This is a genomic window from Vibrio sp. STUT-A16, from assembly GCF_026000495.1.
GTDB lineage: Bacteria > Pseudomonadota > Gammaproteobacteria > Enterobacterales > Vibrionaceae > Vibrio > Vibrio diabolicus.
In genome coordinates this window covers 1787819-1845489 of record NZ_AP026765.1, presented here as the reverse complement: position 1 = coordinate 1845489, position 57671 = coordinate 1787819, and the positions used below count along the sequence as shown (strand labels likewise).

Sequence of the window (57671 nt, the reverse complement as noted above, 5' to 3'; positions counted from 1 at the left end):
GGCTTCCGTCGTATTACTTATTACTTAGATCGTCCTGATGTTCTAGCAAAATACACGACAAAAGTGATCGCAGATAAATCCGCTTATCCATATTTGCTGAGCAATGGTAACCGAATTGCAGAAGGCGATGCAGAGAACGGTCGTCATTGGGTTCAATGGCAGGACCCGCATCCAAAGCCAGCTTACTTGTTTGCTCTTGTCGCAGGGGACTTTGACGTACTGCGTGACAAATACACAACGATGTCAGGTCGCAGTGTTGATTTAGAAATCTTTGTTGATAAAGGTAACTTAGATCGTGCAGGCCATGCGATGACATCGCTGATCAACTCGATGAAGTGGGATGAAGAACGCTTTGGCCTTGAATACGATCTGGATATTTACATGATCGTTGCCGTTGATTTCTTCAATATGGGCGCAATGGAAAACAAAGGCCTAAACATCTTTAACTCAAAGTATGTTCTGGCGAATGACCAAACGGCGACCGATCGTGACTACTTAGGTATCGAAGCTGTGATCGGTCATGAGTATTTTCACAACTGGACTGGCAACCGTGTCACTTGCCGTGACTGGTTCCAACTAAGTCTAAAAGAAGGCTTAACCGTATTCCGTGACCAAGAATTCTCTTCTGACTTAGGCTCTCGTGCAGATAACCGCATCGATAACGTACGTATCATCCGTGGCCCTCAGTTTGCAGAAGATGCAAGCCCAATGTCTCACCCGATTCGTCCTGACAAAGTCATTGAGATGAATAACTTCTACACGCTAACAGTGTATGAAAAGGGCAGCGAAGTTATTCGCATGTACCATACACTCCTTGGCGAAGAGGGCTTCCAAAAAGGGATGAAACTTTACTTTGAACGTCACGATGGTACTGCTGCGACATGCGAAGACTTTGTTTCTGCAATGGAAGATGCCACTGGTGTCGATTTAAAACAATTCCGTCTATGGTACAGCCAGTCTGGTACACCGACGCTGCGCGTAAATAGCGAATACAATGCCGATGCAAAAACTTACGCACTAACGGTAGAGCAATTTACGGAGCCAACGCAAGACCAGGCTGAGAAGCAAGCGCTGCACATTCCGTTTGATATCGAGCTGTACGATTCGAAAGGTCGAGTTATCCCGTTGCTGATTAACGGTGAATCTGTTCACAACGTGCTAGATATTAAACAAGATAAGCAAACGTTCGTATTTGAAAATGTCGAAGAACAGCCAGTGCCATCTTTGTTGCGTGAATTCTCGGCACCAGTAAAACTAGAATACGACTACAGTGATGATGAATTAGTCTTCTTGATGAAGCACGCGACGAATGACTTCGCTCGTTGGGATGCAAGCCAAATGCTATTGGCTAAGTACATTCGTCAGAACGTGAAAAACGTTCAAGCCGGACAAGACGTGTCGCTTTCTGAAGGCGTGATAGATGCGTTCCGTGGTGTGCTATTGGATGAGACGCTTGAGCCAGCTTTCATTGCTCAAGTTTTCTCTTTGCCTTCAATTAATGAGATTACTGGCTGGTACCAGCAAATTGACATCGATGCCGTAGACAAAGTGCTAAACAGCATTACAGTGTCACTTTCTCAAGAGTTAGAAGATGAGCTAAGTGCAACTTATCATACACTGAAGCAAACAGAGTACACGATCGATCATGCTGCGATTGGCAAGCGTGCATTACGTAACCGTTGTCTGCAATACCTAGCACATACGGAAAAAGGTAATGATTTAGTGAAAGCACAATACGCATCTGCAAATAACATGACAGATACGATTGCAGCGATGAGTGCGGCAAATAGTGCACAGCTTGAGTGTCGTGAAGTTCTTATGGCAGATTATAGCGATAAATGGAAGCACGATGGTTTGGTTATGGACAAGTGGTTTGCACTTCAAGGTAGCAATCCTGCAGAGGATGCACTTGAAAAAGTGAAAGCCACCATGAACCACGAAGCATTTAGCTTGAAAAATCCGAACCGTACGCGCAGTTTGATTGGCTCGTTCTTAAGTGCTAACCCTGTGCGTTTCCATGATAAATCCGGTGCAGGTTACCAATTTTCAGGAGAAATCCTTCGCCAACTTAATGATTCGAACCCACAAGTCGCATCTAGAATGATTGATCCTTTGCTTAAGTTCCGTAAATACGATGAGGGTCGCCAAGCTTTGATCAAAGCAGAACTTGAAAAGCTCAAAGCAATGGATAATCTTGCTAAAGACTTATTCGAAAAAGTGACTAAAGCACTAGACGAATAGTAAACAACACAATAGGGTGGTCATTAAGGCCACCTTATTGTTTATGTCACTTAGTTTTTACTTCATGAACTATTACTACTTCAACCTCAACATTTCATATCAAACGTTTTTATCCCATTATTCTGGCGCGGCAAGTGTTGTTCAAGTCGTCACACATAACGGTTTACGTTTGCAGTTACCCGCCGCACGATTCAGACCATTTCTTAGTCAATTAGGCATTAAAGGCCAGTTTAGACTAACAACTGACCAAAATAATAAGTTTCTTAAGTTAGAAACTCTGTGATGTATTGTATTTGCAGAGAGTTAAATAGGAATCTTAGTCACAGAATCGGACATTTCACCTCTTACCACCACGATTAGTTGTTAAACATTTGTAATTATGCTTTTACAATGGGCACATGCATTACCTATGCTTAGTTTCTAAGGTAACAACCTAGCTACTAAGTCCCCCTACAAAACAACAATTCTAATGTGGAGTGTGAATATGACCGCGCGTGAAAATGTAGTGCCGGTTCTGCTTGAAAAAGTTTACCAACTGATTCAAGACAAACTCGAGCTTTCTCACCAAACGCTTGTAACTAAACTTGCTCAACACTTATTCAGTAACATTGCTGATGATGACCTGATTCAGCGAAACGAATCCGATCTTTATGGTGCTGTCGTCAGCCTTTGGCACCATATCAATGAAAAAAAACCAGAAGAGATTTCGGTACGAGTATTTAACCCGACCGTAAGTCGTCAAGGCTGGCAATCCACACACACAATCGTAGAAATTGTTGTTCCAGATAGTCCATTCTTAGTGGACTCAGTCAAAATGGCTTTAGCGCGTTTGGACCTTGTTTGCCACCTAATGTTAAACAACCCAACACAGATACAGCGTGATAAAAAAGGCCAAGTTACTGACGTAAACGGTGAGGGTGGTGTTCTTCAATCACTGTTCCATATCGAGGTAGACCGCCTTACTAGTAAAGAAGAGATGCAAGCGCTTAAAGAAGAGCTGTTAAAAATTCTATCTGACACTCGTTTAGTCGTTGATGACTGGAAGCAAATGGTTGATAAGCTTAAGCTTGTGACTGATGAACTTGAGAAAAATAAAGATCGTGTTTCTATCCAAACGGATCGTATGGACGAAACGATCGCATTTCTTCGTTGGCTAGAAGATCATAATTTTACCTTTATGGGTTACAAAGATTATGATTTAGAAGAAGTCAATGGTGATACCGAGCTTGTTCCTGCTAAAGAGAAAGGACTTGGTCTATTTGCTGATGACAAGCGTGTACGTAGCGTCAAGCTATCTGAGCTTTCAGACTCTGCGCGGTTAGAAGCGAAAAAGCCATACGCTCTGATTATCACAAAAGGTAACAAAGCATCTCGTATTCACCGACCAGCTTATACTGATTACATCGGTGTTAAGAAGTTTGATGAAAACGGTAAAGTAATAGGTGAGCATCGCTTTACTGGTTTATATACCTCTGCCGTGTATAACCAAGCGGTACAAAGCATCCCTCTGATCCGTGAAAAAGTGGACCGTATCCTTGAAGCGAGCGGATACCGTCACGGATCGTATTCATACAAAGCATTGCACAATATCTTAGAAAACTACCCACGCGATGAACTACTCCAAGCAAATGAAGAAGAGTTGCTTGAGGTGGGTATGGGTGTTGTACAAATGCAAGATCGTGACCTACTGCGTTTATTTGTTCGTAAGGACCCATTTGGTCGTTTCTTTAGCTGCATGGTTTATGTCACTAAAGATCGTTACAACACAGAGTTACGTCGTCAAACTCAACGCATTCTTAAGCAGTACTTTGGTTGCGAGCAAGAGGTTGAATTTACAACGTTCTTCTCAGAAAGCCCACTAGCGAGAACACATTACATTGTTCGTGTAGACAATAACAACATTGACGTAGACGTGAAAAAGATCGAGCAAAACCTAATGGAAGTTTCTACCTCTTGGGATGACAGACTAAAAGAATCCATCATTGCTAACTTTGGTGAAAGCAAAGGCCTTCCTCTTTCAAAAGAATACATGAGTGCGTTCCCTCGCTCATACAAAGAGGACATGATGCCAGGTTCTGCGGTTGCAGATATTGAACGCTTAGAAGCGTTAAGTGATGATAATAAACTTGGTATGTTGTTCTACCGACCTCAAGAAGAGGGGGCGGATTCAAAAGCTGTTCGCTTGAAGCTATACCATCGCGATGAGCCAATCCATCTTTCTGACGTAATGCCAATGCTTGAAAACCTTGGCTTACGAGTGATAGGTGAATCACCGTATGAGATCGAGAAAAACAACGGACAGACATTCTGGATCCTTGATTTCTCTATGCTGCATAAGAGCGAGAAAACGGTTGATCTTCGTGAGGCTCGTGATCGTTTCCAACAAGCATTTGCCGCAATTTGGGCAGGCAACCTTGAAAGTGATGGTTTTAACCGATTGGTACTAGGTGCGTCGCTATCTGGGCGTGAGATTTCCATTCTTCGTGCTTATGCTCGATACATGCGCCAAGTCGGTTTCCCATTCAGTCAACAATACATCGAAGACACGCTAAGCCACTATCCAGACTTAGCAACAGGTCTAGTCAAGCTGTTCACCAAGCGATTCGATCCGAAACACAAAGGCAGTGAAAAAGGCCAAAACGATCTGATTAAAAAGCTAACAGAGCAGTTGGATCGTGTAGAGAGCTTGGATGATGATCGTATTATTCGTCGTTACATCGACATGATCATGGCGACACTTCGTACTAACTACTATCAATTAGACGAAAGCAAGCAACCTAAGCCTTGGTTATCTTTGAAAATGAAACCGAGCGATATTCCAGAGATTCCGCAGCCTGTACCCGCGTTCGAGATCTTTGTGTACGCACCAGATATTGAGGGTGTTCACCTTCGTGGCGGAAAAGTGGCTCGTGGTGGTTTACGTTGGTCAGATCGTCAAGAAGATTTCCGTACAGAGATTCTTGGTCTCGTGAAAGCGCAACAGGTTAAGAACACCGTTATCGTACCTGTGGGTGCAAAAGGCGGCTTTGTTTGTAAACGCCAGCCATCTCTCACAACCCGTGATGAGATTTTTGCTGAAGGCCAACGTTGTTACAAACGATTTATTCGTGCTCTACTTGATGTATCAGATAACATCATTGAAGGTGAAGTCGTGCCACCACAAAACGTTGTGCGCCATGACGAAGATGACCCATACCTAGTAGTGGCTGCAGATAAAGGCACAGCAACATTCTCAGATCTAGCGAACTCTGTTTCTGCAGAGTACAACTTCTGGTTAGGTGACGCATTTGCTTCAGGTGGTTCAAATGGTTACGACCACAAAGCGATGGGTATCACTGCAAAAGGTGGTTGGGAATCTGTTAAGCGTCACTTCCGTGAAATGGGCATCAACTGCCAGACCACTGACTTTACCGCAATCGGTGTAGGTGATATGGCTGGTGACGTGTTCGGTAACGGTATGCTGTTATCGAAGCATATTCGATTGCAAGCTGCCTTTAACCACATGCACATCTTTATTGATCCAAATCCAGATTCAGCCACCAGCTGGGAAGAACGTAACCGCTTGTTTAATCTACCAAGATCAAGCTGGGAAGATTACAATAAAGATTTGATCTCTCAAGGTGGTGGTATCTTCTCTCGTCGATCAAAGTCGATCCAACTAACGCCAGAAATTCAGAAAATGTTAGGGACTAAGAAAGCATCTTTAGCGCCTAACGATCTGATTAAGATGATCTTGAAAATGAAAGTCGATCTGCTTTGGAATGGTGGTATCGGCACTTACGTTAAAGCCTCGACAGAAACTCATACGGATGTTGGTGACCGCGCTAACGACATGCTGCGCATTGACGGCCGTGACTTAAGAGCAAAAGTAGTTGGCGAAGGCGGTAACTTGGGTATGACTCAGCTTGGTCGTATTGAATACGCACTGACTGGCGGCCGAGTGAACACAGACTTCGTTGATAACGTGGGTGGCGTTGACTGTTCGGATAATGAAGTCAACATCAAGATCTTCCTTAATGGACTGGTTTCAAATGGCGATCTTACGGTTAAGCAACGTAACCAAATTCTAGAGTCTATGGAAGACGAAGTGGGTGAAATTGTATTAGATGATGCTTACCGTCAGTCGGAGTCGATCTCCGTGACTGAACAACAAGGTGTTGGCATTGTTAAGGAACAAATTCGATTCATCCATACCATGGAAAAAGCAGGGTACTTGGATCGTGCTCTCGAATACATCCCTGATGATGAAACGCTAATCGAGCGTGAAAAACAGGGACTAGGTCTGACTCGCCCTGAGCTATCAGTGTTAGTTGCCTACGGTAAAATGGTACTTAAACAGCAACTTGTTACGGATGAAATCGCGAATGATGAATTCCATGCGAAACAGCTTGTTGAATATTTCCCAAGTGCGTTACGACGTAACTATAAAGATCAAATGGTTAATCACCCACTGCGAGCTGAAATTATCGCTACAGCATTGGCTAACCAGATGGTTAATGAAATGGGCTGTAATTTCGTCACTCGTTTGCAAGAAGAAACCGGTGCAAGTGTTGTCGATGTTGCTAACGCATACAGTGCGGCTCGTGAAATTTTCGATCTAGAAGCAATTCTTAAGCAGACTCGTGAACTCGATAATATCGCCACAGCTCAAGCTCAGTACGAAATCATGTTTTATGTTCGTCGAGCACTACGTCGAATTGCACGTTGGTTGCTTCGCAACCGCAGTGGTAAATGCACAGTTGGTGAGCTGATTGCTATCTACAAGCAAGATGTCAATGTTATCACTGAAACCTTAGACACTATGCTGGTTGAGTCTGAAGTAGAAGAACACAATGAACTTGCTCAAGGGTGGATTGAGAAAGGGGTAGAAGAGAAACTTGCACATCAAGTCGCTCGTTTATCCAGCTTACAATCTGCACTGGATATCTCATCAGTGGCGAGTGAAACAGGTAAAACGGTTGAGCAAGCATCGAAGCTCTACTTTAACTTAGGTGACCGTTTGTCGTTACACTGGTTCTTGAAGCAAATTAACAGCCAAGCCGTTGATAATAACTGGCAGGCACTAGCAAGAGCTGCATTCCGAGAAGATCTGGACTGGCAACAACGTCAACTTACGGCTCAGGTATTAAATTGCGGCTGTGCAACGGAAGAGCTAGACGTGATGAAAGCGTTAGAAGATTGGATGGAAACTAACGAGCAATCACTGCACCGTTGGGAAAGCATCTTGAATGAGTTCAAAGTTGGCTCTGTCCACGAATTTGCTAAGTTTTCTGTAGCACTTCGAGAATTAGTACTCTTGAATCTCAACTGTTCGTCGAAAGAGTAGATGAGTTAGTCAAATTGTAAGTAAAAGCCTCGTTATTTAGCGAGGCTTTTTTGTTGCTCATCTTTTTATTATAGCGCCGAGTGAGTTACAGCGTAACGGCGCGGGGAAGTTAAAATAGGCTGAAATCGATTGCTTTAGAGTGGTTAGTTATAAATTTTATTGTTGAAATCTTACTCTAATTGTTTGTTTTATATTTGAAAATATTAGAAAGATATAGGTTTTTACTTAATACATTCATTTTCATTGAATTACGATGAAAAACAGTAAATAATATTGTCCCGTTTATACGGGGCTTTTTTCTTTCGGAGGCACAATGCTTTACCGTCTAGCCAGAACTGGCTTTTTCCAACTCGATGCCGAGAAGGCACACGATCTTGCAATCAAGAACTTCCAACGCTTTAACGGCACACCACTTGATCTCTTCTACCGCCAACAATTACCAACTCGTCCAGTTGAGTGTATGGGACTAACATTCCGTAACCCAGTAGGTCTTGCGGCTGGCTTAGATAAAAACGGTGAATGCATTGAAGCATTTGATGCCATGGGCTTTGGCTTTGTCGAAGTTGGCACAGTAACACCTCGTCCGCAACCAGGGAATGATAAACCACGCTTATTTCGCTTAGTCGAAGCTGAAGGTATCATCAATCGCATGGGCTTTAACAACCTAGGCGTTGATAATTTGGTCGAGAATGTAAAGCAAGCAAAGTTCAACTGTGTTCTCGGAATTAATATTGGTAAAAACAAAGACACACCAATTGAGAAAGGGGCAGAGGACTACCTGATTTGTATGGAGAAAGTGTATGAGTACGCAGGCTACATTGCGGTTAATATCTCATCACCAAACACTCCGGGTCTTCGTTCACTTCAATATGGTGAAGCGCTTGATGAACTACTTTCTGAATTAAAAGCGAAACAAGCGGAACTTTCAGAGAAATACAACAAATACGTCCCGCTAGCATTAAAAATTGCGCCTGATTTGAGTGACGAAGAAATCTGCCAAATCTGCGATTCTTTATTGAAAAACAATATAGATGGTGTGATCGCGACTAACACAACTCTGGATCGCACGATCGTAGAAGGAATGAAACACGCCAATGAGGCAGGTGGTTTAAGTGGTCGCCCTGTGCAATTACGCTCTACGGAAGTCGTACGTAAGCTTCATGAAGAGCTAGGAGACAAACTTCCAATTATCGGTGTTGGTGGTGTGAATTCCTATGTTGCAGCCAAAGAAAAGCTGATGGCAGGCGCTAAACTTGTTCAAGTCTACACCGGCTTTATTTACCACGGCCCAGGCCTAGTACGTGATATTGTTAAGAACCTTTAACATACACATCAAAAACCACTGAAAAATCAGTAGCTATTACATAAAAAAGAGGACTTTGTTTCCTCTTTTTTTTTATCCGTTCGTTTGTAAAATTTAAAAATCACGAGTAGGTAATTAAGCGTCTTACCTCTTTACCACTGATTTAACTAGTCAAGAGAGAACGGAATAATGCTTAAACCCAGCGACAAATGGAATTGGTATTTTGACGAGCAAAAAGCTTGCTTAATGCTGGATCTGGGGGAGGAAATGATTTTCCAAACCAATTTATCCCGAAAATTGTTGGTTAACTGTGCCTTCTCAAACAATGAATTTACCGTTGATGACGCCAGTGCATTCCAAACGTTTAATGAACGTATTCGATGCCTCGACATCAGTGAATACCGCCAAGCTGAGTTAACACTGTATTGTGTTGCGGCAAAGCGCTTTCATAAACCTGTACAGCCTAAAAGCTGGTTCTTTGACGCACAGTCCTCTGGTTACGAGCCTGAAGAAGGGGACATGGTCTTTCTAACAAACCAATATTCTGATGGCATGTTCATCGTGTTAGAACCAGGCGAGACGTCGAGCTTATGTGCTTATGTTAACCAAGAAGCGTTTGTGCTTGATGGCAATAAGGCGCTTCAGTTTGGGCAACCGATTAAAGTAATGCATGACCGCATGGCTTGTGCAAATCACCTCTTTGCAATAACCCCTATGGCAATGGTGGGGTAAACCTGTTTAATTTTTTCTTTATTTCGTTCCTTTGTTTGCATTAGTCGACCTCGTTAGGTCGATTTTTTTTGTCCTTTCCTTTGATACTAGAGCCCCATCAGCCATGAAACTGTATGCTTTCTATGCATGCAAACATGAAGCTGGTCACTTTTATTTTACTTATTTCAATCTGATGACTCCCTTAACTAGGCAACCTAGCGCTTAAAATGAGCCCATTTATTCCCCTATAAGGCAAAAATGTAAGCAACTTACATCAAAAATCATACGCTGGTATATACCAAAATTAATGTAAATAAGTATTCACTTCTTTCCAAGGGAACAAAATTTCGTTCGTGAATAAAAAACACTCAAATTGAAGATGTTGAAAGTTTCAGATCATTTTGTTGGTGATGATTTGAACTAACAGGTGGGGAAATTCCTTTAAAAACGAGGCATTGATCGTAAAGTCAGGTATAATTGAAGCCATTTTTTATCAGCGAAAGAACACTATGAATCAATATCTCGCGGTAACTTCAAATGGCATGGAAAATTTGCTTGTTGAAGAACTGACTAAACTAGGCATTGAAAATGCGAAACCAGTACAGGCAGGCGTAAAATTTAAAGCGACAAACGAACAGGTTTATCGCTGTTGTTTGTGGAGCCGTTTAGCGTCTCGATTTGTACGTGTTTTATCTGAGTTCACGTGTAACAACGACATGGACTTGTATTTATCTACATCTGCTATTAACTGGGTTAACCAATTTCATAGCTCTAAACGTTTTGTTGTGGACTTTAACGGCACAAACCGTGAGATCAGAAATAGCCAGTACGGTGCGATGAAAGTCAAAGATGGCATCGTAGATTGCTTTGAAAATAAAGGTTTGCCGCGTCCCAACATCAGTAAAGAACGCCCAGATGTTCGTATTCACGTTCGTTTGCATAAAGATAAAGCGTTGCTTGGGATAGATATGGTAGGCAGTGGTTTGCATCAACGTGGCTACCGACCAGAATCGGGTCGTGCCCCGTTACGTGAAACGCTTGCTTTTGCGATTATCATGCGTTGTGGCTGGGATGGGCATCAACCATTACTCGATCCAATGTGCGGTTCTGGTACTTTGCTTATCGAAGCTGCGATGATGGCTGCCAACATGGCTCCTGGCGTTAAGCGAAAGCAATGGGGTTTCGAAGTGTTGGAAGACTTTGAACCAGAGACTTGGGCAGAGATTAAATCAGAGGCTAATGTTCAAGCTAGACGAGGTGTCAAGAAAGTTGACGCTAAGTTTTTTGGCTTCGATAACGACCCTAAAGTATTAAAAGTTGCTCAAGAAAACGCGCGCAGAGCAGGCGTTGAAGAATTGATTGAGTTCGCACAAGGTGATGCTGCAACCATTACTCGTCCTGCAGGATTCGAACACGGTGTTATCGTTTCAAACCCACCTTACGGTGAGCGTCTAGGAACTGAGCCGGGGCTAATTGCGCTCTACACCGCATTTGGTGGACAGCTAAAATCTGAGTTTGGTGGATGCAAAGCCTCTATCTTCTCGAGTTCAGACGAGCTGCTGAGCTGTCTTCGTATGCGTGCTGATAAACAATTTAAATTGAATAATGGTGCGTTACCTTGTCACCAAAAGAACTACAGTATTGCAGAGCGCAGTGCTGATGAAGTGAAGGGTGCTGATACTAATGTTCAAATCGCACCAGATTTTTCAAATCGTTTAAAGAAAAATATTGGCAAGATTGGCAAGTGGGCTCGTAAAGAGAAGCTTGATTGCTACCGAATCTATGACGCTGACCTTCCTGAATACAATGTGGCGATAGACGTATACTGCGATCAAATCGTAATTCAAGAGTATGCTGCGCCAAAAAACATTCCAGAAGAAAAAGCAAAACGACGCCTAACGGATATTATTCGTGCAACGATTCAGGTGACAGGTGTAGAGGCGAACAAAGTTGTACTGAAAGTTCGTGAAAAGCAGAAGGGTCGCAGCCAATACCAAAAATTAGGTCAGGTATCAGAGACGCTTGAAGTAAACGAGTACGGTGTGAAGCTGATCGTAAACCTTCATGACTACCTAGACACTGGCTTGTTCTTGGATCATAAGATCACTCGTCGTCGCTTAGGTGAAATGGCGCAAGGTAAAGATTTCTTAAACTTGTTTGCATATACTGGGAGTGCGACGGTTCACGCAGCGGTTGGTGGCGCTCGTTCCACAACGACTATTGATATGTCAAATACCTACTTGAACTGGGCGAAAGACAATATGCAGCTTAACGGCTGTGTAGGACGTCAGCATCGCTATGAACAAGCAGACTGTTTGCAATGGCTAGAAAACGCGAAAGGTGAGTACGACTTGATCTTTATTGATCCACCTACGTTCTCTAACTCTAAGCGTATGGAAACATCATTCGATGTACAACGTGACCACATTAAACTGATGAAGAATCTTAAACGTTTACTAAGAAGTGGAGGCACTATCGTATTCTCTAATAACAAGCGCCACTTCAAGATGGATGAAGAGTCGCTGGCCGAACTTGGTTTGAAGGCTCAGAATATTTCTTCTCAAACGTTACCATTAGATTTTGCGCGTAATAAACAGATTCATAACTGTTGGCTAGTAACGCACGCGTAGTATAAATAAAAGGATTAATACGTGCTGATATTGTATAGCACGGAGGGATGCCATCTTTGTGAGATGGCATTTGCTCTAGTAGACCAAATTGGTTTGGCCGAGCAAACAGATATCATTGATATTGCGTTCGATGATGCACTGTTTTCTCGTTACGGCGTCACAATACCCGTATTAAAGTATCAAGATTCTGAGTTGAACTGGCCGTTTGACTTAGAACAACTCACACATTGGTTGGATAATAATGGCATTACTTACCATTCATAACGCACAACTTGCATTTGGTGACCACCCATTACTGGACAAAGCGGAGTTCGCTCTTCAAGAAAACGAACGCGTTTGTTTAGTGGGTCGCAACGGAGCAGGTAAGTCCACGTTAATGAAAGTGCTTGCCGGCGACATTTTGTTGGACGACGGCAAGATTCAAATCACTCAAGACGTCGTTGTTTCTCGACTTGAACAAGATCCACCGCGTAATCAAGAGGGTACGGTTTACGAATACGTATCCGGCGGTTTGGCTGAAATCGGTGAACAACTGAAGATCTATCACGATCTTCTCGATCTTGTTGCTCAAGACCCGAGTGAGAAAAACATCAACCGTTTAGCCAAGGTTCAAGAGCAGCTTGACCATTCTAATGCTTGGCGTTTTGATGACCGCGTTAAGAACGTACTTGGTGCTTTAAAACTAAGTCCAGAAACTAAACTGACCGATTTATCCGGTGGTTGGCAACGTAAAGCCGCTTTAGCTCGCGCGCTGGTTTGTGACCCTGATGTATTACTTCTTGATGAGCCAACAAACCATCTTGATGTAACAACTATCGAATGGTTAGAGAACTTCTTAAAAGACTTCAAAGGCTCGATCATCTTTATTTCTCACGACCGTGCGTTCATCAAATCAATGGCAACACGCATTGTTGATTTAGATCGCGGGCAATTAGCTTCTTTCCCTGGTGATTACGACAACTACTTAGAAGAAAAAGAAGAGATGCTCCGCGTTGAAGAAATGCAGAATGCTGAATTCGACAAAAAGCTTGCTCAAGAGGAAGTTTGGATTCGGCAGGGCATTAAAGCACGCCGAACTCGAAATGAAGGTCGTGTACGCGCATTGAAGAAACTTCGTGAAGAGCGTCGCGATCGCCGGGATGTCCAAGGCAAAGTTAACCTTAATATCGATGATGCTTCACGTTCAGGGAAAATTGTATTTGAAGCAGAAAACATATCTTTTGCTTACGAAGGCAAGACAATCGTCGACAACTTTAGCTTTAACATTATGCGCGGTGACCGTATTGCACTTATCGGACCAAATGGCTGCGGTAAGAGTACGGTACTTAAATTGCTATTAGGGCAATTGGAAGCGCAGTCTGGTCGTTTACACTGCGGAACAAAATTAGAAGTCGCGTATTTTGATCAGTACCGAGAGATTTTGGATCCAGAAAAGACAGTGATCGATAACTTAGCGGATGGGAAACAAGAAGTAATGGTTGGGGGACGTCAGCGTCATGCGCTGAGTTATCTTCAAGACTTCTTATTTGCACCTAAGCGCGCAAGAACCCCGGTTAAGGCGCTCTCTGGTGGTGAGAAAAACCGATTACTGCTAGCTCGTATCTTGTTGAAACCAAACAACTTACTTATTCTTGATGAACCAACCAACGATTTGGATATCGAAACGTTGGAACTTTTAGAAGAAATGCTTGCCAACTATCAGGGCACATTGCTTTTAGTTAGCCACGACCGAGAGTTTGTTGATAATACCGTTACAACAAGCTGGATCTTCGAAGGGAACGGAGTGATTGAAGAGTTTGTTGGTGGTTATCACGATGCAAGACAACAGCGTGAACAGGTATTGGCGGTTCGTCAAGCGGTTGAAAAGCCAGCGAAAACAGAAAAAGTGGTTGAGGAAACTCCCAAAACAACTCAACCTAAGAACAACTCGAAGAAGTTATCGTATAAGCTGCAAAGAGAATTAGAAGCTCTACCAGCTAAACTAGAACAATTAGAGTCGGATATCGAGGGCCTTCAGGAGCAAGTGAACGATCCAGAGTTCTTTGCTAAACCTGTAGAGCAAACTCAGCCGGTATTGGAACAGCTTGCTGCGCTAGAGCAGGAGTTGGAAATCGCATTCGAGAGATGGGAAGAACTCGAAGCAATGCAACAGGATAGTTAAGAATTCAATGAATTGTAGTAATAAATTCAAATTGACCGCCATTGCGATGATGGTTGGTACCACAATGAACGCACAGGCGGCATTGTATCAAGTAGTTGAGGTTTCACCTCAGGATCATGGCTCAAACGGTGACTACCAAACGGCTTACGGCGTTGCAATTCAGCAAGGTGATGCGGGTACAGATCCTTCAACAGGTTCCCCTTTCGCTTTGGGCTGTTTTGATGCGGCAGCAAACTGTACACCAGACCAATTTAAGCTTGCGATGGAAACTCGCACAACACCTATTTCAGCAACACAAGCTGTGGATGGAAATAGCTATCGTGAGGAAATTCCATTTGGATTGGACGCGGGCTTTTATTACATCCAAGAACTCAAAGATTTTGAACGTTACTGTTATAACCAGCTTCGCTATTCTACTTGTGACTCTTGGGCTTCTGTAAACTGGACCCCATGGAACAAAGAGCGTAGTAAAGACTTTACTTCTAATGCGTTAGCATTTGTAGAAGGCGATTCTGCTGCTTATAAAAATGAATATAACAATGTTATCAATCAGCTTACCGAAGATGGTGCAGCTGTCGGTAATCAAAGTAAAGTCAACAGTGAAAACAAGTCGACACTGGAAACAAGAAATACAGTCGTAGCACCTATTGAACCAAATTTTGTTACAGGTGATAACGACGCAAGCGTTGTGCAAAGCCACGCTTGGAAAACCGATGGCACTTTTACCGTTGGTAGTGTATCTCGAACAGCAAGCAATACCAATGGCGCTCACCACACATCGAAAGCAGCTATTTGGGATCAAAGTGGAACCGTCAGCGAGTTGGCTTGGCCAAGTGGCACATCTAAAGATGGAGAAAGACTGGCTCAAGGAAGCATGCGTGACCTTGTCACAGATGGAACAACGGTTTACGGCGTGGGTTACAACACATACAGTGATGATAACTATCTGAATGCTACTGTTTTTGTCGGAACCCTAGAGGCAGAAGGTAGCGTTGAAAACGCAACTTGGAAAAACAAAGTTGTTGTAGGAGCGAGACAGCGTGAGGGCGATGATACGGTTCATACAAACTCACGATTAACCGATGTTAACTCAAATTTTGTTGCTATTGGTGAAGCAAAACGTTCGGGCGGATATCTAATGCCAACGGGCTCTGCTCCAAATCGTCTCTTTATCGTAAATGATGTTCGTAAGGATTCTATTAACGCTTTTTACCCAACTACAGGTATTTTCTTTAGCGGTGCAGGCGGTAAGATGGGCGGTATCAACTCTTACAATGAAATCGTTGGGCAACTTGATGCGGAAACGACGCGTGAAGACGATGGTAAGCCACGTCGTAAGCGCGGTTTTATCTACCCATACAGTGTAGGTGGTGAGACTAGTGAACGTGCTTCAACACTATTTAATGGAAAAGCTTGGTTCCTAGATAGTTTGACTAATGGCGGTGACTACTCTGAACAAAACAACCAGTTCCGTATCATTGACGCAACCGATATCAACGATGCAGGTGTGATTTCTGGTACCGCGATGAAATGTGCTGGCGGTTACAGTACAACAGCAAACAATGCGACATGTAGTTCTGATGAGCAAATCGTAGCTGTAAAATTGGTGCCTATTGCAGGTGCGACTGAGAAGGACATTGTGTCTCGAAGCGTTGACTCAACGACAACAGAGCGTCAAGGTGCAGGCCTTGGTTGGTTAGCTTTGACCATGCTTGGATTGTTTGGGTTCCGTAGAAAATAGTCAAAAATCGTCAGTAATTTTTAAATCAAGCAGAGGCTCACACATTTGAGCCTCTGCTTTTTTTATGCCTTGAGAAATCACTCAACTTGATCGATTCTTATAAGTGGAGTCATAAAAACTCCATCAAAGTTTCACAATAACAGCTGTACGTTAGTAAATGGACCTGTATGAGGAATTAACTATGAAGAGACAAAAGCGTGATCGCCTAGAACGAGCTCAATCTCAAGGCTATAAAGCTGGGTTGAATGGAAGGTCTCAAGAGGCTTGCCCATATCAACAAGTTGATGCTCGGTCGTATTGGTTAGGTGGTTGGCGTGATGCCAGAGATGAAAGACAATCTGGTCTCTACAAATAAACTCTCCACATACAAAAAGAAGGATTCGAAAGGGCTCTACGGAGCCTTTTCTACATTTATAGACTAGGCAAACAAAAAGGCCCCTAAATAGGAGCCTTTATAAATTGATTAAAATCGTGATTAGAAGTTTGAAGTGTCTTGGAACAAACCAACTTTCAAATCTTTCGCAACGTAGATTTCTTTTCCATCTACGCATACACGACCGTCAGCCAAACCCATTACCAGTTTACGGTTTACGACGCGTTTCATATGGATTTCGTAGGTTACTTTTTTCGCCGTCGGTAGGATTTGGCCTGTAAACTTCACTTCACCAACACCTAGAGCGCGACCTTTACCTTTACCGCCAACCCAGCCAAGGAAGAAGCCAACAAGTTGCCACATCGCGTCAAGGCCAAGGCAGCCAGGCATTACTGGGTCGCCAGGGAAGTGGCAGTCAAAGAACCACAAATCTGGAGTAATATCCAATTCCGCCAAGATCAAACCTTTACCAAAATCGCCCTCTGTCTCAGACATTTTAGTAACACGATCCATCATTAGCATGTTTGGCGCAGGAAGCTGAGGGTAACCAGGCCCAAACAGTTCGCCTTGGCTAGAAGCAAGTAGATCGTCACGGTTATAAGAATCACGTTTGTTTTGCATTATCAATTACTCCAATTTTTGATAGCTGCATCTTAGTGAACACGTGTACGCTAAACAACTCCGATCAGTACTAGACAAACCAGTTTTTGATGCGCTGCACAATTCCTTCTGGATGCTCATGTCTTTCAAAGTTTTCAATACGTTCCGCTATTTTGCCAATAATGCTCTCGTCTTCGCCTCTAAAAGGTTTATTCATAACAATCGGAATAGCTTCATCTACCGTAGAGACGGACCAAATATGGAACTCACCATTTTTAATGCTTTCTATTACATCTTTATGTAATGCAAGGTGTTTAAGGTTTGATTTCGGCATGACAACGCCTTGATTTCCCGTAAAACCCTGATGTTTACAAACCTGATAAAAACCTTCAATTTTCTCGTTCAAGCCACCGACTGCTTGCACTCGACCAAACTGATCGACGGCTCCTGTAACCGCAACTTGTTGATTAATTGGAGATTCAGATAACGCACTCACCAAGCAACAAAGTTCTGCGAGAGATGCGCTGTCACCGTCAACTTCACTATAAGACTGTTCAAATACAATCGAGGCAGAGTAAGGCAGTGGTTCATCCAGTTTTAGAGCAGAGCTTAAGAAAGCTTGCATAATCATCATGCCTTTCGCATGTAGATTGCCTCCAAGCTCAGCTTTGCGCTCAACATCGGAAACATCGCCATCACCAAAGTGAATTACACACGATATTCTGGCAGGCTCACCATAGCTGACAGGGTGTCCAGCCATATCGATGACGGTTAGGCCATTGATTTGACCAACTTGTTCCCCAGTTGTCTCAATAATGACTTGTCCATCTAAAATATCGTACACGGCACGCTGAGGAAGATAGGATTCGCGGTAATACTTGTCGTCAATCGCTTTATCTAATGACTCGTAATCTAATGTTTGGCCATCACTGAACTGGCTGGCAAGTGTTAGAAGTTGAGAATGCCACATTACACCTAACGGCAAATAATGTTGATCTTCAGTAAATCTCATACCAGCTAGCAACAGTCTTCTAAAGCCACATTCCGTTAAGTGAGGCAGCTGATATTGAGAACATATCCAGTTCACCAAACCAAAGTAATCTGTCAAATTCTGCTCTGACAAATGAATATCTTCTTCAACTTCGGTATACATGGCAAAGCCTGAACAAAAGTCCTCGTCGATATATTCTAGCTCTGCTAACTGACTTCTTTCCCCAGTTACAATCAGTTTTACATCATAAGCTTTAGATGGCGGTACTGAAGTAGGTAAGCGAGTAGGGCTTAGGTTCAGTGGCTCGATAAGGTTTTGTTGAATTGCAGACTTTATATTCGGCCAAAGTCCCGGGTTAGCCAGAATGAGATTAGCAGGTACAATCAAATAACCGTCGTCAGCTTGTGAAATCAAGCCAGGTTGGAAGGCAATATCACCACTTACATCAACACTGTAACGGTCAAATAAACGTTTGGCATCAAGTGATTCCGACAAAACAATCGCAGCGTTAGAATGACTCTGAAGAGCTTTACTGATGAACTCTCTATAGACAGAATTATCGACGCAGTTAATGAGTAGCACGCGTGTCAATCCCGACATTTTGGAAAAGCGAGATATCGTTGCCGACATCCTCGGTTGAAGATCAGTAAAAGACTTCTTTGGTAACGAAGGTGCAGACTTTAAAAGTGCTTCGTACTGCTCAAGTGAAGGTGTTACGTCTTGCCAATTAAGTTGGTTCATTAAAATTCATCGTAATTCAATCTTGCCGACATTATAACGAAATGGACTATAACACCCTAGCACCAATTTGGTTCGCTCACGGCATTCAACACTCAATGAACAATACTTAGACAAATGAGTGATCAACATCGATACTTCTAAGAGTTTTATTTGCCCAAGTAAATTATCTGGGTTACGCTGTCACTAGGTTATGTTTATGGGTCGGAATAAATGAAATATCAGCAGCTTGAGAATCTAGAGTGTGGGTGGAAATGGAAGTATCTCATCAAGAAATGGAAAGATGGTGAAGCGATTACCCGACATATTGATACAAGTGAAGCAGATGCCGCGGTTGCAGAGCTAAAACGCCTTGAACACGAGCCTACGCTTGTATTAGCTTGGATAGAAAACCACATGTCAGAAGAGTTGGACAACAAACTCAAGCAGGCTATCCGAGCGAAAAGGAAGCGTCATTTCAATGCAGAGCAAGTCCATACAAAGAAAAAGTCCATTGACTTAGATTATCGAGTTTGGGAAAAGCTTTCTAGCAGAGCAACCGAGCTCGGTTGTACATTATCTGACGCAATTGAATATCTACTTTCTGAAGCATCGAGAAGTGAAAAAGCGAGTCAAAAAGTTACCTCGATCAAAGAGGATTTGAGTAAATTGCTATCTAGCTAGGATAGGGAGTGCCAAATGTTATATGTAATCTTAATTGCTGCCATCGTAATCTTTTGGTTGATCGCAGTTGATAGACCAGTGCTAAAAGTAAAGTTTGATAACGGCCATATCAGTAACGTAAAAGGGCATCTACCACCTTCTTTCAAACATAACTTACAAGATATTAGTGAACATAATCCGTTTAGTGGTGAAATGAAGGTATATAGCCAACGAACTGGCATGCGTTTGAGCTTTTCCAAGGACGTTCCCAAAAAAATCCAACAGCGGATTCGCAACGTTTTTCCGCATCAAGGTTTCAAAGCGAGCAAAGGCAAGAAGCGAGCTTAATTACATATCAGTTACTTAATCGTGTTAAATGGGACGCAATATAGCGTCCCATTTTCGTATCTATAGAAAAATTATTTATCATTGATTAATCAATAAGATAAACGGACTTAAACTATGCGATACGTTGTAACTTTAATGGTCTTTCTCTTTGTAAGTGCTTCAGCTTTGTCTGACGACTCGGAAACGAATCCATTGGCTAAAAAGATTAAAACTAAGATTCAAAGGAAAGCAGACAATAAATTTGATGACTACCAAGGTTATTGTGATGTCATGATAGAGATGGAACACAAAGGTAAAAAAGCAGTAATAAAAAGAGTAACCAGTAGTGGTGACAAAAAAGTTTGTCGGTATGTGAAATCCAACTTGAGGAAAGGAAAACGCTATCGTTATAAATATCCAGAAAAGTATATTCGGCTTCATATAGCCACAGGTTCATGATTGCAATGTTGATTAGAAGTATCGGGCAGCAAGAGCACAAAGCTTTCAGACTCGATGAACTAGATGAAAATGAAGTGGCTCTCGTGTAATTGGTTGGGAATGCAGATCGCAATAATAATCCGCAGATAAAAGCAGTATGGGAAGGAATAGCAAAAAAGTATAACGGACTTGGATTATCAAGCATTTCAATGGTTTGTGCCGGATTGGCTTTAGTGATTGCAAGTCCACAGGAACCACCATTACAGTGCGCATTATATGTGTTATGTTAAATTAGGAGTGTTCGTACGCCAAATGTTGCCAATGAGCACTCCTATTCCCCTGTGGATTTGAAATCTAAGGTCTCCATCATAACCATTAAACATAATGGATATTTACCATAAAATACTTAATATAGATCTTAATAATCTATCGATTGTTAAGATCTATATTAATGCTTTTTCTACTTACAGAAATGGCTGTATAGCTTCAAAGATATCTTGTCTTCGAACTGGTTTGGAAATGAATCCATCCATACCTGCGTCAAGGCATTTATCTCTATCACTTTCTAGCGCATGAGCGGTTAATGCGATGATTGGAGTCTTGAAGCCTTTATCTCGGAGAAGCCTTGTTGCAGTAATCCCATCCATCACTGGCATCGAGACATCCATAAGAATCAGGTCGATTAAATCCTCATTTTCCTCTAAGAACGTTAATGCTTCTGCTCCATGACTTGCGATATGAACATTATGACCAAGCTTATTTAAAATAAGCTTTATTACAAACTGATTCGACTCGGTATCTTCGACTACGAGAAGATCCATCGCTTTTATTGGTTGGTTGTTTTCTATTTTAACTGGACGATTTTGATTGCACCGAGTTAAAACGGGAATCTTAATAGTAAATGTTGAGCCGACATGCTCGTCACTTTTAACGATAATCTTGCCGCGCATCATTTCAACTAAATGCTTGGTTATTGCTAGCCCTAGTCCTGTACCACCAAAGCGTCTCGTGATGGAACGATCACCTTGATGAAATGCCGTAAATAGATGTTCTTGCTTGGCTTTAGATATACCAATTCCGGTGTCTGATATTGAAATTACAAGCTCGGAGTCTTGCTCAGATACTGAAACTTTTACTTCTCCTTCATCAGTAAACTTTATTGCATTCCCAATAAGATTAAACAGGATTTGAGATAATCGCGTAGAGTCAATCCAAAACTGTTTGTCGGTAGTTACCATGCAATTGAGTTTAAATTGAAGGCTCTTCTTCTTAGCTATTTGTTTTTGTTGAGAAATAACAAAAGTGACAGTGTCTCTTAAATTAACCCACTGCTCATTGAGTTGAAAGCGACCTGATTCAATTTTTGAGAGGTCAAGGATGTCGCTGATAATCGCGAGAAGCAACTCCGCTGAGCATTCCATTTGGCTCAGGGCATCGATTTGCTCTTCTGATAAGGTGGATTGTTTCAGAATATCGAGCATTCCAAGGACGGAATTTAGAGGGGTTCTAATTTCATGACTCATCATCGCTAAGAATTCTGACTTTGAGCGATTTGCAAGCTCTGCTTCTTCTCTTGCTTTAGCAAGCTGAGTTGTTCGCACTTCAACAATACGTTGTAACTTCTCTTTGGTCTCAATATCGATGACAGCCCTCTCAATTAAAGGCCGAAAGCGTCTTAAGGTTTCCTTATTTTCTATGCTAAAGTGCCCTTTCTTAGCACCAATAAGTAAGATGACCGTTTGTGTTACTTCTGAACGTATGCCCGTTAGGACTACCGAGTTTACATGGCTTTTTATAAAGCTGTTCAGGTTAATAAACTCCGCAAGCCTATCTGGTTCGAACAGCAGAATACATTCGCCATTCAGCGCCCTCTCAGATGCGTTACCGTGTAACCAAGATATGTTATCAAATACACTATTTGTCGATATCAACGTTTTGAAGGGGTACCTCTCATCATCACGAGTTAGAACGATAAAATCATCAAAGTTGATGTACTTCTTAAGGACATTATTTAATCCCGTAAATATCTCGTGCCGGTTTTTTGCTTCACTCATCGCGGATATCGCTGAAAGAATAGCTTTATTCTCATCGGCGAGCAGTCGCTCTCTTTGCCTAGCCTGTTTTAGTTCGACTAACGCTTCTTGCAGCGCTTCCTGTTGGTATATGTCTAAGTATTTATCTTTCATAAGGTTTATGGAATATCGCTGATGAAATCATCAGGTTTCCATGTCCATTCTCACCACCAATAAATCTACCTTGCTCACCAAAAGTAAAAGGGCAAATAAAAGGTAACTGTTCTAGTTCTTGGTTAATTTGTTCACAAACGCTATTCATGTCTTGCATTAAGTGCAACATAGGACCTGCGCAAAAGATGTTTATCACCCCAATTTTTCGAGATTCTTCTAATTTTTGATTAAAGGCTGCATTTACAACTTTAGCGGCGCGTGCAACGAGGTGTTCTCTGCTTCCTTTCATTAAAGTGAGTTCATCACCCTCTTCTATTCGTGTAAATAGCTCAATTCCTCCATCTCGCGTCTCACGAATTGGATGGGACAATTTGTAATATGGACGCTCATAGAGGTGGCCAGCGACACGCCCTAGTGGATAAGCACTCGAGTTTGTAAATAGCAGGTTGTTTTTGCCTACTTGGTTATCTTGATGGTTTGTCCACTTTCTATAAACATTGAGGGCCGGTTCGTCATCAATTTCTAGCAAGCACCTATCGTTAGTTTTGGTTGCAACCCCTTTGATATTGGTTGGAGTGTGCCCAGCACTAAAAGCAATATCAACAGGCTGTGAGGAGTAAAATAATGTCAGACTTAAACCTGCAGTTTGAGATCCTTGGGTGGTAATGACAGACCATTTTCCCGCGATATGATTATCAGCGGCTGAACCACCAATAATTGGGATCAGCGTACCAAACCTTTCATCTATAGATGCAATGATTGATTCCTCTTGCCCTGGAGTTGCATGAAGCAGTATTAAGTTTGGCACTTCTCCTACGCGGTTAGCGTTCTCAAGAGCCATATCTAAGGCTCTAGTTACACTGTCACCTGAGTCGTAGTTAGAAATACCAGTGCCATAAGCATGAGGGCCTGAGTCATAAATTGCGAGCGCCGCAATCACTGGGCCCGTATGAAACCCCTGGTCTGTCATTACTGCTTGGCATGAACTGGCGCCATGAAAAGGCACACCGGGAAAATGCTCAAGAAACGCTTCTCGAATTAACTCGAAGTCGTACTCTTCCGTGTAGTAGCACATCACGTAAGACAAGTTCTGTTGTGTCAGTTCGGACCTAAGCGTTTCTATCGCTGAGTCTTCATCTTTAATATGAGTAAAAACTGATTGGCAATGCATACGATATTATAATTGGGTATCACTCTGCTGTTATACCATTCCAACCAATTTTCTCTAGGTAAGAAGGTGAAAAATTCATTAAGAAGTTGCGATTATCTCGTGACAGATCGTATTTATAATTGAACTACAACAATGTTTTCGCCTTTTTTAAAGGTGATTTTTTTTGATTCAGGCATTGTGTCCCATTCTATTTTCTTATGTTCCCGATCGAGATTGATAAATTCACCAGATTGATTTAGATCAATTTTTAGAGTGCTACTTTTCATCGTTTCGAGCAAAATTCCCGCCGAGTCACGATTAATTGTGATTATTTCACCTTCAATTGTTACATCGCATCGTTCTTTTTGTGAACAGTCAATGCTAGTAACGCTCTCGTGTGTAAAGGTACGCCAGAAAAATGCGCCTATTAACACACTGAGCATGATTAAGATTTGTGCAAGTCGCGCCTTTGTTAACTTTTGTGCGGGCATAATTACTAATATCCTTGTTACAAACTTCAAACTTTTTAAATAAAAAATGATTTCCAGGGGGCCAGTAAGGTTACTACCCTGTCATTGAATTGTTAATTCAAGTATAGTGTCACGCTGAAAATGCCACTTTTTATTAAAGTCAGCAATGGAAATAAGGTGATGATAACACTTGAATTCTAGAGTTTACTTGGGTGGTGTTACGACGCAAGTCGTGTTGGAAGTAAAAGTGTAGTTAATTAGAAATTGGAAGCATGCAAATGAGCCAAGTAAAGCAGCTTGAACAAAACTACAACTATACAGTCGTTCGCCAATTTACCCTTGTGACCATTTTATGGGGCATAGTTGGTATGGCTGTTGGTGTTTTGATTGCCGCTCAATTAGTTTGGCCACAGCTAAACTTTGATACGCCGTGGTTGACGTACAGTCGCTTACGTCCACTGCATACTAATGCGGTAATTTTTGCGTTTGGTACAAGTGCTCTGTTCGCAACGTCTTATTATGTTGTACAGCGCACATGTCAAACACGTCTTTTTGGTGGCCCACTCGTTGCCTTCACCTTTTGGGGTTGGCAAGCAATCATCCTGGCAGCAGCCATTACTTTGCCTCTCGGTTTAACATCGGGTAAAGAGTATGCTGAGCTAGAATGGCCTATTGATATCGCAATTGCGCTAGTATGGGTATCATATGCGGTGGTGTTCTTCGGCACACTGGTGAAGCGAAACACGTCACATATTTATGTGGCAAACTGGTTCTTCGGTGCCTTTATTATCACAGTAGCAGTACTTCACATCGTGAACAGCATGGCTATTCCTGTGTCACTTGGTAAATCTTACTCGATTTACTCAGGCGCAGTGGATGCGATGGTTCAGTGGTGGTATGGACACAATGCGGTAGGTTTCCTACTCACCGCTGGTTTCCTAGGCATGATGTACTACTTCGTTCCTAAACAAGCTGAACGTCCTGTTTATTCTTACCGTCTATCTATCGTTCACTTCTGGGCGCTTATTTCTCTATATATTTGGGCAGGCCCTCACCACCTTCACTATACAGCGCTACCGGACTGGACTCAGTCTCTAGGTATGGTGATGTCGCTGGTTCTATTTGCTCCTTCTTGGGGTGGTATGATCAACGGTATTATGACGTTATCTGGTGCATGGCATAAGCTTCGTTATGACCCTATCCTACGTTTCCTAATCGTTTCACTGTCGTTCTACGGTATGTCTACCTTTGAAGGCCCGATGATGTCGATTAAGACAGTTAACGCACTTTCTCACTACACAGACTGGACCATTGGTCACGTTCACTCTGGTGCGTTAGGTTGGGTTGCGATGGTTTCTATCGGCTCTGTATATCACTTAGTACCTCGCCTATTTGGCCAAGAGCGTATGTACTCGGTCGGTCTAGTGAATGTGCATTTCTGGCTAGCGACAATCGGTACCGTTCTTTACATCGTTGCGATGTGGATCTCTGGTGTAATGCAAGGTCTGATGTGGCGCGCGGTTAACTCTGACGGTACGCTAACCTACAGCTTTGTTGAGTCTGTAGAAGCGTCTTACCCGTTCTACTTTGTACGTTTCCTAGGTGGATTTATCTTCCTATCTGGTATGTTCCTAATGGCATACAACACGTACAAAACGGTAAGTGCACCAAAAGAAAGCCTAAAAGCTATCCCACATCCGGCATAAGGAGATTTAAGAATGAGTAATAATTCTAATAATCGCCACGAAATCTTAGAACGTAATGTCGGTTTGTTGGCTATTTTTATCGTGTTTGCTATCAGCTGGGGTGCTCTTGTAGAGATCACTCCTCTGATTTTCCAAAAGCAAACGACTGAACCTGTAGAGAATCTACGTGCTTACACTCCTCTGGAGATGGAAGGTCGTGACATCTACATCCGTGAAGGTTGTAACGTTTGTCACAGCCAGATGGTTCGTCCTTTCCGCTCAGAGACTGAACGTTACGGTCACTACTCTGTCGCCGGTGAGAGTGTTTGGGAACACCCATTCCTTTGGGGCTCTAAGCGTACAGGTCCGGATTTAGCTCGTGTTGGTGGTCGTTATTCTGATGAATGGCACCGCGTTCACCTACTAGACCCTCGTGAGCTTGTGCCTGAGTCAAACATGCCAGGTTTCCCGTGGTTAGCTGAAAACGTTTTAGACGGTAAGCTAACTCAGAAGAAACTTGAGCTATTTCGTGATCAGTTCGGTGTTCCATACACTGATGAAGAGATCGCGAATTCGGCTAAAGAAGTAGAAGGTAAAACAGAGATGGATGCAATCATCGCTTACCTTCAGTCTCTTGGTCATGCAATGAAGTAAGGGGATCATATGGATTTCGGTACAATTCATAGTATTTATACCGTTGTACTCTTCGCTAGTTTTATCGGCATCGTATGGTGGGCATTTAGTAAAAAGCGTAAAGCACGCTTTGAAGAAGATGCCAACTTGGTGTTTGCTGACGAAGAACAAACGACCCCAAATAACCAAGGAGTGAAGAAGTAATGACTACATTCTGGAGTCTCTGGATTATCGTGATTACTGTCGGTACGCTGGTAGGCTGTGCGATTCTCCTGACTTGGTGCGCTAAAGATAAAATGGGCGTCGAGGAAGGGGAAGACATGGGCCACGAGTACGATGGTATTCGCGAGCTAAACAACCCTCTACCAAAGTGGTGGACTTACCTGTTTGTAAGCACATTTGTGTTCGCAGCAGTTTACCTTGCCCTATTCCCAGGTCTAGGTAGCTTCAAGGGCTTTTTAAACTGGCAGAGTTCGGCTCAAACCGTTCGCTCACTAGAAGAGTCAAAAGAAGCCATCGCTGCAGCACAAGAAAACAAGCAACTAAACCAATATGCAAAAGAACTGGATGATGCCGACGCTTACTTCGGCGAAGCATTCCGTAAACTCGCGCACAATGACAGTGGTCTACGCTCAATTCCTGAAATTGCGCAAGATCCTGAAGCATTAAAAGTTGGCCAACGTTTGTTTTTGCAAAACTGTTCTCAATGTCACGGTTCTGATGCTCGTGGTCAGAAAGGTTTTCCTAACCTAACTGATGATGCATGGCTATACGGCGGTGAACCAGCTGCAATCGTAACAACCATCATGCATGGCCGTATTGGTCAAATGCCAGCATGGAAAGATGCGCTTGGTGAGCAAGGTGTTCAAGAAGTAGTAAGCTACACACTTAGCCTATCTGGTCGTAAAGTGAATGCTCGTGAAGCAGCGGCAGGTAAAGCACGTTTCGTCGTGTGTGCAGCTTGTCACGGTACTGATGGTAAGGGTAACCCTGCAGTCGGTGCACCTGATCTTACAGACCAAGATTGGCTATTTGGCGACTCTCGTGCAGCTGTAACCGAAACCGTAATGAACGGCCGCTCAGGTGTAATGCCCGCGTGGAAAGACATTTTGGGTGAAGATAAAGTTCAGCTCGTTGCCTCTTATGTCTGGAGCTTAAGTAACTCAGAGAGTAAGTAACTGAGATATTAAGTAACATAGCAATAACAGCCCCTTTCATAGGGGCTGTCTTTCCTTTAAATTTAACGCCTACATTTTTTTCATTTAGCTGTTGAGAACTTTTTTATGGTAAAGCCTTGGTATAAACAATTTTGGCCGTGGTTCCTAATCATCCTTCCTCTTACTGTCGTAGTTTGGACTGTGATTACTGTGGTCGTTTTCTCGAACAACTCTGTTTCTTTAGTCGCCGAGGATTACTATAAAAAAGGCAAAGGCATTAACATCGACATTAGTAAAATGAATGTCGCTCGTGACCTAGGTCTTAACGCAGAGATTTCTTCTGAAAATAACAATGTTGTGATTGTTTTCGCTAAAGGGAAGCTATCTCATTACCCTGCTCTAACGGCCACTTTCACTCATCGTACTCTTCCTGACCGTGACTTTACAAAGCTCGTTACGGCGGATGCATCTGGTAATTACCGCCTAACGGCAGAAGAATCTATTCAAGGTCCTTGGTTTGTCGAACTACAACCACATGACCAACAATGGATGATCCAAGGTAAAGTTGAATTTCCAGCCTCGTCAACACCGTTAATGAAGTAAGCATATGTGTGAATCCTGTTATCACTGTGGTGAAGATGTACCAGCCAACACGGATTTTAAAGTTGATATACTCGGTGAATCCCGCAAGATGTGTTGTCCTGGCTGCGAGACGGTTGCTCAAACCATCGTAGACAGCGGCTTAGTATCCTACTATCAATATAGAACTGCGCCTGCGGAAAAAGCAGATTTAGTACCAGAGCAACTCCAAGCTTTAATTCATTATGATAATGAAGATGTACAATCAGAATTTGTGCGAAATCGTGAAAATGTCTCTGAAGTAACTCTTTCTTTAGAAGGCGTTTCATGTGCAGCTTGTGCGTGGTTAATCGAAAAGCAAGTCTCTAATACGGCTGGGTTAGTGTCTATCCGCGTGAATACAACCACTAACCGCGCGTTACTGGCCTGGGATAAGACTCAGGTTCGATTAAGTGAGCTCCTATCTGTCATTCATAAATTGGGTTATAAAGCCGCACCATTTGAAGCTGATAAGCAAGAAGCCTCTTATCATCGAATGATGAAGCAATACTTATACAGATTAGGTATTGCTGGTTTAGCTACCATGCAAGTTATGATGCTAGCCGTCGCATTGTACCTAGAAGTTTTTGGTGACCTAGAACCGGAGTTTAAAAATTACTTTCGTTGGGTAAGTCTGATCTTTGCTACGCCAGTCCTACTCTACTCTGCTCTTCCGTTTTACTTAAATGCGTGGCGAAGCATCAAAGGCCGAACCCTCGGTATGGATGTGCCTGTCTCGATTGCACTTATTTTTGCCTATGTAGCCAGCTTAATAGCAACCGTTACAGAACAGGGCGAAGTCTTCTTCGAATCGATTTCAATGTTCACTTTCTTCCTATTAGTCGGACGATTTTTAGAGATGCGAGCGCGTCGCAAAGCCGCAGCGGCGAGTGGTAACCTATTAAAGTTGATCCCAGCGATCGCCACGACGCTGGATGGCGAGCAAATACCAGTGAAAACTCTTAAAGTTGGAGATCGTATTCGCGTCCTTCCTGGCGAACATATCCCAGCTGACGGCAAAGTTATTTCGGGTCGTATTCATATTGATGAATCCATGCTAACGGGTGAATCCGTACATGTTGTGAAACGAGAAGGCGATGCGGTTTATGCAGGAACATTAAACGGTGATGAGTCATTTGAGCTAGAGGTCATGAGTTCCAAAGCTGACTCAATGATTTCCAATATCGTGCGTTTACAAGATGAAGCTCAACACTCCAAACCTAAAATCGCAGAAATTGCAGACGTTGTTGCTCGTTACTTTGTTGGAGCGATTCTTATTATTTCTGCTGGTACTTGGTTGTACTGGCATCAAACAAAACCAGATGATGCGTTTTGGATCATGCTATCCGTGTTGGTAGCCACCTGTCCATGTGCCCTATCTCTTGCGACTCCAACTGCTCTCACCTGTGCTACCTCTCGTATGGGAAACTTTGGCATTTTGCTTCGTAAAGGTCATGTGTTCGAGACGCTATGTAAGATCAACCACTTAGTTGTAGATAAAACAGGTACTCTAACGAAAGGCGATATTGAGATCTGTGATACAAAAGTGTTGAGTGATCTTCCAAAAGAAGATTGTCTCTCTCTAGCCGCGGCATTAGAAGCTCATGCAAACCATCCTATCGCTCGCTCTTTTGCAAGTTACGCCAATGATGACTTTGTTGTGTATGAAGTGCAAAACGTGATTGGTTCAGGGATTGAGGGGATCTGGAATGGCAAAATCGTTAAGATAGGCAGTGCGGTTTTTGTTCAAGGCAAGGAAAGCGATGAAAGCCATGCGGTCTATCTTTCAGTTGATGGCGAGCATGTCGCTAGCTTTTACTACCGCGACCCTATCCGAAAAGAAAGCAAAGCCTTTGTTCAACGTTTTGCTGACGCTGGAATTAAGACAACGCTGCTAACAGGTGACTCTCTCTCAAACGCTCGACCTGTAGCGAATGAAATTGGTATCGATCACGTCGTTGCGTCAGCAAAACCAGAAGACAAACTCGCGTACCTTAAGAGTCTTGATGAAGACAGTATCACAATGATGGTTGGCGATGGCATCAATGACGCACCTACTCTCGCCGGAGCTCATCTTTCTGTTGCAATGGGCGGTGGTACGGATGTCGCTAAAGCATCTGCAGATATGACGTTACTTGGGGATAATCTCGAAAAGCTACTAGAGGCACGCTTGCTTGCACTGCGTACAAGAAAGATTATTCGAGAAAACTTGGCTTGGTCTTTGGGTTACAACCTGTTAATTTTGCCTTTAGCTGTCGCTGGTTTAGTGGCTCCCTACATTGCAGTAGTTGGCATGTCTGCAAGCTCAATTATCGTTGTATCTAACTCTTTGCGCCTGCTCAAAGAGAAATAAGTAGAGAAAGCAAACATGGAAAGTCTTTATATATTGATTCCCATCGCTATCGTTCTCGTTTGTGTTGCTGTTGCCATTTTTCTTTGGGCAGTAAGAAGTGATCAGTTTGAAGATCTAGAACGACAAGGACATAACATTCTTCTTGATGAAGAAGACAAATCTAATAGTGATAAAAAATAGCAACCTTTATGACTCCTGACTTTATTGGTGCTTTGATGATCGGCCTCGTTGGGGCTGGTCATTGCATGGGAATGTGTGGTGGTATCGCGTCTCTGCTTACCATGGGCTCTTCTACAAGTAAAAGCTCACCCCTTATTCCACTCTTCTACAACCTAGGGCGACTGAGCAGCTATGCCGTAATCGGTGCATTAGTAGGCGGAGCAATATCAGGTTTATCTGAGCTAAGTGGATTAACGCATTCTCTTGCTTGGTTAAGGCTGATTGCCGCACTGTTCATGATTCTGGTTGCGCTTTATATTGCTAGATGGTGGCAAGGTTTACTGTTAATAGAAAAGTTAGGACAGCACATTTGGCGCTTTATCTCACCAGCTGGTAAGCGTTTGTTGCCATTAAAGCATCCTCTTCATGCTTTACCATTTGGCTTCATTTGGGGCTGGTTACCATGCGGCTTGGTTTATTCTGCGCTAACTTGGTCGGCGGTTTCAGGCAGCGCAATAAACGGTGGTCTTATTATGCTCGCGTTTGGCCTCGGAACACTTCCGGCAATGCTTATTATTGGATATGGTGCCAACCATTTTCAGAAATTACAAAAGTCGTTAATATTTAGAAATATTTCAGCATTAATCCTTATTGGGTATGGTTCGTACACTGCTGTAGGAGCCATAGAGTTACTCGGTTTCATATAACGTTAAACTCTATTGAGGTGACATTTTTGCTACCCTTTAGGATTAAGCGATGCTAAAATATTGATGTATATCAAATAGTGAAAGGTTGTTATGATTTCTGAAAAACCTGCAACAAAGCGTATCCAATCAGGCGGTTGCGCCATTCATTGCCAAGATTGTAGCATTAGTCAGCTGTGTATCCCGTTCACTCTGAATGAGGCAGAACTTGATCAGCTTGACCAAATCATCGAACGTAAGAAGCCTATCCAAAAAGGACAAGAGCTTTTTAAGGCTGGTGACGAGCTAAAATCTCTGTACGCTATCCGCTCTGGTACCATCAAGAGCTATACGATCACAGAGCAAGGTGATGAGCAAATCACAGCGTTTCACTTGGCCGGAGACCTAGTTGGTTTCGATGCCATTACAGGTGACTCCCACCCTAGCTTTGCTCAAGCGCTTGAAACGTCGATGGTATGTGAAATCCCATACGAAATTTTAGACGACCTATCAGGTAAAATGCCTAAGCTTCGCCAGCAAATTATGCGTTTGATGAGTAACGAAATTAAAGGTGATCAGGAAATGATTTTGCTTCTTTCTAAAAAGAATGCAGAAGAACGTCTAGCGGCTTTCCTATACAACCTATCAACTCGTTTTTCTCAACGTGGCTTCAGCCCTAGAGAGTTTCGTTTAACGATGACTCGTGGTGATATTGGTAACTATCTTGGTCTTACAGTGGAAACAATCAGTCGCTTGTTGGGTCGTTTCCAGAAATCCGAGATCCTAAGTGTAAAAGGTAAATATATCACTATCTTAGACCACGATGCATTGATGGAACTTGCTGGTGTAACTAAAGAATAATACACCCCAATTATTGATGTAGCTCGAAAATGAGCTACATCATGTTTCTCATAAATTCCTTTCGAAAGTCCTCAAAAAGTTACCCAAACTAAGCTACAGTAAAAATGTACGGTGAGTACTCCAAAATACTGATTTAATTTATATTCAGTATCTGGTTTTGCAATAGAAGTGGGCTTAGTTATGAGTATATACAGTAAGATCCTTGTTGTAGCTGACATCAATAATGATGAGCAGCCCGCACTTGCAAGAGCTGTTCAATTAGCTCAAAAAAGTGTATCTAGAAGCCGAATCACTTTCTTTTTATCCATTTACGATTTCTCTTATGACATGACGTCAATGCTATCAGTGGATGAAAGAGATGCTATGCGTCGAGGTGTTATCCATCAACGTGAGCAGTGGATGCGTAAAATTGCTCAACCTTATCTAAACGATGGCTTCGACTTTGATGTATGTGTCGTCTGGCACAACCGTCCTTACGAAGCAATTATCGCTGAGGTCTATGCAGGCAGCCATGACCTAGTCATTAAAGGTACACGTAAGCACGACGTGTTAGAATCTGTGATTTTCACTCCGACCGATTGGCACTTGTTACGTAAATGCCCTATCCCAGTACTTCTGATTAAAAATGCAGATTGGCCAGAACAAGCAAGCATTCTTGCCTCGGTGCACGTAGGCTCTGAAAATCCAACTCATATTGATCTCAACGATGCCATGGTCGAGCGACTAAAAGAAGTCACCACCCGACTGGATGCCAAACCATACCTTGTTAATGCGTATCCCGTTACACCGGCGAACATTACCATTGAACTTCCTGAGTTTGATCCAACGACTTATACCGATGCCGTTCGAGGTCATCACTTAACTGCGATGAAAGCATTACGCCAAAAACACGGCCTTGATGAAGAGCAAACGATTGTTGAGCAAGGCTTACCTGAAGATGTCATTCCAGCAGCAGCAGAGCGCTTGAATACTGCAATGGTTATTTTAGGCACCACAGGGCGAACCGGGCTTTCTGCTGTCTTTATTGGTAATACAGCTGAGCACGTGATCGATAAAATAAATTGCGATGTATTGGCTCTAAAACCAAAAGGCTACATTAGCCCTCTCGATCCAAATACAGCAACCTAATCTCTCTTTATGAGCGCTTTCAAACAGACGCTAATAGATCCCCCTAATAAAGGGGGATTTTTGTTTGGGGACAGTTAAAGCGTTGAATACAAAAAAGGAGGTCTAATTGACCTCCTTTTTACGAGTTAGATGTTCGTAACATCGATGAACATTGATTCATCAATATTCGTCGAAGAAACGACAGCCTCATTAAATTCATACTCTTCGCGGTTACCTTCACGGTCTAGAGGTAAGTTAACAAAGTCGAACAATTCGCGGTCTGCTAGTTGGCTTGGGCTTACGTTTTGAATTGATTTAAAAATCGCTTCCACACGCCCTGGCTTCTTCTTATCCCATTCAATCAACATTGCTTTTATAGATTGACGCTGAAGGTTCTCTTGAGAACCACAAAGGTTACACGGAATAATTGGGAAATCCTTGTGTTCAGCGTATTTGATCAGATCTTTTTCACGACAGTAAGTCAATGGACGAATGACCACGTTACGACCATCATCAGAGCGCAGCTTTGGTGGCATCGCTTTAAGGCGAGAGCCGTGGAACATATTCAAGAACATTGTTTCGACGATGTCATCCATGTGATGACCTAGCGCAAGTTTAGTTGCACCAATCTTCTCTGCAAATGAATACAACGTACCACGTCGTAGGCGTGAACACAGACCACAAGTGGTTTTGCCTTCTGGCACCTTCTCTTTGACGACTGAATACGTGTCCTTATCTACGATGTAGTAAGGGATATTCAGTGTTTCGAAATACTCAGGCAGAATGTGCTCAGGGAAGCCCGGTTGTTTTTGGTCTAAGTTTACCGCAACCACTTCAAATTTGATTGGCGCAGCTTTTTGAAGATTCAGCAGGATATCAAGCATCGCGAATGAATCTTTACCACCGCTAATACATGCCATCACAACATCGCCTTCTTCGATCATGTTGTAATCAGTAATGGCATTTCCAACATGTCTTCTCAGGCGTTTCTGAAGCTTGTTGAATTCTAGGGTTTCTTTTCTTGTATCTATTTGGTTCATTGCGGGCTCTCACATCGCCGATAAATCGACTAGGACTTCCTAACATGGGTTTCTTTGGGGCGTGGATTATACGAGCTTTTTACGCAGGATTAAATGCTTGTCTTATTGAGACATTAAGAAAAGGACACGAAAGGTAGCTTAGTTACCGTCACAAATGAAAAAAGAGCCGCAATTGCAGCTCTTTCTAAACTCTCAGTGTTCATTTCTTTGCGTTAGGCAGATAAGGTAGCACTCGCATCGTCGGTTCTGGTAGTGTCATTGTGCCACCTTGCCCTATTTCACTTAGTGCGACTTGTATCTTGCCATTGACAATTGGCTTTTCGGTTCCGTTTGAGAAAATCACTTTATCATTCAGTTGATTTGCAAACTCCATCGTCACACCTTGAACTTCAGGTGTAAACCAACCCGCAAACATACCGCCTAAATCTTCCAGCATCGTCTGCATTTGAGGTAGAAGAGGCTTAAGTTGCTCGTAAGAAACGTTACCCTGTAATGGTTCTTTGGCCATCACGACAAGTGAGTAATCGCAGCGAGTATCTTTTGGAGTATCGACAAAAACCAACGGATTCGCTGACTTTAAGTTTTTATCGACTGGCAGAGGCAACTCTTGTGAAGCAGGGATAACAAACTCTTCATAGTGCTCTTCTTTTTCCATCCAAGCTTTTTCTATTGTACAAATTTGCTTAGTTTTTGCGTCCACAAAGAAGACGCCAACTTTCACGTCGTCATGCCCTTCTTTATTGTTGTTTTTGAGTTGGGTGTATAACTTTGAGTATGTGAACATGTACTCTTGAGCTTGGGTTATTGGCGATACAAGAATTAGCGCCGCACTTCCCAATAGACTTAGGCTTAACTTTTTCATTTTATCCGTTATTTTATTGTGTCCAGTAGGCGTTATTATGACGAATCATAGCGCGAAGATCGTGTACATAAGCAATGCCACGTTCAGAATATGCTAGCAATCCATGAGTTAACTCTGACGCCGTTGCGACCGATAACAGGTCTTTGTTCTTTTCGGCTAGAGAAGCTCTGATTTCACGCAGTTCAGCATACGCTGGGTTTCGATTAACATTCATAAAGTAGCCATGAACCGACTGCTGTACAGAATCGAATTTTTCAACTTCATGAGCTTTGCCTGCGCCACGTTGCGCAGGAACAATTCCACAACCCTTTTTATAACACCATTGGCCGAACAAGTTGTTAGCTTGAGTGGCAAAACGAGAAGTGCCCCACGCAGATTCATTTGCTGCTTGAGTTAGAACCAGCGCTTCTGGTAAGACATTCACTCGCACAAGCATTTCACCCAACCACGCGTGATCGACTTTGTTGTCGCTCAAAGGCAAAGAATACAGAGCCGCTAGTCGCTGAGCGTACTCTTCTTGCTCTTGAGTGATTTGTCCCACCTTTAAAGAAGTAAGAAACGCTCGTTCATGGCGAATTCGTTGATTCTCAAGTGCTATTTTAGGCCTTAAAAAATCAAAAAACGCCGCTTTTTTCTCTTTGGTGTCTTTTATTGCGTTGAAGTCAGGGATATCACCAATGTGTGGCAAATGAGACAAATCGACATGCCTAATTGTCCCGGACAGCACATCAGGATTCTCAACATATTTAAACTGTTGCTCGTAGTGTAAATACGGTCCAATAGAAATGAAAGTGGCGGCTATACAGGTAGCCGCCACTCGTAAACTTATTGATTTTAAAGAATTAGGCATCAAACACCTGTGAGTTACCATCGTGATCATTGTCGTTTTTCTGTGTTGCAACGATCTTGAGCTTAATTCCAAACATTTCGCGGTAGAGTATGCCTTTCAAATGGAAGAAGAATGGCAACACAAAAATCAAGCCAATACCGTAGAACATCGCTGCGACAATAAACATCAACATCACGCCTAAGTAAAGCCCTGCGACGACAAAAATCTTCTTGTTAATAGCGCGAAGTGATAACAATAGCGCCTGCATTGGTGGCACTCTTTTTTCACAAATCAACAAGATAGAGTGACTAAACGCTAAAGAAAGATACAGGGACAGTAGAGGGAAGATCATACCAACTACGCCTTGCAGCATTAGGCTCATCAGCGTTGCTAGGATCACGGGAATAGTAAACTGCAGCCCTTTGCCTACATGGCGCAACTTAGTCTTTAGGCCCGCGATATGGCTCATCGCCATCAAGCTGATCCCTGCATAAATTGGGGCGCTGATCACCTCATAACTAAAGTTCGCGACATAAATAGAAGACACAATATCGTTAGTGAACGATTCTGGATTCTCAAATGCATCAAGAATGACGGTCAGATCACCTAACTGCAGTTGTAACGCGATATAGAAAATACCTAACTGGACAAAAAGCAATACAATAATAGCAGGAGAAAAGGATAAAAAGTGCTGGATGGTTGCTCGCCAAGCTTCATTGAAAACAGCCCCAGCTTTAAGCTCGTAGTTGCCAGACAAAGCTCGCTCTACACTCCCCCCAAGATTGAAATCTTTCTCAAAATCGTCGTTCATAGTTTATCCAAGATTAACTTGTAAAATTTTCACTGGAATTCCAGTCAATTAATGTGGCCGTTATTATAAAGAAATCTTTCCACATCTAACATCACAACTCACGTACTATCCTTGCAATCTCAACTGTATGGTTGATAATTAACCACTCTCAAAGTTATGAAATTGAAAACAATTATTGTACAGAGCTTAGTGCTATCAAACTGTGTTTAAATGCCAATTAATCTTATAAAAACAGTATGGTAAGGAATGATGACTTTTGCCTGCAAAATTTTTTCTGTTTCAAGATAAGAAAATGCTTTAATTTCACAATTTTGGTGATTATGATGCGCGCCTCAAAAGTGAATGGCTAGTGTCACATCAGCTGGGATTATCCCAGCTTGAACGTGGGGGAAATACAGACGTTGAACGCAAAACCGCAAGCAGGAAAGCCAGTTATTCGTTTATCTGGTATTAGTAAAAGTTTCGATGGTAAGGAAGTCATCGGTAATTTAAATCTGGATGTTAATCATGGTGAGTTTCTGACGATTCTTGGGCCTTCTGGTTGTGGTAAAACGACTGTTTTACGAATGATCGCTGGTTTTGAAGCGGCGGATAACGGTCAAATCATTTTGGATGACCAAGATGTAACACAGGTTCCTGCTGAGCAGAGACACGTCAACACGGTATTTCAAAGCTACGCACTGTTTCCACACATGACCGTTTTTGACAATGTCGCTTTTGGTCTTCGTATGCAGAAAACACCTGCAGCAGAGATTGAACCAAGAGTAATGGAAGCATTACGCATGGTTCGTCTAGAGAAAATGGCACAGCGTAAACCGCACCAACTTTCTGGTGGCCAGCAACAGCGTATCGCAATTGCTCGTGCAGTTGTTAATAAACCAAAAGTACTTCTGCTCGATGAATCGCTGTCGGCGCTGGACTACAAATTGCGTAAACAAATGCAGATCGAGTTGAAGCAGCTTCAGCGTCAACTTGGTATTACCTTTATCTTTGTAACACACGACCAGGAAGAAGCCCTATCGATGTCAGACCGCATTATCGTGATGCGTGATGGCGTTATCGAACAAGATGGCTCTCCGCGTGAGATTTACGAAGAGCCTAAGAACCTGTTTGTTGCTCGCTTTATTGGTGAGATCAACGTATTCAATGCAACCATGCTAGAGCGCATCGATGACAAACGCATCCGCGCAGAAATTGAAGGTGTTGAATCCGTCGTTTACTACGATAAGGAAGCACAGAAAGGCGATAAACTACAAGTACTACTTCGACCTGAAGACTTACGTATCGAAGAAATCAAAGAGTCTGAAGAAAAAGGCATTGTTGGTCACGTAACTGAGCGTACTTATAAAGGTATGACGTTAGATTCTGTTATCCAATTGGATTCAGGTATGCGTGTAATGGTAAGCGAATTCTTTAACGAAGATGATCCTGATGTGGACCACTCACTTGGCCAGAAAGTCGCTATCACTTGGGTTGAGAGCTGGGAGGTAGTACTCAATGATAAGCAAGAAGATTAATCTTCAGAACGCGATCATTGCCTTAATCGTAGGCTGGCTAACACTGTTTGTGTTGGTACCAAACGTGATGATTATTGGTACCAGTTTCTTAACGCGTGATGAAGCAAACTTAATCGAAATGACATTCACTTTCGACAACTACTTGCGTCTGCTGGACCCACTGTATGCGAAAGTGCTGATGCACTCGTTCTACATGGCAATTGTGGCAACGTTGTTGTGTTTAGTCATTGGATACCCGTTTGCTTATATCGTAGCGAAAATGCCTGAAAAATGGCGTCCGTTTATGCTGTTTTTGGTGATCGTACCGTTTTGGACGAACTCTTTGATTCGAACTTACGGACTGAAGATTGTTCTCGGTACACAGGGCATTTTGAACAAGTCGCTGATGGCAATGGAAATCATCGACAAGCCGTTGCGTATTATGTATACCGAAACGGCTGTAATGATTGGTCTTGTATACATCCTACTTCCTTTCATGATTCTGCCGCTTTACTCGGCAATCGAGAAGTTGGACAACACTTACATCGAGGCAGCAAAAGACCTCGGTGCGAACAAGCTCCAAACCATTACTAAAGTAATTCTACCTCTGACAATGCCTGGCATTATCGGTGGCTGTTTGTTGGTTCTACTACCTGCGCTGGGTATGTTCTACATCTCAGATCTTCTAGGCGGTGCGAAGAACCTACTGATTGGTAACGTAATTAAGAGCCAAGTATTGAACGCTCGTGATTGGCCATTTGGTGCTGCGACCAGTATCGCCCTCACCTTCGCAATGGCGGTCATGCTTTACGCTTACTACCGAGCAGGAAAATTATTGAATAAGAAAGTGGAGCTAGACTAATGGGACGCACAGTTAGATTTAGCTTTATGGCGTTGGTTTATGCATTTTTGTATCTACCAATCGTTGTACTAATCGTAAATTCATTTAACGCCAATAAATTTGGTATGAAATGGGGTGGTTTCACCACGAAATGGTATGAAACCCTAGTCAACAACGACAGCCTAATGCAGGCTGCATGGCACTCATTGAACGTGGCGGTATTTTCTGCAACAGCGGCTACTATTATTGGTAGCTTAACAGCTGTTGCCCTATTCCGTTACTCGTTCAAAGGCAAAGGTGCTGTAAACGGCATGCTGTTTGTCGTAATGATGTCTCCAGATATTGTCATGGCGATTTCATTACTTGCTCTGTTCCTAGTATTAGGCGCACAGCTGGGCTTCTTTACTCTATTGATTGCCCACATCACCTTCTGTTTGCCATTTGTGGTGGTAACCGTATACAGCCGCTTAAATGGCTTCGATGTGAAGATGTTGGAAGCAGCCAAAGATCTTGGCGCAAGTGAATGGGTTATCTTAAAGCAGATCATCCTTCCTCTTGCAAAACCAGCAGTTGCGGCAGGCTGGCTGCTTAGCTTTACCCTGTCTCTGGACGACGTAATTATTAGTTCGTTCGTAACAGGTCCAACGTATGAAATCCTACCATTGAAAATTTACTCGATGGTTAAGGTGGGTATTTCACCGGAAGTGAATGCTCTTGCAACGGTCATGTTGGTGGTTTCTTTAATTCTTGTCGTAATTTCTCAGTTGCTTGCAAGAGAAAAAGTAAAGTAAAATCCACATCCGTTAACATCACGAAACAGAATGGTTACATGCCATTCTGTTTTTCTATCTACCGTCCAAAATGATTTGGACAACGTTTGGTTTGGAGCTAACGTCAATGAAAAAATGGGCTACTCTATTAGCTGGTAGTGCATGTGCGCTTTCTCTGTTCTCAGGTTCAGCGGCAGCGGATGATAAAGAATTGGTATTTATGAACTGGGGGCCTTACATCAACAGTAATATCCTAGAGCAATTTACCAAAGAAACTGGTATCAAAGTGATCTACTCGACTTACGAGTCGAACGAAACTTTGTACGCAAAGCTAAAAACTCATAACCAAGGTTATGACCTAGTGGTACCTTCAACGTACTTCGTAGCAAAAATGCGCGATGAAGGTATGCTGCAAAAGCTCGATAAGACTAAGCTGAAAAACTTCGGCAACCTAGATAAGAACTATCTAGACAAGCCTTACGATCCAAATAACGACTACTCTATTCCACACGTTGTTGCGATTACAGGTCTAGCGGTTAACGCAGACATGTACGATCCAAACGACTTCCAAAGCTGGGCAGACCTATGGAAGCCTGAGCTTGAAGGTCAAGTAATGCTGATGGACGACACTCGTGAAGTCTTCCACATCGCACTTCGTAAACTCGGCTATTCAGGCAACTCAAAAGACCCTAAACAAATCGATGAAGCGTACGCTGAGCTACAAAAGTTGATGCCAAACGTTCTAGTTTTCAACTCTGACAACCCAGGCGCACCTTACATGTCTGGTGAAGTGGGCGTTGGTATGCTTTGGAACGGCAGCGCTGCAGCTGCTCAAAATGAAGGCCTAAATCTTAAACTCGTATTTCCTAAAGAAGGCGGTATCGGTTGGGTTGATAACTTCGCTATCTCTTCCGGTGCGAAGAACGTAGAAGCAGCTCACAAGATGATCGACTTCCTACTACGTCCAGAAATCGCAGAGCAAATCTCTCGTGATACTGGTTACTTAACAGCGGTAGAGGAATCGAACGCTAAGTTTAAAGATGTTGCACCGCTATTTCCTTCTCAAGAAGATCTTGATCGAGTGGAATGGCAAGATGCGGTTGGTGATCTAACCGTTAAGTACGAAGATTACTTCCTAAAGCTGAAAGCGGGACAGTAATCGAGCTTGTGTAACAAGTCATCGACTAAAAGAAAATAGGCAGCAATACGCTGCCTATTTTTGTAATTGACTGATATAATTATGCGTTGCTAGGTTTATCTGGCTCGATGTCTAGTTTTATCTTCTCACAAAGCGGAGATACAGCCCTCGAGCTAAATAAACAGATTTGTGCTTACTGCGATTTGGATCAACTTGATAACTCCAGCTAGTATTGACTTGTCCAATCGCGAAACAAAACGGAAAACAAATGAAAAGTAAATTCTACGCAAGCGCTCTATGTGCAGCGACGCTCATCGCTACCCCTGCAATGGCTGCTGATCAAGAACTGTATTTCTACAACTGGTCGGAATACATTCCAAACGAAGTTCTTGAAGACTTTACAAAAGAAACTGGAATCAAAGTTATTTACTCTACATATGAATCTAACGAGAGTATGTACGCAAAACTTAAAACCCAAGGTTCTGGTTACGACTTGGTAGTACCGTCTACCTATTTCGTCTCTAAAATGCGTAAAGAAAGCATGCTGCAACAGATCGACAAAGAGAAATTGTCTCATTTTGCCGATCTTGATACTAACTTCCTTAACAAGCCGTTCGATCCGAACAACAACTACTCTATCCCTTACATTTGGGGTGCGACAGGTATTGGTATCAATGCTGACATGCTAGACAAATCATCTGTTACTAAGTGGGATGATTTTTGGGATAGCAAGTGGGAAGGTCAACTAATGTTGATGGATGATTCTCGCGAAGTATTCCACATTGCATTGACTAAGCTTGGTTACTCACCAAACACGACTAACCCAGAAGAAATCAAAGCCGCTTACGAAGAACTGAAAAAGCTAATGCCAAACGTATTAGTATTTAACTCAGACTTTCCTGCAAACCCTTACCTAGCGGGTGAAGTTTCACTTGGTATGCTTTGGAATGGTTCTGCTTACATGGCTCGTCAAGAAGGCGCGAACATCGACATCATCTGGCCAGAAAAAGGAACGATCTTCTGGATGGACAGCCTGGCAATTCCAGCTGGCGCGAAGAACGTTGATGCGGCTCATAAGATGATTGACTTCTTACTGCGCCCAGAAAACGCAGCTAAGATCGCACTAGAGATTGGTTACCCTACTCCAGTGAAAACGGCACACGAACTGCTACCGAAAGAATTTGCTAACGATCCAAGCATCTTCCCACCACAAGAAGTGATGGACAGCGGTACTTGGCAAGATGAAGTTGGCGAAGCGAGCGTAATGTACGATGAGTACTTCCAAAAGCTAAAAGTGAACAACTAATTCGTTAGTTTTAAAGATATGAAAAAGCGGCTCATGAGCCGCTTTTTTTGTTCTTAATGACAAGACAAAAGCTCTCCTCTGTGAGAATTATTACGCTCTTTCTTTTCCTTCTAGAGCCAGTATCTCGTCAACTAATTTTGGAACCTCAACGCTTGCTTTTCCGTAGCGTTTTTCCTCAAATTCACTTTCTACCGCACTAGGCTCGAGGTTAATTTCGATAGTGTGCGCGCCATGCATTTTTGCATCATGAACAAAACCTGCTGCGGGATATACGACGCCAGAAGTCCCGATAGAAATAAATAAATCTGCCTCTTCTAATGCTGCGTAGATATCCCCCATTCGTAGTGGCATTTCGCCAAACCAAACAATATGTGGTCGCATTTGTGAAGGGATCTGACAGCAGTGACAAAGCTCACCAGTCTTAATGTCCTCACTATGTTCTATAACTTGGTTTGATTCACTGCACCTCGCTTTTAAAAGCTCACCGTGCATATGAATGACGTTATGGCTGCCGCCTCTTTCGTGAAGGTTGTCTATATTTTGAGTGATGACCGTCACTTTACCTTCTAACTCGGTTTCTAGGCGGCCCAGTGCCTTATGCGCGGCATTCGGCTGTATCGCATTGTCTTGAAGTTTCTTGCGGCGTTGGTTGTAAAAGTCTTGAACAAGGTCCGGATCGCGAGCAAACCCTTCAGGTGTTGCTACATCTTCAATACGGTGATTCTCCCAAAGGCCATCTTGCGCACGAAATGTTTGAATACCAGATTCGGCCGAGATACCTGCACCAGTAAGTACTACAATATTTCTATAAGGGAAATTCATAACTCATCCTTGCTGTTTTTTCATTAGCTTAACACTGAAAGAATAGCAACAGTAGTAATATGGATTAGACCATGGTCGTAATGGTCACTATTAGAATTACAATTTAAGAGGAACAGCAATGAGACAAGTATCTCTAGCGCTTATATTACTTACGACTTTAGCAGGTTGCCAACTAACCAATGTTGAAGGCGAAGTGGACGACGTAAAAGTAAGAGTCAGCACCAATGACGATAACCATCGTGGTAATGGAGATTTCTGTCCCCCTGGCCAAGCAAAAAAAGGCAATTGCTAAAAGAGCGGCTTTACGCCGCTCCCATATTGGCCTCAATCCTCGTTGGTCGAAGATATTTTATGAATGGCTAGGTCAGCGCCATTGAATTCGTCTTCTTCTGAAAGCCTTAGTCCCATACTGGTATTAATCGCGCCGTAGACTGCAAGTGCCCCAAGTACAGCGATGGAAATGCCCAAAAGCGTTCCTAGAAGCTGAACAATAATGCTCACGCCACCTAGCCCACCCAACGCGCTTTGACCAAAGATCCCCGCAGCAATACCACCCCAAGCGCCGCATAAACCGTGTAAAGGCCAAACCCCTAGCACATCATCAATCTTGGTTTTGTTTTGTAGGTAGGTAAAAAGATAAACAAATAGCACCCCAGCAATCGCACCTGTCACTAAAGCACCGATAGGATGCATTAAGTCTGAGCCCGCGCATACAGCAACCAAGCCAGCTAGTGGGCCGTTATGAATAAAGCCGGGGTCATTCTTACCAGCCAACAATGACGCGACAATGCCTCCGACCATTGCCATCAATGAGTTCATAGCCACCAAGCCACTTATGCCTGACACGGTTTGAGCTGACATGACGTTGAAGCCAAACCACCCCACACATAAGATCCAAGCTCCCAAAGCCAAAAACGGAATATTCGAAGGTGCAAAGTTGGTATGCTTTCCTGCTCGAACTCTGCCTTTTCTCATGCCCAAAAACACAACGGCAACCAACGCTATCCAGCCGCCAACACCATGTACAACGACTGAACCTGCAAAGTCATGAAAGCCATAACCAAAGGTATTTTCAAACCAAGCTTGAACACCAAAGTTTCCGTTCCAGATTATTCCCTCAAATAACGGGTATACGATGCCGACAGTAAAAAATGTTGCGATTAGAATCGGATAAAAACGAGCTCGTTCTGCGATACCACCTGAAACAATAGCGGGAATCGCTGCAGCGAAGGTCAGCAAGAAAAAGAACTTCACCAACTCGTAACCATTGCCTTGAGATAATGTCTCTGCATCAGCAAAGAAGGTGCCGCCATAAGCGACCCAGTATCCAATGAAAAAATACGCAATGGCGGAAATACCGAAATCGGCCAAGATTTTAACTAAAGCATTAACTTGGTTTTTTGGGCGCACGGTTCCTACTTCAAGAAAAGCAAAACCAGCATGCATCAAAAAAACCATGATTGCGCCAAGTAGTAAGAAAAGTGTGTCGGAACTTTGCGTGAGAGTTTGTACAGCGCCGTGTACCTGATTGGCAGTTACACTCATTATGATTGTCTCCGTTGATCTGTAGCGCACTTATCCTGTGCATCTAAGTTAGGCTCATCACCAATTTGGTGAACTTGATTTATAGAGCGTCTAACAGAGCAATTCTCATTCCATAATTTATATTTCTAACACTTACGATTTAATTTATTGTTTTGTATGAACTTTAATAAAATTAGGCATTCTTACAATGGCGCTTAACACGCTAATAAGTGCACCAATATGGTTTTAGTGCACCAACATAAAGCGCACCATATAACTCAACAAACAGCAAACTTTCTACGATAAACGTAAAAGCCACCCCATGAGAGGTGGCTTATATACGGAATTGCTAACTAAAGGGGTTTATCGAGTGATCTTCCCTGCTTTTACATCTTCTAACCAACGTCCTTCGACAAGATAGGGAGGAAGCCAACCAGTTTCAACAGATAGACGGTTGCCTTTGTCGTACCATATTAACTTCTACTAAGCGTGCCTATTGTGCTCTTTAATCATTTCTGCGATTTCCTTGCGTCCCCACTCATAAGCAAACGCTATAGCATCCATGTCTTTCATAGATTTACCAGTATATTTAACCGTTGTATCTATACCAGTTTTTAGTAATAACTCCACAATATTTTTATGACCAGCATGGATCGCAGCAAACAATGGGTTGCGGTCTGGTTCAGATATATCCATCACTGCATTTCTTTCTAGAAAATAGGTAAGTAAGTCTAAATGACCTTCATATGCAGCTGTATTTAAGGGAGTTACACCTGAAGGCCCCCCCTTGATATTTACATCAATACCTAGATTCACCAGAAGCTCTACAATTTTATCTTGCCCTTGCTCCGTTGCAATATGCAACCAAGAACCCAGAGGCGTAATTAGATGAAGTAATTTGTCATCTCCTGAGAGAATTTTTTCAACCTCACTCACGTCACCGGATCTAATCGCGGCCATTACATCTTTTGCGCTGTATTCACAGGCCATCTTTATCTCCTCAGCTGCGGTTTTAACCAGTAATTTTAAAGCATTAACTATATCACCGCGTTTACCCAACATTTATCTGTCACTTTAAGAATATCAACAACCTGCCGCAACGCATAAATATCATACTGACCTTCAATCCGATTTGGAGCCCACACTAAGTTCTCGTGGTCAAATATTGGATCAATGCCATATTTCCTCAAAAGAATTTGGCCCTCAGTAACGAGAGCTTGTTGCTCAGCCCCAAGCCCTTCTTAAAGAGTATGTGGATCCGGCATGTCTTTAGGACGAGGCCCCACGACAGACCTTAAATATGCTCAAAAATCAAAGGTTTCATCAGAGTTCTTCGTCTCCAATAACAAGCCTTGTAAAATTCGCAAACTGTCACTTTGCTCCAAAGATGTTTTCGTCCTTGATTTTCTGCGATAGCGTGTGCGTTAACAAAACCCTCTATCTTGAAGACATAATGGACTTAGGCCTACTATCATCTGAACAATTGATATAGCGATAAAAATAATTTTGTTCTTCTCGCAATCAATATGGTTTAAATCGTGCACATATCGAATATGATTTTTAACTTTGGGTTGCAGATAATGCCACCAATGATAGGTCGTTCAACAAACAACAACCTCCCCACCTTAAACGTAAAAGCCACCTCAAGATAGAGATGGCTTATATGCTGAATTGCTAACTAAAGGAGTTTATCGAGAGATCTTCCCGGCTTTTACATCTCCTAACCAACGTCCTTCGACGAGATAGGGAGGAAGCCAACCAGTTTCAACAGAGAAACGGTTGCCTTTGTCGTACGACATACATGCCATGCCAAGCAGAGGGAAATTAATGAACGTGCGGATCCCTATTCTATCTGGTCCTAATTCTCTAAGATGATATTTCTCTTGGAACTGTAGGTTTTTAACGAGCACTTCCTCAAAATCATAACCAATGTCGGTGGTAAGCGCTGCGAAGGTTTCTAGGATCCCCATCGCAATTTCCAACGCCCAATTATCCCCTTGAGCTACCGCTGCGTCCATTGCTGCAACCAGCTTATCAGGATAATCTGATGTGCGGTTATGGAACGACTGAATGACATCTACTAACATGTAAGACAGCTCACCCGCTTTGGTAGAGCTCTGTCTCATCAAAGAAATCGAAAAGTTCGCTAACACATCCATGCTAGCTTTGTCACGAACGATGACAGAGGTAAAATACGCATCTAGCCACATTGAGGGGCAAATGAAGCCTGTTTTTAAAATACCTTCGCCTTTCCATGTCACTTCTGGATAATCAGGTAATTTAATGCTTTGAGGCTCGCTTGGTTTGATGGCCAGTTGATGGTAAAAAGCACGCATCAATGATGATTCATATAGACATAGCGTGCCGATTCTCTCATCATCGTCTAATGGAGGTAACCATGTATACAGACGGAGCTGATAAGAAATACCATCGCTCAAGTAAACCAAGTTTTCTCTTTTTATAGATATGCGCCTTTTCCTTTTGTCTAAATTCTCTTTTATTTCTTCTCGATAAGCTTCTATTTCAAAATCACTTAGTTCAACATGAGCTACTCGTTCAACCTTTTTTACCTTTGAGTTATCAACCACTTCTGAACTCTCCTATATCTCTATCAAACTCTTTTGCTTTGAACTTGGAAGCCTTACCGCTAGAGGATATTTCTGCTTGTGTATGTAAAATTTCAGTTGGTGCCTCGTAAATCATATCAAAGTCGCCTGGCTTCGAAATTGAGGCTCTTTGTAACAACAGTTCAAAGGCTGAGCATATATTCCAAAAATGCCTCAAATGTTGTCCATGATTGGGCTTCTTTACCAAACAATTCATCTATGAAAAGGGCTACTTGCCCCGATCTTTCTGATTCATTTGAAAATAAAAAGTAGTAGCCACCTCCGGCATAGCGCTCTAATACGCAACCGCTTTGTGGTATTTTCTCAAAATCACTCGGTATCTCATCCTCGCGAAGTTCAAGAGTGCGCTCAACTGCAAGATAGTCCTCATCTTCAGAGTATCCATAAATCGTATGACCAAACCACTCAACGTAACCATATTTTCTTAGAAAAACTTTATATGGCTCCGGAAAGGATAATCCTAGCTGATTTTCCATTTCATGAATTGATACGTCATTCAACTCTCCAAAGCACTCAAACCCTTCTTTTTCGGTGAATTGATCGAGCATTACGTCTAAGTTTCTCATATTTAAAACTCTATTTTTGATATATGTTTTTGCCTTCATCGTACCAGTGCAATCGCTTATTGTACTTCTGATGAGGCTTGGAATTCATTACCCTGAAGTTATTGAACGAGTTATCCCCTCTCCGAAATAAAAGAGGTCTTATGGTGAATGATTAAATCCGTCGAGAAGTCTTCCTGATTTAATCATTTTGAACAATTGCTTTGAAGTAAAACGCTTCGCTGCCCCTTTTGTAATCGCGTAACAACGAACCCCTCACCATAAACTTATAAGCCACCTCGTAAGAGATGGCTAAAAAATACCCAAGGAGCTCTAAAAAGGACGCCATTCACTTTCTGACTTAAATACCACTCCTGAAAAATCTTTGTTCTCGATTAATTCAGCCAGTTTTTCATCGACACATAATAACCACTCGATAGCATCCAGTTGAAATATAGTTTTCTGCATTTCAATATCTTTCTTAAGGACAACTCGATCAATTGAATCAACCTCTCCATCAAACTCACTAAATATTGAATGATTTCTATCCAGTAAATCGCAAATCGCAAGAACATTTAAAAAATAGTATTCACCAAAACTTTTACCTTGGTAATTAACCTCAATCGGTAGGAATTCAACTTCACTCGTTTGTGTGTGCTTAGAAATTAAATCAGATAACCGTCGACTCACGATTAATAAAGGACCACTAAGAAAACTATCCGCAGGCTTGTCATCTGATATGACATCAATAGTAACTTTTGGCCATTTGTCTCCTAGGGCAACGCCTCCCGTTAGATTCAATCCTATTAATACACTAGACTGCGTTACTTTGCCTTGAGTAAGATCGGAATCTCTATCTACCTTGTTGGTCCAAATTTTAAGTGTCATTACTACTTCCTACTTTTCCATTGCGGATCATCCAATTGCGATCGAGCTTCATTCTTTTCCAGAGCATTCCTAATGTTACTTTCTGTTTTTCCAATTTCATCTACAAAAATCATATCATCGATCAAACCACGACCATACTTAGTTTACAACGCTCTCATTTCTCGTCGAACTAAAGCATCTGAGAACCTTGGTGCCTTGCACTTAGATGTCTACCCACGTGTAAGGGAAGGCCTATTTCGACAGATGTTTTAATATTAGTTGGAAGTGCAATCCCATTTGCACCTCTGTTAATGTTGTAATCAAGTTCGGTAGCTCTATGCATGACCGGATATTCCTGAGCAATATTGATACTAATTTGGTGATTTCCAGCATGGTTTTCAGGTAACCCGCCAACTATTTCGTTATTTAACTTGAGCCCATAACCTCTGCTTAAAGAACCGCCATAATAATTCGCAACACTCCCCCCTTTGAGTTTTATTTAAGGGGATGATTTGGACAATTTCCTCTATACCTACAACATATTGAACTTTGCGTTTACTACCATCTGAATGATTGATATAACGATGAAAGGTAACTTCGTTCTTCTCGCAATCAATATGGTCTAAATCGTATTCATATCGAATATAATTTTAACTTTGGGTTTTCTGATAATGCCACGAATGATGGCTCGTTCAGCAAACAACAAACTCCCCACCATAAACATAAAGCCATCTCAAGAGAAAGATGGCTTATAGACTGAATTGCTAACTAAAGGGTGTTATCGAGTGATCTTCCCTGCTTTTACATCTTCTAACCAATGTCCTTCGACGAGATAAGGAGGAAGCCAACTGGTTTCAATAGATAGACGGTTGCCTTTGTCATACCACATACATGCCATACCAAGCAGAGGGAAAGATATGAAGGTTTCTATAGAAATTAAGCCCTCTGGCTTATCGAGCCTCATTTGGTATTGCTCTTGGAACTGTAGGTTCTTAATGAGTACTTCTTCAAAGTCATAACCGATGTCAGTTGTCAGGGCCGCAAAAGTTTCCAAAATACCCATGGCGATTTCTAATGCCCAATCATCACCCTGAGAAACTGCCGCGTCCATCGCGGCCACCAGTTTATCAGGGTAGTCCGACGTGCGGTTATGGAACGACTGAATGACATCTACTAGCATATAAGACAGCTCACCCGCTTTGGTAGAGCTCTGTCTCATCAAAGAAATCGGAAAGTTCGCCAATACATCCATGCTAGGTTTATCACGCACAATCACCGAAGTAAAATACGCATCTAGCCACATTGAAGGACAAATGAAGCCTGTTTTTAAAATACTTTCACCATCCCATGTTACTTCTGGATAGCCGAGTATCTGGATACTTAATGGTTCCTTCGGATACATAGCGAGCCGATGATAACAAGCGCCCATTAGCGAAGTTTCATAAAGACGCAAGGTACATATTTGCTCATCTTCATGTGAGGCTTGAAACCAGGTATACCAGCGAACCTGGTCAATGGCAAAATCACCAAGACTGACCAGATTTTCCCGCCTGATTTTAAGGCCTTCTTTTCTGTTATCTAAAACCCGGTTTATAAATTTTTTCCGATTCACAATGGCTTGTGTGTCAAGTTCAGGATTTGCTTTTCGCTCTAAAAATTTGACCGATTTTTTACTTTGCATTTTTGACTTAATCCTTTTGAATCAATTTTAAACTCTGACACTTCTAGTTTTACGTCCGAGGCTTTTCCACTTTCTGGGATGCTGCGTATGTATATATCGAATAGGTCTACCGGATAAAGCGGCATATTGGATTTCGTCGGCAGCTAATTTTTAAGTTGTTCCTCCTTTATTCTCTGACATTAACTTAACTATTTCCGCCGCATATTTACTTGTCCCTTGCTGATATGCTTCATTGCCAATTTTACGACTGCCGAGCGGCCTGCTGCCACCCTTAGCCTCGACGATGATGATTTCTTCAGTATCATCTGAGAGGTACACCATATTGAATCACCTGGTTTCGATCCCTAAGCTGCAAGGTCTTTGGGATGGAGCAACTTAGCATTAGGGCGTATATTCCGAATAAAGTCATCCGCGACCAATTCACCAATTTTTGCAGACTGCTGGTTAATTTTGGCGATTTGAACGTTATTATACTGAATTACTAACTAAAGGAGTTTATCGAATGATCTTCCCTGCTTTTACATCTTCTAGCCAACGCCCCTCGACGAGATAAGGAGGAAGCCAACCAGTTTCAATAGATAAACGGTTGCCTTTGTCGTACCACATACATGCCATGCCAAGCAGAGGGAAGTTGATAAAAGTTCTGATGCCTATCCTATCTGGTCCTAATTCTCTAAGATGATATTTCTCTTGAAACTGTAGGTTTTTAACGAGCACTTCCTCAAAATCATAACCAATGTTAGTAGTGAGCGCTGCGAAGGTTTCTAGGATCCCCATCGCAATTTCCAACGCCCAGTTATTCCCTTGAGCTACCGCTGCGTCCATTGCTGCGACGAGTTTATCAGGATAGTCCGATGTGCGATTATGAAACGACTGGATGACATCTACTAACATGTAAGACAGCTCACCCGCTTTAGTAGAGCTCTGTCTCATCAAAGAAATAGGAAAGTTCGCCAATACGTCCATGCTAGGTTTATCACGAACGATGACAGAGGTAAAATAGGCATCTAACCACATTGAAGGACAAATGAAGCCTGTTTTTAAAATACCTTCGCCTTTCCATGTTACTTCAGGATAGTCGAGGATCTTTATGGTTAATTTATCATTGGGATGTATTGCAAGGCTATGATAACAAGCACTCATCAACGAAGTTTCATAAAGGCGTAATGTACAAATTTTTTCGTCTTCACATGAAGCTTGATACCACGTAAACCAGCGCACTTGCTCGAATGCATAATCTCCAAAGCTAATCAAGTTCTCTCGCCTAATTTTGAGCCCTTCTTTTCTTTTATCTAAGATTCGATTGATATAATCTTTCTCAGAAGCAATGCTATTATCATCTAACCTGGGCCTTGCTGTACGCTCTATAATTTTGGCTGGCTTTTTACCTTGCATTGTTGAACTAACCCTTCTTAATCAATTTTAAACTCAGCTATTCCTACTTTTATATCTGATGCATCTCTGATTTTTTTCGCAGCTATTTTTTCTGTCGTTTCATCTTCGTTTTCAGACATTAGCTTAGTGATTTCTTCAGCATATTTGCTAGACCCTTGCTGATACGCTTCGTTTCCAATCTTACGGCTGCCCATCGGACAGCTCCCCCCCCCTTTGGCCTCAACAATTATAATTTCACCTGGTGGCGGCTCTTCCACCTCGTAAACCATATCAAAATCGCCCGGCTTCGAAATTGAGGTTCCAATATCTTTGGGATGAAGCAGCTCAGCATTAGGACGTTTACTCCGAACAAAGTCATCCGCGGCTAACTCACAAATTTTTGCAGATTGCTGATTAATCTTGGCGATTTGAACGTTATTATACTGAATTGCTAACTAAAGGGTTTTATCGTGTGATCTTCCCTGCTTTTACTTCTTCTAACCAACGCCCTTCGACGAGATAGGGAGGAAGCCAACCAGTTTCAATAGATAAACGGTTGCCTTTGTCGTACCACATACAAGCCATGCCAAGCAGAGGGAAAGAGATGAAGGTTTCTATAGAAATTAAGTCCTCTGGCTTATCGAGCCTCATTTGGTATTGCTCTTGGAACTGTAGGTTTTTAACTACTACTTCTTCAAAGTCATAACCGATGTCAGTTGTCAGGGCAGCAAAAGTTTCCAAAATACCCATGGCGATTTCTAACGCCCAGTCATTACCCTGAGCAACTGCCGCGTCCATCGCGGCCACCAGTTTATAAGGGTAGTCCGATGTGCGATTATGAAACGACTGGATGACATCTACTAACATGTAAGACATCTCACCCGCTTTAGTAGAGCTCTGTCTCATCAAAGAAATCGGAAAGTTCGCCAATGCGTCTAAACTTGGCCTGTCACGCACAATTGCCGATATGAAATACATATCAATCCATCTATTAGGATTTATGCACCCCGTTTTTAAAATACCTTCCCCGTCCCACTTTACTTCAGGATAGTCGAGAATCTTTATAGTTAATTCATCATTAGGATTCCTAGCAAGTCGATGATAACAAGCGCCCATTAGAGAAGTTTCGTAAAGACGTAATGTACAAATTTGTTCGTCTTCATGTGAGGTTTGAAACCATGTATACCAGCGAACCTGGTCAATGGCAAAATCACCAAAACTAACCAAGTTTTCTCGCCTGATTTTAAGACCTTCTTTTCGCTGTTCTAATATCTTATTGATGAATTCTTTCTCAGAATAAACTCCACTTTCACTCAGCTCAGGATCTGCTTTGCGTTCTACAATTTTGATTGTTCCTTTACTTTGCATTTTAACGTAGTCCTTTGGAATCAATTTTAAACTCTGCTACTTCTACTCTTAAGTCTGAGGGCTTCAAGCTATTCGAGTAAAAGGGCTTATGTATCTTTAAAAAGGACACATAATGCCAAGTGTAACGCAACAAAACGTCAGAAATGATGACCTAGTTCCCTTTGAAGCTTAGCGAATTATATTTCCGGCTTTTACATCCTCTAACCAACACCCTTCGACGAGATAGGGAGGAAGCCAACCAGTTTCGACAGATAAACGGTTGCCTTTGTCGTACCACATACAAGCCATGCCAAGCAGAGGGAAGTTAATAAAAGTGCGGATGCCTATCCTATATGGTCCTAATTCTCGAAGATGATATTTTTCTTGGAATTGTAGGTTTTTGACTAGCACTTCCTCAAAGTCATAACCAATGTTAGTAGTGAGCGCTGCGAAGGTTTCTAGGATCCCCATCGCAATTTCCGACGCCCAGTTATCCCCTTGAGTTACCGCTGCGTCCATTGCTGCAACCAGCTTGTCAGGATAACCCGATGTGCGATTGTGGAACGACTGAATGACGTCTACTAGCATATAAGACAGCTCACCCGCTTTGGTAGAGCTCTGTCTCATCAAAGAAATCGGAAAGTTCGCCAATACGTCCAAGCTAGGTTTATCACGAACGATGACAGAGGTAAAATACGCATCTAGCCACATTGAAGGACAAATGAAACCTGTTTTTAAAATACCTTCGCCTTTCCAAGTTATTTCAGGATGATCAGGTACCTTAACCGTCAAAGGGCTTTCAGGTTTTTGAGCTAGTCGATGATAGCTAGCTTGCATTATCGAGGCTTCAAATAGACGCAGCGTTCCTATTCGGTCATTTAGTTCAGACACTGGAAACAAAGTATATAACCTAACTTGCTCCCAAACCCCGTCTGTTAGATATATCAAGTTTTCGCGCTTTATTGTGATACGATGTTTTCTTTTCTCTAAGTTTTTTTCTATTTGTTTTGTATAGTAATTAAGTTCCTCAGTATTCAACTCGTAGGCTGCTTTTCTATTTATCTTTTTCATACTAACTTTACTTCCCTTAACCTAATTCTTCGAGGCTAATATCAAACTCTTTTACATTCACTTTAGATACGCCATCTGAAGCATCAATTTCTGCTAGGGTATGTAAACACCTGTCTAGAATATCATCTTGCACTGCTGATGTAATTTCGTCTGCAGCAGCTCTTTCTGTTGTACCAGCTTTTTGTTCAGACATTAATTTAACGATTTCCGCCGCATATTTGCTTGTCCCTTGCTGATATGCTTCATTGCCAATTTTACGACTGCTGAGCGGCCTGCTGCCACCCTTAGCCTCGACGATGATGATTTCTTCAGTATCATCTGAGAGGTACACCATATTGAAATCACCTGGTTTCGATCCCTAAGTTGCAAGGTCTTTGGGATGGCTCAACTTAGCATTAGGGCGTATATTCCGAATAAAGTCATCCGCGACCAACTCACCAATTTTTGCAGACTGCTGGTTAATATTACCAATTTGAGCGTGATACCCCTCTTCGCCAGCTCGAACGTCCATTGCCTCTTGACGCTCTTTCAAGCATTCATCAATTTTTGCTTTGTTTCTTTCTGTTAGCTCATAATCACTCGTATTGAGTTCAGACTTTTTTATACTATGCCAGCATTGGCTACCCCAAACCTGTTGGGTCAATCCACTGGATATGGTGGACTACATATTGGTAATGCCACCAATGATGGAGCGTTCAACAAACAACAAGCTCCCCACCTCAAACATAAAAGCCACCCCATAAGAGATGGCTTATATATTGATTTGCTAAAGGAGTTTATCGAGTGATCTTCCCTGCTTTTACATCTTCTAGCCAACGCCCCTCGACGAGATAAGGAGGAAGCCAACCGGTTTTAATAGATAAACGGTTGCCTTTGTCGTACCACATACAAGCCATGCCAAGAAGAGGGAAAGATATGAAAGTTTCTATAGAAATCAAGTCCTCTGGTTTATCAAGCCTCATTTGGTATTGCTCTTGGAACTGTAGGTTCTTAACTAATACCTCTTCAAAGTCATAACCGATGTCAGTTGTCAGGGCAGCAAAAGTTTCCAAAATACCCATGGCGATTTCTAACGCCCAATCATCACCCAGAGCAACTGCCGCGTCCATCGCGGCCACCAGTTTATCAGGATAGTCCGATGTGCGATTATGAAACGACTGGATGACATCTACTAACATGTAAGACATCTCACCCGCTTTAGTAGAGCTCTGTCTCATCAAAGAAATCGGAAAGTTCGCCAATGCGTCTAAACTTGGCCTGTCACGCACAATTGCCGATATGAAATACATATCAATCCATCTATTAGGATTTATGCACCCCGTTTTTAAAATACCTTCCCCGTCCCACTTTACTTCAGGATAGTCGAGAATCTTTATAGTTAATTCATCATTAGGATTCCTAGCAAGTCGATGATAACAAGCGCCCATTAGAGAAGTTTCGTAAAGACGTAATGTACAAATTTGTTCGTCTTCATGAGAGGCTTGAAACCAGGTATACCAGCGAACCTGGTCAATGGCAAAATCACCAAGACTAACCAAGTTTTCTCGCCTGACTTTAAGGCCTTCTTTTCTGTTATCTAAAACCCGGTTTATAAATTTTTTCCGATTCACAATGGCTTGTGTGTCAAGTTCAGGATTTGCTTTTCGCTCTAAAAATTTGACCGATTCTTTACTTTGCATTTTGACTTAATCCTTTTGAATCAATTTTAAACTCTGCTACTTCTACTTCTACTACTACGTCTGAGGGCTTCAAGCTATTCGAGTAAAAGAGCCTAGGTATCTTTAAAAAGGACACATAATGCCAAGTGTAACACAACAAAACGTCAGAAATGATCGCCTAGTTCCTTTTGAATCTTAGCGAATTATATTTCCGGCTTTTACATCTTCTAGCCAACGCCCTTCAACAAGATAGGGTGGAAGCCAACCGGTTTCAACAGATAAACAGTTACCTTTGTCGTACCACATACAAGCCATGCCAAGCAGAGGGAAAGAGATGAAGGTTTCGATTGAAATCAATTTTTTAGGAGCATCCAAGCGCATTTGATATTGCTCCTGGAACTGCAGGTTCTTAATGAGTACCTCTTCAAAGTCATAACCAATATCAGTTGTCAGGGCGGCAAAGGTTTCTAAAATGCCCATGGCGATTTCTAATGCCCAGTCATCACCCTGAGCAATTGCAGCGTCCATTGCTGCGACTAGCTTATCAGGGTAATCCGATGTGCGGTTGTGGAATGACTGAATTACATCCACTAACATGTAAGAAAGCTCACCTGCCTTAGTGGCGCTTTGCTTCATTAGAGAAATCGGAAAGTTCGCCAACAGGTCCATACTGGGTTTGTCACGCACAATCACCGAAGTGAAATAAGCATCAAGCCATCGGTTAGGGTGTAAACACCCCGTTTTTAAAATACCTTCACCTTTCCAGATTACTTCCGGGTATCCAGGTAATTGAATACTTTGAGGCTCGTCTGGTCTCATGGCGAGCTGATGATAAAAGGCACGCATTAATGATGCTTCATATAGACATAGTGTGCCGGTTCGTTCGTTTTCGATTGAATGTGGAAGCCATGTATACCACCTCACCTGCTCAAACGCTTCATCGCTTAAAGCAACTAAGTTCTCTCTGCGAACATTGATTACGTCTTTACGCATATCAAGGTCTCGATTAATATCAGAGCTGTAACCTTGGACTAACTCTGGGGTCAGTTTCGGATTAGCATTTCGCTCAATTCTAACTTTTCTAGACATTTATAACTCCCCTAAATCTATTTTAAATTCTTTGCCTTTAACCTTTGAAACCTGTCCCGCGTCATAGATTGCCGTTTGAGTATGAATGTACCTAATAGGTCGCCCTCTCTTTAACGCTAGTTTTATTTCCGTTGCCGCTTCCCACTCTGTTGTACCTCGCTCATTCTTAGACATCTCACCAATTTTTGCAGACTGTTGGTTAATTTTGGCGATTTGAGCGTTACATCCCGCTTCGCCAGTTCGAGCGTCCATTGCCTTTTGACGCCCTTTCAAGCATTCATCAATTTTTGCTTTGTTTTTTTCTGTTAGCTCATAATCACTCATATTGAGTTCTGAGTTTTCTTTATACTTCGCTTTATTCAGCACAAGATCTTCAGTAAAGATCGTGCAACCTTCCTCTCCACCAACTTTCTCTGAGTTAAAAACATGCGCATTGATAAATTTCTCAATCCCAACAACATACTGCACTTCGTGTCTGCTGCCATCTGATTGATTAATATGACGATAAAAAGTAATCTCGTTTCTCTCGCAATCAATATGGTCTAAATCGTATTCATATCGAATATGATTTTTACCTTTGGGTTTTCGGATTTTGACTTGCGAGCGAACGCCATCTTCTCCGACAGATGACTCTTTTGCTGCCTCTAAAATCTGGTCGCAAACCTCTTGGGGAACATTGTTTGACGCCTGAT

The 57671-nt window shown here is 42.4% G+C and carries 53 protein-coding genes and 3 pseudogenes (2 of these 56 running past the window's edge); 30 read left to right on the top strand and 26 right to left on the bottom strand.

Annotated features, from left to right (window positions below; translation table 11 throughout):
• From pepN to rmf, 10 genes are all read left to right on the top strand, one after another.
• A protein-coding gene (gene pepN, locus OO778_RS08985) for an aminopeptidase N (protein WP_074190115.1) crosses the window boundary here: on the top strand, positions 1-2241 show its 3' portion. It extends 366 nt beyond the left edge of the window; 2241 of the gene's 2607 nt are visible here — the last part of the coding sequence; the start codon falls outside the window, past its left edge; the stop codon is at positions 2239-2241.
• Positions 2242-2305: 64 nt separating this feature from the next.
• Complete coding sequence (locus OO778_RS08980) at positions 2306-2524, top strand: DUF2835 domain-containing protein (RefSeq protein WP_046876238.1); 219 nt, start codon at positions 2306-2308, stop codon at positions 2522-2524.
• A gap of 201 nt (positions 2525-2725) precedes the next feature.
• On the top strand, positions 2726-7567 hold the full coding sequence (locus OO778_RS08975) for an NAD-glutamate dehydrogenase (RefSeq protein WP_074190116.1): 4842 nt from the start codon (positions 2726-2728) through the stop codon (positions 7565-7567).
• 313 nt (positions 7568-7880) lie between these two features.
• On the top strand, positions 7881-8891 hold the full coding sequence (pyrD, locus tag OO778_RS08970; protein ID WP_074190117.1) for a quinone-dependent dihydroorotate dehydrogenase: 1011 nt from the start codon (positions 7881-7883) through the stop codon (positions 8889-8891).
• A 168-nt stretch (positions 8892-9059) separates the two neighbouring features.
• Complete coding sequence (locus tag OO778_RS08965; RefSeq protein ID WP_005396505.1) at positions 9060-9602, top strand: cell division protein ZapC; 543 nt, start codon at positions 9060-9062, stop codon at positions 9600-9602.
• 488 nt (positions 9603-10090) lie between these two features.
• Positions 10091-12211: a bifunctional 23S rRNA (guanine(2069)-N(7))-methyltransferase RlmK/23S rRNA (guanine(2445)-N(2))-methyltransferase RlmL gene (rlmKL, locus tag OO778_RS08960; RefSeq protein WP_074190118.1), complete on the top strand. Its 2121-nt coding sequence runs from the start codon at positions 10091-10093 to the stop codon at positions 12209-12211.
• Positions 12212-12274: 63 nt separating this feature from the next.
• Positions 12275-12475, top strand: coding sequence for a glutaredoxin family protein (locus tag OO778_RS08955; protein WP_012841808.1), 201 nt, complete (start codon positions 12275-12277; stop codon positions 12473-12475).
• Positions 12453-14372, top strand: coding sequence for an ABC transporter ATP-binding protein (locus OO778_RS08950; protein ID WP_074190120.1), 1920 nt, complete (start codon positions 12453-12455; stop codon positions 14370-14372). The genes OO778_RS08955 and OO778_RS08950 overlap by 23 nt, the downstream gene beginning before the upstream one ends.
• A gap of 7 nt (positions 14373-14379) precedes the next feature.
• The gene (locus tag OO778_RS08945) at positions 14380-16113 is read left to right on the top strand and encodes a DUF3466 family protein (protein WP_074190121.1); all 1734 of its coding nucleotides are present in this window, start codon (positions 14380-14382) and stop codon (positions 16111-16113) included.
• 181 nt (positions 16114-16294) lie between these two features.
• Positions 16295-16468: a ribosome modulation factor gene (gene rmf / locus OO778_RS08940; RefSeq protein ID WP_005377453.1), complete on the top strand. Its 174-nt coding sequence runs from the start codon at positions 16295-16297 to the stop codon at positions 16466-16468.
• A 120-nt stretch (positions 16469-16588) separates the two neighbouring features.
• Here rmf and fabA read toward each other — a convergent pair whose 3' ends face one another.
• Positions 16589-17107 (bottom strand): bifunctional 3-hydroxydecanoyl-ACP dehydratase/trans-2-decenoyl-ACP isomerase, encoded by a 519-nt coding sequence (gene fabA / locus OO778_RS08935; protein ID WP_071652096.1) that lies wholly within the window; start codon positions 17105-17107, stop codon positions 16589-16591.
• A 70-nt stretch (positions 17108-17177) separates the two neighbouring features.
• The gene (locus OO778_RS08930) at positions 17178-18818 is read right to left on the bottom strand and encodes a Lon protease family protein (RefSeq protein WP_053807435.1); all 1641 of its coding nucleotides are present in this window, start codon (positions 18816-18818) and stop codon (positions 17178-17180) included.
• 210 nt (positions 18819-19028) lie between these two features.
• Between OO778_RS08930 and matP the strand changes: the two genes are divergently transcribed.
• From matP to OO778_RS08910, 4 genes and pseudogenes are all read left to right on the top strand, one after another.
• On the top strand, positions 19029-19478 hold the full coding sequence (gene matP / locus OO778_RS08925; protein WP_053807434.1) for a macrodomain Ter protein MatP: 450 nt from the start codon (positions 19029-19031) through the stop codon (positions 19476-19478).
• A 15-nt stretch (positions 19479-19493) separates the two neighbouring features.
• A complete protein-coding gene (locus tag OO778_RS08920) occupies positions 19494-19805 on the top strand; it encodes a DUF3634 family protein (protein ID WP_005396496.1) in 312 nt (103 codons plus the stop codon).
• Positions 19806-19919: 114 nt separating this feature from the next.
• On the top strand, positions 19920-20243 hold the full coding sequence (locus OO778_RS08915; RefSeq protein ID WP_046876223.1) for a hypothetical protein: 324 nt from the start codon (positions 19920-19922) through the stop codon (positions 20241-20243).
• A gap of 65 nt (positions 20244-20308) precedes the next feature.
• A pseudogene (locus tag OO778_RS08910) lies at positions 20309-20512 on the top strand (DUF3693 domain-containing protein); the annotation flags it as partial.
• 174 nt (positions 20513-20686) lie between these two features.
• Here the strand turns inward: OO778_RS08910 and OO778_RS08905 are convergent.
• From OO778_RS08905 to OO778_RS08895, 3 genes are all read right to left on the bottom strand, one after another.
• Entirely contained in the window at positions 20687-22408 is a 1722-nt protein-coding gene (locus OO778_RS08905; protein WP_048626397.1) for an ATP-binding protein, read from the bottom strand.
• Complete coding sequence (locus OO778_RS08900; RefSeq protein WP_053807426.1) at positions 22398-23579, bottom strand: FIST N-terminal domain-containing protein; 1182 nt, start codon at positions 23577-23579, stop codon at positions 22398-22400. The genes OO778_RS08905 and OO778_RS08900 overlap by 11 nt, the downstream gene beginning before the upstream one ends.
• A gap of 113 nt (positions 23580-23692) precedes the next feature.
• Positions 23693-24049 (bottom strand): hypothetical protein, encoded by a 357-nt coding sequence (locus OO778_RS08895; protein ID WP_258625542.1) that lies wholly within the window; start codon positions 24047-24049, stop codon positions 23693-23695.
• 257 nt (positions 24050-24306) lie between these two features.
• Between OO778_RS08895 and ccoN the strand changes: the two genes are divergently transcribed.
• From ccoN to uspE, 10 genes are all read left to right on the top strand, one after another.
• Positions 24307-25734 (top strand): cytochrome-c oxidase, cbb3-type subunit I, encoded by a 1428-nt coding sequence (gene ccoN / locus OO778_RS08890; RefSeq protein ID WP_005396488.1) that lies wholly within the window; start codon positions 24307-24309, stop codon positions 25732-25734.
• 12 nt (positions 25735-25746) lie between these two features.
• Positions 25747-26367, top strand: coding sequence for a cytochrome-c oxidase, cbb3-type subunit II (ccoO, locus tag OO778_RS08885; protein ID WP_005377475.1), 621 nt, complete (start codon positions 25747-25749; stop codon positions 26365-26367).
• Positions 26368-26376: 9 nt separating this feature from the next.
• On the top strand, positions 26377-26550 hold the full coding sequence (locus tag OO778_RS08880) for a CcoQ/FixQ family Cbb3-type cytochrome c oxidase assembly chaperone (protein ID WP_005396487.1): 174 nt from the start codon (positions 26377-26379) through the stop codon (positions 26548-26550).
• Positions 26550-27524 carry a cytochrome-c oxidase, cbb3-type subunit III gene (ccoP, locus tag OO778_RS08875; protein WP_074190130.1) on the top strand — a complete coding sequence of 325 codons (975 nt, stop codon included), beginning with the start codon at positions 26550-26552 and terminating at the stop codon, positions 27522-27524. The genes OO778_RS08880 and ccoP overlap by 1 nt, the downstream gene beginning before the upstream one ends.
• A 105-nt stretch (positions 27525-27629) precedes the next feature.
• Positions 27630-28106, top strand: a complete 477-nt coding sequence (locus tag OO778_RS08870; RefSeq protein ID WP_005396484.1) for a FixH family protein — start codon at positions 27630-27632, stop codon at positions 28104-28106.
• Positions 28107-28110: 4 nt separating this feature from the next.
• Complete coding sequence (locus OO778_RS08865; RefSeq protein WP_074190131.1) at positions 28111-30474, top strand: heavy metal translocating P-type ATPase metal-binding domain-containing protein; 2364 nt, start codon at positions 28111-28113, stop codon at positions 30472-30474.
• 15 nt (positions 30475-30489) lie between these two features.
• Positions 30490-30654, top strand: coding sequence for a cbb3-type cytochrome oxidase assembly protein CcoS (gene ccoS / locus OO778_RS08860; protein ID WP_031780555.1), 165 nt, complete (start codon positions 30490-30492; stop codon positions 30652-30654).
• A gap of 8 nt (positions 30655-30662) precedes the next feature.
• Complete coding sequence (locus OO778_RS08855) at positions 30663-31340, top strand: sulfite exporter TauE/SafE family protein (RefSeq protein WP_005396481.1); 678 nt, start codon at positions 30663-30665, stop codon at positions 31338-31340.
• A gap of 90 nt (positions 31341-31430) precedes the next feature.
• Positions 31431-32177, top strand: a complete 747-nt coding sequence (locus OO778_RS08850) for an FNR family transcription factor (protein ID WP_005377497.1) — start codon at positions 31431-31433, stop codon at positions 32175-32177.
• Between the two features lie 180 nt (positions 32178-32357).
• On the top strand, positions 32358-33305 hold the full coding sequence (uspE, locus tag OO778_RS08845; protein ID WP_006742588.1) for a universal stress protein UspE: 948 nt from the start codon (positions 32358-32360) through the stop codon (positions 33303-33305).
• A 125-nt stretch (positions 33306-33430) separates the two neighbouring features.
• Here uspE and ttcA read toward each other — a convergent pair whose 3' ends face one another.
• The 4 genes from ttcA to OO778_RS08825 all read right to left on the bottom strand — a co-directional run bounded on the left by ttcA (position 33431) and on the right by OO778_RS08825 (position 36826).
• Positions 33431-34324, bottom strand: a complete 894-nt coding sequence (gene ttcA, locus OO778_RS08840) for a tRNA 2-thiocytidine(32) synthetase TtcA (protein WP_074190132.1) — start codon at positions 34322-34324, stop codon at positions 33431-33433.
• A gap of 199 nt (positions 34325-34523) precedes the next feature.
• Positions 34524-35186 carry a DUF2987 domain-containing protein gene (locus OO778_RS08835; protein WP_074190133.1) on the bottom strand — a complete coding sequence of 221 codons (663 nt, stop codon included), beginning with the start codon at positions 35184-35186 and terminating at the stop codon, positions 34524-34526.
• A 13-nt stretch (positions 35187-35199) separates the two neighbouring features.
• Complete coding sequence (locus OO778_RS08830; protein WP_074190134.1) at positions 35200-36036, bottom strand: glucosaminidase domain-containing protein; 837 nt, start codon at positions 36034-36036, stop codon at positions 35200-35202.
• Complete coding sequence (locus tag OO778_RS08825) at positions 36029-36826, bottom strand: hypothetical protein (RefSeq protein ID WP_012841829.1); 798 nt, start codon at positions 36824-36826, stop codon at positions 36029-36031. Before OO778_RS08825 ends, OO778_RS08830 begins: the two co-directional genes overlap by 8 nt.
• 401 nt (positions 36827-37227) lie before the next feature.
• Here OO778_RS08825 and potA point away from each other — a divergent pair, with 401 nt between their 5' ends.
• From potA to OO778_RS08800, 5 genes are all read left to right on the top strand, one after another.
• On the top strand, positions 37228-38343 hold the full coding sequence (potA, locus tag OO778_RS08820) for a spermidine/putrescine ABC transporter ATP-binding protein PotA (protein ID WP_242657407.1): 1116 nt from the start codon (positions 37228-37230) through the stop codon (positions 38341-38343).
• Positions 38324-39184 (top strand): spermidine/putrescine ABC transporter permease PotB, encoded by an 861-nt coding sequence (gene potB, locus OO778_RS08815; protein ID WP_012841831.1) that lies wholly within the window; start codon positions 38324-38326, stop codon positions 39182-39184. Before potA ends, potB begins: the two co-directional genes overlap by 20 nt.
• Complete coding sequence (potC, locus tag OO778_RS08810) at positions 39184-39954, top strand: spermidine/putrescine ABC transporter permease PotC (RefSeq protein WP_005396472.1); 771 nt, start codon at positions 39184-39186, stop codon at positions 39952-39954. Before potB ends, potC begins: the two co-directional genes overlap by 1 nt.
• Positions 39955-40060: 106 nt before the next feature.
• The gene (locus OO778_RS08805; protein ID WP_048626389.1) at positions 40061-41092 is read left to right on the top strand and encodes an extracellular solute-binding protein; all 1032 of its coding nucleotides are present in this window, start codon (positions 40061-40063) and stop codon (positions 41090-41092) included.
• A 247-nt stretch (positions 41093-41339) separates the two neighbouring features.
• The gene (locus OO778_RS08800; RefSeq protein ID WP_005396470.1) at positions 41340-42377 is read left to right on the top strand and encodes an extracellular solute-binding protein; all 1038 of its coding nucleotides are present in this window, start codon (positions 41340-41342) and stop codon (positions 42375-42377) included.
• Positions 42378-42467: 90 nt separating this feature from the next.
• On the opposite strand, the gene cobB is transcribed toward OO778_RS08800, so the two are convergent.
• Positions 42468-43199: a Sir2 family NAD+-dependent deacetylase gene (gene cobB, locus OO778_RS08795; RefSeq protein ID WP_005396469.1), complete on the bottom strand. Its 732-nt coding sequence runs from the start codon at positions 43197-43199 to the stop codon at positions 42468-42470.
• 118 nt (positions 43200-43317) lie between these two features.
• Between cobB and OO778_RS08790 the strand changes: the two genes are divergently transcribed.
• Positions 43318-43491 (top strand): hypothetical protein, encoded by a 174-nt coding sequence (locus tag OO778_RS08790; protein WP_012841833.1) that lies wholly within the window; start codon positions 43318-43320, stop codon positions 43489-43491.
• 32 nt (positions 43492-43523) lie between these two features.
• On the opposite strand, the gene OO778_RS08785 is transcribed toward OO778_RS08790, so the two are convergent.
• The 16 genes and pseudogenes from OO778_RS08785 to OO778_RS08710 form a co-directional block, all read right to left on the bottom strand.
• Positions 43524-44744, bottom strand: a complete 1221-nt coding sequence (locus OO778_RS08785; protein WP_074190135.1) for an ammonium transporter — start codon at positions 44742-44744, stop codon at positions 43524-43526.
• A 462-nt stretch (positions 44745-45206) separates the two neighbouring features.
• A complete protein-coding gene (locus OO778_RS08780) occupies positions 45207-45785 on the bottom strand; it encodes an ankyrin repeat domain-containing protein (RefSeq protein WP_264909171.1) in 579 nt (192 codons plus the stop codon).
• A 626-nt stretch (positions 45786-46411) separates the two neighbouring features.
• A complete protein-coding gene (locus tag OO778_RS08775; RefSeq protein WP_226977496.1) occupies positions 46412-47245 on the bottom strand; it encodes an immunity 49 family protein in 834 nt (277 codons plus the stop codon).
• A 227-nt stretch (positions 47246-47472) separates the two neighbouring features.
• A complete protein-coding gene (locus tag OO778_RS08770) occupies positions 47473-47916 on the bottom strand; it encodes an SMI1/KNR4 family protein (RefSeq protein WP_046875291.1) in 444 nt (147 codons plus the stop codon).
• Positions 47917-48225: 309 nt separating this feature from the next.
• Positions 48226-48780 carry a DUF1629 domain-containing protein gene (locus tag OO778_RS08765; RefSeq protein WP_046875290.1) on the bottom strand — a complete coding sequence of 185 codons (555 nt, stop codon included), beginning with the start codon at positions 48778-48780 and terminating at the stop codon, positions 48226-48228.
• 169 nt (positions 48781-48949) lie between these two features.
• The gene (locus OO778_RS08760; RefSeq protein ID WP_080936776.1) at positions 48950-49102 is read right to left on the bottom strand and encodes an AHH domain-containing protein; all 153 of its coding nucleotides are present in this window, start codon (positions 49100-49102) and stop codon (positions 48950-48952) included.
• Positions 49103-49537: 435 nt separating this feature from the next.
• Positions 49538-50440, bottom strand: coding sequence for an immunity 49 family protein (locus OO778_RS08755; RefSeq protein WP_264909168.1), 903 nt, complete (start codon positions 50438-50440; stop codon positions 49538-49540).
• A gap of 150 nt (positions 50441-50590) precedes the next feature.
• Complete coding sequence (locus OO778_RS08750) at positions 50591-50761, bottom strand: hypothetical protein (RefSeq protein WP_005398475.1); 171 nt, start codon at positions 50759-50761, stop codon at positions 50591-50593.
• A 174-nt stretch (positions 50762-50935) separates the two neighbouring features.
• Complete coding sequence (locus OO778_RS08745) at positions 50936-51835, bottom strand: immunity 49 family protein (RefSeq protein ID WP_046875287.1); 900 nt, start codon at positions 51833-51835, stop codon at positions 50936-50938.
• Positions 51836-51852: 17 nt separating this feature from the next.
• On the bottom strand, positions 51853-52029 hold the full coding sequence (locus OO778_RS08740; RefSeq protein ID WP_240312152.1) for a hypothetical protein: 177 nt from the start codon (positions 52027-52029) through the stop codon (positions 51853-51855).
• Positions 52030-52279: 250 nt separating this feature from the next.
• Positions 52280-53182: an immunity 49 family protein gene (locus OO778_RS08735; RefSeq protein ID WP_264909162.1), complete on the bottom strand. Its 903-nt coding sequence runs from the start codon at positions 53180-53182 to the stop codon at positions 52280-52282.
• Positions 53183-53350: 168 nt separating this feature from the next.
• Entirely contained in the window at positions 53351-54232 is an 882-nt protein-coding gene (locus OO778_RS08730; RefSeq protein ID WP_264909160.1) for an immunity 49 family protein, read from the bottom strand.
• Positions 54233-54248: 16 nt separating this feature from the next.
• Positions 54249-54827: pseudogene (locus OO778_RS08725) on the bottom strand (type IV secretion protein Rhs); the annotation flags it as partial.
• Between the two features lie 181 nt (positions 54828-55008).
• Positions 55009-55911, bottom strand: a complete 903-nt coding sequence (locus OO778_RS08720) for an immunity 49 family protein (RefSeq protein ID WP_264909158.1) — start codon at positions 55909-55911, stop codon at positions 55009-55011.
• Between the two features lie 174 nt (positions 55912-56085).
• Entirely contained in the window at positions 56086-56979 is an 894-nt protein-coding gene (locus OO778_RS08715) for an immunity 49 family protein (protein ID WP_074191466.1), read from the bottom strand.
• Positions 56980-57671, bottom strand: a pseudogene (locus tag OO778_RS08710) (hypothetical protein); its annotated part runs 97 nt beyond the window's last position; the annotation flags it as partial.

What these genes read in the sequence shown, in the direction of transcription:
- OO778_RS08980 (WP_046876238.1), top strand. Translation starts at nt 2,306, where the DNA reads ATGAACTATTACTACTTCAACCTCAACATTTCATATCAAACGTTTTTA.
- OO778_RS08975 (WP_074190116.1), top strand. Translation starts at nt 2,726, where the DNA reads ATGACCGCGCGTGAAAATGTAGTGCCGGTTCTGCTTGAAAAAGTTTAC.
- pyrD (WP_074190117.1), top strand. Translation starts at nt 7,881, where the DNA reads ATGCTTTACCGTCTAGCCAGAACTGGCTTTTTCCAACTCGATGCCGAG.
- OO778_RS08965 (WP_005396505.1), top strand. Translation starts at nt 9,060, where the DNA reads ATGCTTAAACCCAGCGACAAATGGAATTGGTATTTTGACGAGCAAAAA.
- rlmKL (WP_074190118.1), top strand. Translation starts at nt 10,091, where the DNA reads ATGAATCAATATCTCGCGGTAACTTCAAATGGCATGGAAAATTTGCTT.
- OO778_RS08955 (WP_012841808.1), top strand. Translation starts at nt 12,275, where the DNA reads ATGGCATTTGCTCTAGTAGACCAAATTGGTTTGGCCGAGCAAACAGAT.
- OO778_RS08950 (WP_074190120.1), top strand. Translation starts at nt 12,453, where the DNA reads ATGGCATTACTTACCATTCATAACGCACAACTTGCATTTGGTGACCAC.
- OO778_RS08945 (WP_074190121.1), top strand. Translation starts at nt 14,380, where the DNA reads ATGAATTGTAGTAATAAATTCAAATTGACCGCCATTGCGATGATGGTT.
- rmf (WP_005377453.1), top strand. Translation starts at nt 16,295, where the DNA reads ATGAAGAGACAAAAGCGTGATCGCCTAGAACGAGCTCAATCTCAAGGC.
- fabA (WP_071652096.1), bottom strand. Translation starts at nt 17,107, where the DNA reads ATGCAAAACAAACGTGATTCTTATAACCGTGACGATCTACTTGCTTCT.
- OO778_RS08930 (WP_053807435.1), bottom strand. Translation starts at nt 18,818, where the DNA reads ATGAACCAACTTAATTGGCAAGACGTAACACCTTCACTTGAGCAGTAC.
- matP (WP_053807434.1), top strand. Translation starts at nt 19,029, where the DNA reads ATGAAATATCAGCAGCTTGAGAATCTAGAGTGTGGGTGGAAATGGAAG.
- OO778_RS08920 (WP_005396496.1), top strand. Translation starts at nt 19,494, where the DNA reads ATGTTATATGTAATCTTAATTGCTGCCATCGTAATCTTTTGGTTGATC.
- OO778_RS08915 (WP_046876223.1), top strand. Translation starts at nt 19,920, where the DNA reads ATGCGATACGTTGTAACTTTAATGGTCTTTCTCTTTGTAAGTGCTTCA.
- OO778_RS08905 (WP_048626397.1), bottom strand. Translation starts at nt 22,408, where the DNA reads ATGAAAGATAAATACTTAGACATATACCAACAGGAAGCGCTGCAAGAA.
- OO778_RS08900 (WP_053807426.1), bottom strand. Translation starts at nt 23,579, where the DNA reads ATGCATTGCCAATCAGTTTTTACTCATATTAAAGATGAAGACTCAGCG.
- OO778_RS08895 (WP_258625542.1), bottom strand. Translation starts at nt 24,049, where the DNA reads ATGCCCGCACAAAAGTTAACAAAGGCGCGACTTGCACAAATCTTAATC.
- ccoN (WP_005396488.1), top strand. Translation starts at nt 24,307, where the DNA reads ATGAGCCAAGTAAAGCAGCTTGAACAAAACTACAACTATACAGTCGTT.
- ccoO (WP_005377475.1), top strand. Translation starts at nt 25,747, where the DNA reads ATGAGTAATAATTCTAATAATCGCCACGAAATCTTAGAACGTAATGTC.
- OO778_RS08880 (WP_005396487.1), top strand. Translation starts at nt 26,377, where the DNA reads ATGGATTTCGGTACAATTCATAGTATTTATACCGTTGTACTCTTCGCT.
- ccoP (WP_074190130.1), top strand. Translation starts at nt 26,550, where the DNA reads ATGACTACATTCTGGAGTCTCTGGATTATCGTGATTACTGTCGGTACG.
- OO778_RS08870 (WP_005396484.1), top strand. Translation starts at nt 27,630, where the DNA reads ATGGTAAAGCCTTGGTATAAACAATTTTGGCCGTGGTTCCTAATCATC.
- OO778_RS08865 (WP_074190131.1), top strand. Translation starts at nt 28,111, where the DNA reads ATGTGTGAATCCTGTTATCACTGTGGTGAAGATGTACCAGCCAACACG.
- ccoS (WP_031780555.1), top strand. Translation starts at nt 30,490, where the DNA reads ATGGAAAGTCTTTATATATTGATTCCCATCGCTATCGTTCTCGTTTGT.
- OO778_RS08855 (WP_005396481.1), top strand. Translation starts at nt 30,663, where the DNA reads ATGACTCCTGACTTTATTGGTGCTTTGATGATCGGCCTCGTTGGGGCT.
- OO778_RS08850 (WP_005377497.1), top strand. Translation starts at nt 31,431, where the DNA reads ATGATTTCTGAAAAACCTGCAACAAAGCGTATCCAATCAGGCGGTTGC.
- uspE (WP_006742588.1), top strand. Translation starts at nt 32,358, where the DNA reads ATGAGTATATACAGTAAGATCCTTGTTGTAGCTGACATCAATAATGAT.
- ttcA (WP_074190132.1), bottom strand. Translation starts at nt 34,324, where the DNA reads ATGAACCAAATAGATACAAGAAAAGAAACCCTAGAATTCAACAAGCTT.
- OO778_RS08835 (WP_074190133.1), bottom strand. Translation starts at nt 35,186, where the DNA reads ATGAAAAAGTTAAGCCTAAGTCTATTGGGAAGTGCGGCGCTAATTCTT.
- OO778_RS08830 (WP_074190134.1), bottom strand. Translation starts at nt 36,036, where the DNA reads ATGCCTAATTCTTTAAAATCAATAAGTTTACGAGTGGCGGCTACCTGT.
- OO778_RS08825 (WP_012841829.1), bottom strand. Translation starts at nt 36,826, where the DNA reads ATGAACGACGATTTTGAGAAAGATTTCAATCTTGGGGGGAGTGTAGAG.
- potB (WP_012841831.1), top strand. Translation starts at nt 38,324, where the DNA reads ATGATAAGCAAGAAGATTAATCTTCAGAACGCGATCATTGCCTTAATC.
- potC (WP_005396472.1), top strand. Translation starts at nt 39,184, where the DNA reads ATGGGACGCACAGTTAGATTTAGCTTTATGGCGTTGGTTTATGCATTT.
- OO778_RS08805 (WP_048626389.1), top strand. Translation starts at nt 40,061, where the DNA reads ATGAAAAAATGGGCTACTCTATTAGCTGGTAGTGCATGTGCGCTTTCT.
- OO778_RS08800 (WP_005396470.1), top strand. Translation starts at nt 41,340, where the DNA reads ATGAAAAGTAAATTCTACGCAAGCGCTCTATGTGCAGCGACGCTCATC.
- cobB (WP_005396469.1), bottom strand. Translation starts at nt 43,199, where the DNA reads ATGAATTTCCCTTATAGAAATATTGTAGTACTTACTGGTGCAGGTATC.
- OO778_RS08790 (WP_012841833.1), top strand. Translation starts at nt 43,318, where the DNA reads ATGAGACAAGTATCTCTAGCGCTTATATTACTTACGACTTTAGCAGGT.
- OO778_RS08785 (WP_074190135.1), bottom strand. Translation starts at nt 44,744, where the DNA reads ATGAGTGTAACTGCCAATCAGGTACACGGCGCTGTACAAACTCTCACG.
- OO778_RS08780 (WP_264909171.1), bottom strand. Translation starts at nt 45,785, where the DNA reads ATGTTGGGTAAACGCGGTGATATAGTTAATGCTTTAAAATTACTGGTT.
- OO778_RS08770 (WP_046875291.1), bottom strand. Translation starts at nt 47,916, where the DNA reads ATGAGAAACTTAGACGTAATGCTCGATCAATTCACCGAAAAAGAAGGG.
- OO778_RS08765 (WP_046875290.1), bottom strand. Translation starts at nt 48,780, where the DNA reads ATGACACTTAAAATTTGGACCAACAAGGTAGATAGAGATTCCGATCTT.
- OO778_RS08760 (WP_080936776.1), bottom strand. Translation starts at nt 49,102, where the DNA reads ATGCATAGAGCTACCGAACTTGATTACAACATTAACAGAGGTGCAAAT.
- OO778_RS08755 (WP_264909168.1), bottom strand. Translation starts at nt 50,440, where the DNA reads ATGCAAAGTAAAAAATCGGTCAAATTTTTAGAGCGAAAAGCAAATCCT.
- OO778_RS08750 (WP_005398475.1), bottom strand. Translation starts at nt 50,761, where the DNA reads ATGGTGTACCTCTCAGATGATACTGAAGAAATCATCATCGTCGAGGCT.
- OO778_RS08745 (WP_046875287.1), bottom strand. Translation starts at nt 51,835, where the DNA reads ATGCAAGGTAAAAAGCCAGCCAAAATTATAGAGCGTACAGCAAGGCCC.
- OO778_RS08740 (WP_240312152.1), bottom strand. Translation starts at nt 52,029, where the DNA reads ATGGGCAGCCGTAAGATTGGAAACGAAGCGTATCAGCAAGGGTCTAGC.
- OO778_RS08735 (WP_264909162.1), bottom strand. Translation starts at nt 53,182, where the DNA reads ATGCAAAGTAAAGGAACAATCAAAATTGTAGAACGCAAAGCAGATCCT.
- OO778_RS08730 (WP_264909160.1), bottom strand. Translation starts at nt 54,232, where the DNA reads ATGAAAAAGATAAATAGAAAAGCAGCCTACGAGTTGAATACTGAGGAA.
- OO778_RS08720 (WP_264909158.1), bottom strand. Translation starts at nt 55,911, where the DNA reads ATGCAAAGTAAAGAATCGGTCAAATTTTTAGAGCGAAAAGCAAATCCT.
- OO778_RS08715 (WP_074191466.1), bottom strand. Translation starts at nt 56,979, where the DNA reads ATGTCTAGAAAAGTTAGAATTGAGCGAAATGCTAATCCGAAACTGACC.